The sequence below is a fragment of the Cnuibacter physcomitrellae genome (genome assembly GCF_014640535.1).
Classification (GTDB): domain Bacteria; phylum Actinomycetota; class Actinomycetes; order Actinomycetales; family Microbacteriaceae; genus Cnuibacter; species Cnuibacter physcomitrellae.
The window spans coordinates 1,540,125-1,597,795 of the sequence record NZ_BMHD01000001.1 but is presented as its reverse complement, the minus strand read 5'-3'; the positions used below and the strand labels follow the sequence as shown (position 1 = coordinate 1,597,795).

Sequence of the window (57,671 nt, the reverse complement as noted above, 5' to 3'; positions counted from 1 at the left end):
GTAGCGGTAGAAGCGCTCGATGTCGTTGCCCTTGTAGGTGGAGCCGTCGCCCCAGATCTCGACGCCGTCCTCCTTCATGGCGCGCACGAGGAGCGTGCCCGTGGCGACGCGGCCGAGCGGGGTGGTGTTGAAGTACGTCTTGCCACCCGAGCGGATGTGGAACGCGCCGCACGCCAGCGCGACCAGCCCCTCCTCCACGAGCGCGGTCTTGGCATCGACGAGCCGCGCGAGCTCGGCGCCGTACTGGCCGGCGCGGCCGGGGACCGCGGCGATGTCGGGCTCGTCGTACTGGCCGATGTCGGCGGTGTAGGTGCAGGGGATCGCGCCCTTCTCGCGCATCCACGCGACCGCGCACGAGGTGTCGAGGCCGCCGGAGAAGGCGATTCCGACACGTTCACCGACAGGGAGGCTGCTCAGGACTTTCGACACGCCCTCAATGCTACTGGCCGCGGCGGTGCGGGATCCGCGTGCGCATCCGGCCGAGAGGGGATGCGGGGCGGCGGCTCGGGTCCTCGCCGCCCCGCGCCTCAATCATACGAACACATGGTGTTTACGGTCCAGGGTCGGTGCCCGCTCGGGAGCTGCCGGTCAGCCGCCCGGAGGGGCGCCGGGCTCGCGGGCCGCGGATCCCTGGCCCGAGAACCAGCGCAGCCACCGCGTCCCGGGGTCGCCGTCGAGCACCAGCGCCCGCACCAGGAGGGTGAGCGGGATCGAGAGGATCGCGCCGAGCGGGCCGATGATGAACGTCCAGAAGATCACCGAGAAGAAGCTCAGCGTGAGGCTGAGATCGACCGCGTCGCTGACGAACTTCGGCTGCACGAGCACCTGCAGCACCACGTTCGCCACGCAGTAGACCGCGATCACGGCGAGCATCAGCGGCCAGCCGCCGACGACGAGCGCCAGCACCGCTGGTGGGATGAGACCCAGGACGAACCCGATGTTCGGCACGAAGTTCGTGACGAACGACAGGATCGCCCAGACCACCGGGATGGGCACGCCGAGCGCCCAGAGGGCGAGGCCGTCGACGATCGCCACCACCGCGCCGAAGACGGCGTTCACCACGAAGTACCGGCGCACGCTCCGGTTGTACGAGCGGACCCGCGCCATCAGCGGACGCGACGCGTCGGCGCCGAACTCGCGCTCGACGTGCGCGTATCGCGCCCCGTCGGCGGCCATGAAGATGACGTAGGCGAGCACGAAGAACATCGCCGTGAGCACGCTCACGACCGTGCCGCCGAGCGAGGTCACGTACCCGACCACGTTCGAGGACGACACGGCGTTCCGCAGCGCGTCGCCCGCATCCTGGTCGAGGCCGAACTGCTGCAGCCACACCGCCACCGAGTGCGCGGTCGACTCGAGCTGATCCGCGAAGTCGCCCACCAGCCGCACGAACTGCGTGCCCGCGAAGTACAGCAGCGCGCCGAGGGCCGCGAGGACCACGTAGGCGACGCCGATGACCGCGGTGGTCGCCGCCCAGCTCGGCCATCCGGCGCGCTCCAGGGGGTGCCTCACGGGGTGGCAGATGATCACGATCACGGCGGCGAGGAGCAGCGGCCCGGCCAGCTCCCGGGCGAAGTACAGTCCGGCGAGCACCACGGTCGCCGCCGCGAGGCCGAGCAGGATGCGGAGGGTCGGCGAGAGCAGCGGCTCGCGCGGGGTGGGGGTGTCGGCACGTCGCACGCTGCCCACGCTAGCCCGGGTTCGAGCGGACGCATCGCCGCGGCTGGCGCCTCGGGGTTCGGATGCGCTATGGTGGAGGGTCGGCTTTTGGACACCGCGGATCACCGCGGCTGCACCATGTCAGTCCAGAGGGCCGGTCTCCCAGTCAGTGCGCAGAAGCGCTGGTCACTGGTGAGCGTCGCGTACGACACGGCCCCGGATAGCGATAGCCGGGTTTCGCACGAGCATCCGAAGCGGATGCGCAACGCATCTCAATACAGGAAACCCGGATATCACCATGCCCAAGACCAACAAGACGGGCGGCTTCAAGGCCCCCAAGAACTACGAGCCGAACCGCGGCGCCCGCGGCACCAAGCCCGGCAGCCGCAGTGCGGGTCACCGCGGCTACCGTCCCGCCGAGGAGGGCGAGGCCCCGCGCAAGCAGCGCTGGACCACGTCCGACCGCGAGGCGCGCGCCGACCGCGACGCCCGCACGGGCCGCGCCCCCCGCGACGACAGCTTCGGCCGCGACCGTTCCGAGCGCTTCGAGCGCTCGGGCCGTGACGCCGGAGCCCGCGGCGGTCGCGACGACCGCGCCGGCTACGGCCGCGGCGCGCGCTTCGGCCGGGACGGCGGTGCCGGCACGGGTCGCGACGACCGCGGCGCCCGCGGCGGCTTCAGCCGCGACGGGGGAGCGGATGCGCGTGGCGCGCGCCGCTTCGACCGCGATGACCGCTTCGCCGATCGCGACGACCGCGGTGCCCGCGGTGGCGCCCCTCGTGACGGCGAGCGCGGCGCGCGCTTCGGCCGCGACGACCGCTTCGCCGGTCGCGACGACCGCGGCGGACGCGGCGGCTACACCCGCGACGAGCGTCCCGCGCGCGGCGACCGCTTCGAGCGCGACGGTGGCGCCGAGCGTCCGGCCCGTTCGTTCGACCGCAGCGACCGCCCGGCTCGGTCGTTCGACCGCTCCGAGCGTCCGACCCGCTCGTTCGACCGTGCGGACCGTCCCGAGCGCTCCGAGCGTCCGGCCCGTTCGTACGACCGCGCCGACCGTCCGGCTCGCTCGTTCGACCGCGACGACCGCGGACCGCGCCGCTACGAGCGCACCGACCGCCCCGAGCGTTCGTTCGACCGCGGAGACCGCGGCGACCGTCCCCGCCGCGACCGCGACGACCGCGCTCCTCGCCAGTACGGCGAGCGCTCCGACCGCCGCGGCAGCGACCTCTACCCCAGCCGCGACGACCGCCCCGCGTTCACCCCGCAGGACGACGTCGTGCTCGAGCGCCTCGAGGCCCAGGCCACCGAGGCGAAGGATGTCGAGGGTGTGACGTTCGGCGACCTCGGTCTCGGCAACAACATCGTGCGCGCGCTCGCAGAGCTCGGCGCTGAGAGCCCGTTCCCCATCCAGGCCGCCACGATCCCCGAGGTCCTCGCGGGTCGCGACGTGCTCGGCCGCGGCCGCACCGGATCCGGGAAGACCATCGCGTTCGGCGCCCCGCTCGTCGAGAAGCTCATGGAGAACAACGGCGGGCAGAAGCGCCAGATGGGCCGGAAGCCGCGCGCCCTCATCCTGGCCCCCACCCGCGAGCTCGCGCTGCAGATCGACCGCACCGTGCAGCCGATCGCCCGCAGCGTGGGCCTGTTCACCACGCAGATCTACGGCGGCGTCCCCCAGGGTCGTCAGGTCGGTGCGCTCCAGCGCGGCGTCGACATCGTGATCGGCACGCCGGGTCGCATCGAGGACCTCATCAACCAGGGCCGCCTCGACCTCTCCGAGGTCGCCATCACGGTGCTCGACGAGGCCGACCACATGTGCGACCTGGGCTTCCTCGAGCCGGTGCAGCGCATCCTGCGCGAGACGAAGGAGGGCGGCCAGAAGCTGCTCTTCTCCGCCACGCTCGACCGCGGTGTCGCGGCCCTAGTCGAGGAGTTCCTCGTCGAGCCCGCCGTGCACGAGGTCGCGGGCGAGGACCAGGCGTCCTCGACCATCGAGCACCGCGTGCTCGTGGTGGAGCACCGCGACAAGGATGCGATCATCGAGCGCCTGGCCGACCGCGAGGGCAAGACGCTGATCTTCGCCCGCACCCGCGCCTACGCCGAGCGTCTCGCCGACCAGCTGGAGGATGCGGGCATCTTCGCCACCAGCCTCCACGGCGACCTCAACCAGTCGCGTCGCACGCGCAACCTCGAGCGCCTCACCAGCGGCCGTGTCAGCGTGCTGGTGGCGACCGACGTGGCCGCCCGCGGCATCCACGTCGACGACATCGACCTGGTCATCCAGGCGGATGCGCCCGACGAGTACAAGACGTACCTCCACCGCGCCGGCCGCACCGGCCGTGCGGGCAAGCGCGGCACCGTCGTGACGCTCATCCCGCGCACCCGTCGTCGCCGCATGGACGACCTCCTCGGGCGCGCCGAGATCGAGGCCGACACCACGTTCGCCGCCCCCGGCGACCAGGTGCTCGAGGACCTGGCGGCCCCGCAGGCATGACCCTCCCTCCGTTCCGCCACCCTGCTGCCCCTTCGCCACGCGCATGAGCGTGGCGGAACGCCAGCAGGGTGGCGGAACGGATGCGGCGGGCGCGGTGCGCCCGCTCATGCCGCTGTGGCTCGCGGTCGTGATCGCGTTCGTCTGCGGCGCGCTCATGGCCACGCAGTCGCGCGTGAACGGCGAGCTCGGCACCCGGCTCGGCGACGGGTTCTCGGCCAGCGTCCTGAGCTTCGGCTCGGGGCTCGTGATCGTCACGGTGATCCTCCTGCTCATGCCGTCGGGGCGGCGGGGGCTCCGCCGCATCGCCCCCGCGGTGCGCGAGGGACGGCTGCCCGTGTGGCCGCTGTTCGGCGGTCTCTCGGGGGCGTTCTTCGTCCTCACGCAGAGCATCGCGTCGGTGGCGGTCGGCATCTCGGTGTTCACGATCGCCTTCGTGGGCGGGCTCACCGCCAGCGGACTCCTCGTCGACCGCCTCGGGCTCGGTCCCGGCGGTCGGCGCCCCATCACCACGCGCCGCGCGCTCGGCGCCGCTCTCGCGGTGGCGGCGGTCGTCTGGTCGGTGTCGGCGCACATCCGCGTCGACATCCCCGTGTGGCTGCTCCTGCTGCCGCTGATCGCGGGCTTCGTGAACGCGATCCAGCAGGGTGGCAACGGACGCCTCGGCGCCGCTGTCGGCTCGGGCGTCACGAGCACGTTCGTCAACTTCGTGATGGGGACGGCGGGGCTCGTCATCGCGCTCGTCATCCACGCGGCCGTCGCCGGCACGGGTCTGCCGACGGCGTATCCCGGCGACTGGTGGCTCTACACCGGCGGCGTGCTCGGCGTCGCGTTCATCTTCGGGCTGGCGACGGCCGTCCGCGTGACGGGGGTCCTCATCCTCGGCCTCTGCACGGTCGCCGGTCAGCTCACCGGCGCCCTCGTGCTCGACCTCGCGCTCCCCGGCGTCGCGCCCCTCGACTGGACCACCCCCGCCGCGATCCTCGTCGTCGTGCTCGGCGTCGCCATCGCCACGATCCCCGCCCGCCGCCGCACCCCGCGCTGACGCTCCCGTCGAAGCGCGCTTCGCGCTCCGCATCCGCGCTCATGTAGCCGGGCTTTGTCCAGGTTTCCGTCGCGAATCGGTGAAAAGGCGACGGAAACCTGGACAAACCCCGGGCACGCGAGCCGAGCGGACGGGATCAGACGAAGTCGTCGGGGTGGTAGCCGACGCGCTCGCCGGTCTCCAGCTGGGCGATGCGCTCGATGTCCGCGCCCGTGAGCTCGAAGTCGAGCACGTCGATGTTCTGACGGATGCGCTCCTCGTGCGTCGACTTCGGGATCACGACGAGCCCGTTCTGCAGGTGCCAGCGGATCATCACCTGCGCCGGCGTCTTGCCGTACTGCTCGCCGATCGACACGAGCGTCTCGTCGGTCAGCAGGGTGTTGGGCTTGGAGTCGCCGCCCCACCCGGAGTTGCTGGTGCCGCCGAGCGGGCTCCACGACTCGGTCACGATCCCGTGCGAGTCGTCGAACGCGCGCGATACCCACTGCGGCAGGCGCGGGTGCAGCTCGATCTGGTTCACCGCGGGCACGACCGATCCGCCCTCGAGGATCCAGTCGAGGTGGTGCGGCTCGTGGTTGCACACGCCGATGGCCTGGGCCTTGCCCGACTCCAGGATCTCCTCCATCGCCAGCCACGTCTCCACCAGCCGGTCGCGGTCGCCGAGGGGCCAGTGGATGAGGAACAGGTCGAGGTAGTCGAGCCCCAGTCGCGACAGCGACGCATCCACCGCCGTCAGCGTGCGCGAGCGCCCGTGGTCGCTGTTCCAGAGCTTCGTGGTGACGAAGAGGTCCTCGCGGGGCACCGACGCCGACGCGATCGCCCGCCCGACGCCCTCCTCGTTGCCGTACGCGCGGGCGGTGTCGATGTGGCGGTAGCCGGCCTCGTCGATCGCGAAGCGCACGACGCGCTCCGTCTCCTCGTCGGAGGCCTGCCACACCCCCAGTCCCAGCTGCGGCATGAGGGTTCCGGTGTCGAGCTCGAAGACAGGCACGGTGTTCGTCACGTCCTCACCCTAATCACGTTCGCCACACCCTTGGCCTTTCGCCACATGCATGCGCAGGGCGAAAGGCCAAGGGTGTGGCGACACGGGCTCACGCGCCGCGGCGGCGGCCGTAGAGGGAGATGACCACGAGGATGATCACGCCGTAGATGAGCTGCTGGATGTTCGCCCCGAGGTTCAGCACCGTCACGAGGGTGCTCACCTGCGCCAGCACGAGGGCGCCGCCCACGGTGCCGACGACGGAGCCGCGTCCGCCGAAGATCGACGCGCCGCCGACGACGACCGCGGCGACCGACGAGAGCAGGTAGCTCGCGCCCATCGTCGCGGACGCCTGCTGGTAGTACCCCACGATCACGATGCCGGCGAAGGCGGCGAGAAGGCCCGACACCACGTATCCCGAGATGCGGATGCGGTCCACCGAGAGCCCGGCGAGCCGCGACACCTCGGCCGCGGAGCCGGTGACGAAGAGCGAGCGCCCCCATCCGGTGAACGACAGGATGAGCTGCAGCACGACCATCAGACCGAGACCGAGCGGCAAGACCGCCGCCATGGTGATCCCGAACACCTCGATCTTCGCCGACGTGATCGCGACGACGAAGTCCGGCACGACGGTGAGCTCCGAGAAGTTGAACGCGAGCAGGATCACCCCGAACAGCAGCCCGTTCATCGCGATCGTGGTCACGATCGGCGTCAGCTGCAGCTTCGAGATCACGAGCCCGTTCAGCGCCCCGATCACCGCGCCCGACAGGAGCGCGGCGACGAACGCGCCGACCGGCCCGAGCGGCCCCACCCACGCCAGGAACGACAGGGCCGCGAACCCGATGGTGTTCGGCACCGAGAGGTCGATGCCCGCCTGGATCACCGCGACCGTCTGCCCGAACGACGCGATCGCGAGGATGATCGCGAACGTCGCCGTGCCGATGAGCGAGTCGACCGTGATGAGGTTGGGGCGGATGAGGCCGCCGATGCCGAACAGCACGAGGAAGGCCAGCAGCGGCCACACCGCGCGCGGCACACGCCCGAGCCACGACAGCCCCGAGGAGGAGCGGGCGGGCCCCGCGCCGGGGGAGGAGGACCCCGTGGGCCCGACCGGCTCCGCCGTCGTGCCGAGGGCGCCGGATGCGCTGGTCACCTCATCCGGATTCGATCCGGCGGAGTGCCCGGTCGCTGCGGTCGTGCTCATGATCGGGCTCCCTTCACGGCGAACGCCACCCGGCGCCAGACGACGGGGATCCCGACGACCGCGACGATGATGAGCGCCGAGATGACGTACTGCCAGTACGAGTTGATGCCGGCGAAGAACAGCAGGTTGCCGATGAGGCCGAGCGTGCAGGCGGCGAGGATGGTGCCGATGATCGACCCGCGCCCGCCGGTGAAGGCCGCACCGGAGAGAGCGACGGCGGCGATCGACGACAGCAGGTACGGATCGCCGGAGCGCGGGTCGCCGGTGACGGTCGACCCGGCGAGGAGGATCGCGCCGATCGACACGAGCACGCCCGAGAGCCCGAACGCGATGAGCTTCGTCAGCCGCGCGTTCAGGCCGGCGGCGCGGACGCTCTCCATGTTCGACCCGACGCCGTAGATGTGGCGGCCGAGCGCCGTGCGCTGCAGCAGCAGCCAGAGCAGCACGGCCACGACGGCGAGCCAGACCAGGGAGATCGGCAGGAACGGCAGCAGCTCGCCCGAGGTGGCGAGGTAGAACTCCTTGGTGATGCCGCCGCCGGGGGCGTCGAGCACCTCGCGCGAGAGAGAGCCGAAGATGAACGCCGAGGCCAGCGTCACCGCGATGGCGGGGAACCCGCCGTACGCCACGAGCAGCCCGTTGAAGAGTCCGCACGCGAGGCCCGTGGCGAGTCCGATGAGGATCGCGACCGGCACGGGCATGGTCTCCATCTGCACGGCGAACACGACGTTCGACAGGCTCATGATCGCGCCGATGGAGATGTCGATGCCGCCGACGAGCACGATGATGAGCTGCCCGAGGGCGACGAGCGCGAGCGGCACGACGAGGTTCGCCGCGGTCTGCAGCTGGAACCGGGTGAGCAGCGACGGGTTGATCGCCACATAGACCACGAAGAAGATCACGAACGCGCCGATCGGGGCGATCGCGCCTTCGCGGCGGAGCCGGGTGATGCCGGTGCCGTTCAGGAACCCGAACCGCGAGACCGGGGGAGTGACGGCGCTCATGCGACGGCTCCGCCCCTGATCGCCGCGCTCGATCCGGTGACGGCGGCGCCGACCACCGCATCCGGGGTCAGCCGGTCGCCGGTCAGCTCGTCGGCGACGCGGCCCTGGTACAGCACGACGACTCGATGGCACACGTGCACGAGCTCCTCCACCTCGGTCGAGAACCAGAGGATGCCGACGCCCTGCTCCGCGAGGTCGACGATCGCTCCATAGAGCTCCTGCTTGGCCCGCACGTCGATGCCTCGCGTGGGGTCGTGCAGGAGGATGACGGTGCGGTCGCGGTTCATCCAGCGACCGAACACGAGCTTCTGCTGGTTGCCGCCGGACAGCGAGCCCGCCAGCTCGAGCGGTCCGCGGGTGCGGACCGACAGGACGGAGAGGATGCCGGAGATCCAGCCCCTCTCCTTCGACAGACGGGGCCGACCGCCGAGCTGCCACCACCGGAACCACGGCGCCAGGAGGTTCTCGCCGACGCTCATCTCGAGCGCCAGGCCCTCCTTCTTGCGGTCCTCGGGCACGTATCCGAGTCCGCGGGCGACCGAGCGCACCGGGGTGGTGCGGCGGATGCGCCGGCCGCCCACGGTCCACGAGTCGGCCTGAGCGGGGCTCGCCCCGAACAGCGCGCGCAGGAGCTCGGCCTGACCGTGGCCCTGCAGCCCGCCGACGCCGAGGATCTCGCCCGCGCCCACCTCGAGCGAGACGCTGCGGAGGCCCTCGGCCCGGAGGTTCTCGACCGACAGGGCCACTGCATCCGAGGTGCGAGGCGGCGGTGCGGGGAAGAAGCGTTCGGCCTCGCGGCCGGCCATCATCGAGATGAGCTGGTCGTCGGTCCATCCGCCGCGGACGAACTCTCCCGCGACCCGCCCGTCGCGGAGGACGGTGCCGCGGTCGGCGATCTCGGCGATCTCGCCGAGCCGGTGCGACACGTAGATGACACTCCCGCCCTGCGCGGTGAGCTCGCGGATGCGCTCGAACAGCCAGGCCACACCCGGCGGGGTGAGCGCCGACGACGCCTCGTCGAGGATGAGCAGCGTCGGTGCGCCGGCGAGCGCCCGGGCGATCTCGACGAGCTGCCGGTCGGCCAGCGAGAGCGAGCCGACCGCGGCCCGCGGGTCGATCTGCGGGAGGTGCAGGGCGTCGAGCAGCTCGCGCGCCGCCCGCACCGCCTTCTTCTGCGAGAAGCCGCGGAGCGGAGCGCCGTCGGGGAGGCTGAGGTTCTCCGCGACGGTCCAGTCGGGCACGAGGGCCAGCTCCTGGAACGCGCATCGGACGCCGGACTGCCGCGACTGACGCACGCTGCCCGAGGCGAGAGGGGCCCCGGAGACGGTGATGGCACCCGAGGTGGGCGTCACCGCGCCCGCGAGCATCTTCGCCACCGTGCTCTTGCCGGCGCCGTTCTCTCCGACGAGGGCGAGCACTTCGCCGGGCATGCAGTGGAAGGTGACCCCCTGCACCGCCTTGACGGGTCCGTAGCTCTTGACCAGGTCGGTCGCGACGAGCAGGGCGTCGGTGGGGACGGTGTCGGAGGGCGAGGTCCCGGCGCGCGCCGCGTCGGCGGGGGTGCCGGAGGGAGGGGAGGCGACGGGCGCCGCGACCGAGGTGGTCGCCGCGCCCGTCTGTGCGTCTGTCACGTCAGTGATCTCCTTGGAAGAGGGACGTCCGCGGCTCAGGAGCCCGAGTAGTACTTCAGGACGTCGTCGAGCTTCAGGTCGAGACCGGGGAAGTCGTAGCCGAGCTGGAAGTTGGCCGGCTTGTCGGTGAGGCAGTAGTCGGCGGCGTTCTCGTTCGTGATCTCCAGCGGCGGGAAGTACTGCTCCCTCTCGATCTCCTGACCCTCGAGGAGCGCGACGGCCTGCTCCAGGCCCTTCGCGTAGATCGCGGGCTGGCCGAAGACCATGTCGCCCTTCAGCCCCTCGGACCCGTACTCGACGAGCTCGCACGCCTCGCCGTTGTAGCCGGAGCCGCCCACGACGGGGACGAACGGGATGCCCGCCGCCTTGAACGCCTCGGGGACGCCCTGCCCGCCCGTGAGGAAGGAGTAGACGCCGCCGATGTCCGGGTTGGAGCGGAGGATGGTGGACATCGCCTCCTGCGCGGTCGCCTCGTTCCAGCCGTTCGTGTCCTGCGCGACCACCGTCGCGCCGCCCTTCTCGAGGGTGTCGATCACGCCGGGCATCGAGCCCTCGTTGAGCGGCACGCCCGCGAGGCCCTCCAGGACGGCGATGTTCTTGTTCGAGCCGAGGTTGTCGAGCAGCCAGTTCGCACCGATGGTGCCGGCGTTGGCCCAATCGGTCGAGACGACGTAGACGTCCTCACTGTCGTACGGCCCGCCGTTGGCGATGACCGGGATGCCCTGGGCCGTGGCCTGCGTGATGGCCGCATCCGCACCGCTGGAGGAGGCGGGGTCGAAGAGGATGAGGTCGACGCCGTCGGCGATGAGGTTCTGCATCGCCGCGTTCTGCTGTGCCGCGTCGTTGTCGTTGGTACGGACGATCTTGAGCTCGACCTTGTCCTTGTACTCCGGGCTGTTCGCGAGCGCCTGGAGGGACGCCAGTCCCATCTCGCGCCAGGCCTGACCGCCGAGGGGCTGCTCGAACCCGATGACGAACTTGCCGTCGGATCCGGGGGTGGAGCCGCCGCCCTCGGCCGGGGCCGAGGTGCAGCCCGCGAGGACCGTGATCGCCATGACCGCGGAGAGGACGCCGGCTGCCTGGACGAGCCGCTTGGTGTGCCGTGATGATGCCACGATTTCTCCCTTGAAATGCGTTGTGCAGAAGGTCAACCGGGCACGGTTCCCGCTCGATTCGCCGGTGAATCGCTGTGGTTGACGGATGGTGTGGCCCGACACTAACGTAATTTTGGCAGCGCTGCCAGTAGCGCTATCAACGATTTCCGGTACTGTGATCGAACGCAGTTCGCAACGAAGCGAGAGGAACCCCCGATGGTCACGACGACCCCGTCCGAGTTCGCCCCGGACGTCGAGATCCGGAGCCGCGCCCACGCCATCGGCTGCATCGGCGCGGGCATGATCATGGCCGACAACCACCTCGCCGCCTACGCCGAGGCGGGCTTCCCCGTCGTCGCGATCGCCTCCCGGACCCCCGCCACGGCGCAGCAGGTCGCCGACCGCTGGGGCATCGGCACCGTCCACTCCACGCCCAGCGAGCTGCTCGACGACGAGCGGGTCGAGATCGTCGACATCGCGTTCCCGCCCGACCAGCAGCCCGCGATCATCCGCGAGGCGCTGACGAAGCCGCACATCCGCGCGATCCTCGCTCAGAAGCCCCTCGCGCTCGACCTCGACGAGGCCGTCGCCCTCCGCGACGAGGCGGCCGCGGCCGGGAAGATCCTCTCTGTCAACCAGAACATGCGCTACGACCAGTCGATCCGCGTGCTCAAGCAGATCCTCGACCGGGGCGAGCTCGGCGACGTCGTCTTCGCCTCGATCGACATGCGGGCCATCCCGCACTGGCAGACGTTCCTCGAGGGCTACGACCGGCTCACGCTGGCGAACATGAGCGTCCACCATCTGGATGCGCTCCGCTACCTCTTCGGCGACCCCACCGAGATCTCCACGGTCGTCCGCGAGGATCCGCGCACCGCGTTCGAGCACGAGGACGGCATCGTCGTCTCGACGCTCCGCTTCCCGGGCAACGTGCTCGCCCTGTCGCTCGAGGACGTCTGGAGCGGCCCGCGCGAGGAGGGCTTCGACTCCGACCTCTCCATCACCTGGCGTGTGGAGGGCACGCGGGGAGTCGCGAAGGGCACGATCGGGTGGCCCACCGGGCAGCCCTCCACCCTCACCTACGCCTCGGCGATCACCACCGACGGCCGATGGGTGACGCCGACCTGGGACACGCACTGGTTCCCGCATGCCTTCATCGGCGTCATGGAGCAGGTGCAGAACGCGGTCGAGACGGACACCGAGCCCGAGCTCTCGGTCGCCGACAACGTCAAGACCATGGCGCTCATCGAGGCGGGATACCGCTCGATCGCGGAGAAGCGCCCTGTCCAGCTGTTGGAGTTCACGCTCTGATCGCCGCTCGCCCGACCCGCCGCATCCGACCCCTCACCACCGAACACTCGCCACATCAAGGAGCAACGACGCCATGATCCAGCTGGGCATCTTCACCGCCTACTACCCGTACGACCTCGAGACCACCGCGCAGAGGATCCGCGCGCACGGCTTCAACACCGTGCAGCTCGACCTTCACTTCAAGGACATGGACCTCTCGGCCGGCCAGATCACGAAGGAGAAGGCCAAGAAGGTCTCCGACACCTTTCGCGACCACGACCTGCCGATCAGCGCCATCTCCGGGTACACGAACATCGTCCACCCCGACGCCGAGCACCGTCGCCAGAACGTCGAGTACCTGAAGGAGATCATCCGCAACGCCCGCAACTTCGGATCGAAGTACGTCATCTCCGAGTCGGGCACGTTCAACCCCGAGAGCGAGTGGGACCACGACCCCCACAACCGCACCGAGGACGCCTACGAGCAGGTCCGCGACGTGCTCGCCGAGCTGGCGCAGGAGGCCTACGACCACGGCGCCACGTTCCTCCTCGAGACGTACGTGAACAACGTGATCGGGTCGGTGCGCGAGACCGTGCGCGTCTTCAACGACATCCGCACCCCCGGTCTCGAGCTGCTCATGGACCCGACGAACTACTTCGACCAGGACAACATCGACGACCAGGCGGGCGTCCTCAACGAGGTGTTCGACACCCTCGGCGATCGCGTCCGCGTCGCCCACGCCAAGGACGTCAAGCGCGCCGGCTCGGACAAGAGCGAGAAGCACGCGGACATCGGCGACGACGACGCGCTCGCCTCGCACACCTTCCGCGGCGTCGGAGAGATCGAGCTGCCGGCCGCCGGCCTCGGCTCGCTCGACTACGACCTCTACCTCCAGCGCCTGTCGGAGCAGAACCCGAACGCGCCGCTCATCATCGAGCACCTCGACGAGGCCGACATCCCGCGCGCGAAGGCGTTCGTGACCGAGGTGCTCAAGCGCTACACGATCTGACGCGGAGGGGTGGGGGCTCCGCCCCCTCGCCCCCCGCCCCGGCTTTGTCCAGGTTTCCGTCGCCAATCCGCCGGATGGCGACGGAAACCTGGACAAAGCCCGACACGATGGACCACAGAAGAGGAACGGGACACAGGATGAACGATCGCGTGGCGATCATCACGGGAGCAGGCGGCGCCCTCGGGCGCGCCACCGCGCTGCGGCTCGGGCAGGACGGCTTCGCCGTCGCCGTGCTCGGCCGTGCGAGCGAGGAGCTCGACGAGTCGGCGCGACTGCTGGACGAGGCGGGGGTGCCGGTGCGCACCCTCGAGGTCGACCTGCGTGACGCCGAGGCGATCGAGGCGGCGATCACCACGACCGATCGGGACTTCGGGCCGGTCGAGGCGCTTGTGAACAACGCGGCGATCTACCCGTCCACCCCGTTCCTGGACATCCCGCTCGCGGAGTACGAGGACGTCGTCACCGTCAACCAGCGGGCGTACTTCTACGCCGCCCAGGTCGCCGCCCGGCCCATGGTCGAACGGCGGAGCGGGGCGATCGTGAACGTGGGGTCGATCACGTTCCACGGCGGATGGTCGAACCTCGCCAGCTACGTGTCGACCAAGGGCGCCGCGGTCGGCCTGACCCGGGCGCTCGCCCGGGAGCTCGGCGAGTACGGCGTCCGGGTCAACGCGGTCTCGCCGGGAGCCTTCCCGACGAAGGCCGAGGAGATCCAGGGCGACAGCGCCGAGTACACCGAGTTCGTGCTCACCCGTCAGTCGCTGAAGCGCCGCGGCACCAACGCCGAGCTGGCGGCGGTCGTCTCGTTCCTCGTCGGGCCGGACTCGGCCTTCGTGACGGGGCAGACGATCAACGTCGACGGCGGCTGGATCATGGAGTAGGGGGATCATCATGGACGTCTTCGGACACGACCTCACGCGCCGGCAGCTCGCCGAGCGCACCGGCGACCTCTCGGCCGTGGCGGGCATCCGTCACGTGGTGCTCGACGACGGGGTGGAGCGGGGCGTGCGCGCCATCGACCTCCGCACCTCGGCGGGCCTCGAGCTCGAGGTGCTCGTCGACCGCGCGTTCGACCTCGGCTCCGCCCGCATCACCGGCATCCCGGTGGGCTGGCGCTCCGGCAACGGGTTCCGTCATCCGGGGCTCCACGAGCACACGGATGAGGGCGGGCTCTCCTGGTTGCGGGCCCTCGACGGCCTGCTCGTCTCGGGCGGACTCGACCACACGCTCTTCGGCGGCGAGGTCGACGCGACCCGGTACGCGTATCCGCCGAAGCAGACCGTGTCGCACGGGCTCCACGGTCGGCTCACCGCCATCCCCGCGCGACTGCTCGAGGCCCGAGAGGTCGTCGATCCCGAGAGCGGGCCGAGCGTGCTCCGCCTGGTGGGCGAGGTGATCCAGGCGACCTCGTTCGGCGAGCACCTGAGGCTCACGCGCACGATCGAGGTGGATGTGGACGGCCGCGAGATCCGTCTGCACGACGTGGTCGACAACCTCGGCTTCGAGCCCACGCCTCACATGTTCCTGTACCACATCAACGTCGGCTGGCCGATCGTCGACGAGGGCACGGAGTTCGTCGCCGCGATCTCCCGGCATCTCTGGCAGTCGGACTCGGTCGCCGAGCAGGGCATCTCGTACCGGACGCTGCCCGCACCCGTGCTGAACATGGTCGAGCAGGTGACCGAGCACGAGCTCGTCGTCGGGCCCGACGGACTGCACCGTGTCGCGCTGCTGCGCGCCGACGGCGCCCTCGGCGTCGAGGTCTCGTGGGACCCGGCCGGCATGCCGAGCTTCTTCGAGTGGCAGAACCTGCGGAGCGGCCAGTATGCGGTCGGCCTCGAACCCTCCACCCACCACGTCGGCGGCGACGGGGCTGCGCGCGAGGACGGGTCGATGATCTGGCTCGAGCACGGACAGTCGCGGGAGTACCGGACCACGATCCGCGTCCTCGTCGGCCAGGCCGAGACGGACGGCGCGCGGGAGCGCATCCGCGCCCTCGGCGGACAGCCCGACTGACCGAAGCCGAGCGGTGTCCGGAGGCATCGCTCGGCTTTCAAAGGTATGATGTTGTTAGCGCTGCCATAGACGTCAGTGCTCGAGCAGGAAGAGGATGGACATGACCGACGGACAAGTCGCAGGACCCCCCGAGGTGCTCTCCGGCGTGCGTGTGCTTGACTGCTCGATCGCCATGGCGGGGCCGTTCGCGGCGCAGCGCCTGGGCGACCTCGGAGCCGACGTCATCAAGGTCGAGCCGCCCACGGGGGAGTGGCAGCGGCACGCCGCGGCGGGCGGGGCGAGCGGCAACCGGATCAACGTCTCGTTCCTCTCGCTCAACCGCAACAAGCGCTCGATCGCGGTCGACCTCAAGTCCGACGAGGGCAGGGGCATCCTCTACGACCTGGTCGCGACGGCCGACGTCTTCCTCCAGAACTACCGGCCGGGCGTCGCGGCCCGGCTCGGCGTCGACTACGACACGCTCCGCGCGATCAACCCGAGCCTGGTCTACGTCTCCATCTCCGGCTACGGCGAGGACGGGCCCTACCGCAACCGTCCGGGGCAGGATCTCCTCCTCCAGGCGATGAGCGGCGCCATGCTCTCCGCGGGCTCGCACGGCGCACCGCCGCAGCCGGCCGGGCAGTACCTCGTCGACGCGGTGACCGCCTCCACGGCGTTCGAGGGCGTGCTCGCCGCGCTCTTCCACCGTGAGCGGACGGGGCAGGGCCAGCTGGTCACGGTCAACATGCTGGATGCCATCACCACCCTGCAGATGCAGGAGCTGTCGGTCTACACCGTCGGCGGTGTCGAGCAGCGTCGTGGCGCTCAGCCGCACGCCCACGTCTACATCCGCGCCCCCTACGGGGCCTTCGCCACGACCGACGGGTTCGTCGCGCTGGCGATGCCCGAGCTCTCCACGCTCGGTCGCGTGATCGGGGAGGACACCTTCCTCGACATGGACACGGAGACCGACAGCTGGCGGTACCGCGACGAGATCTACGAGCGCACCGCCGCCCGGCTGGCCACGGAGTCGACGGCGCACTGGCTGGAGGCGCTCGCCGAGGCCGGCATCTGGGCCGGGCCGGTCTACGACTACGAGGCGCTCGTCAACGATCCGCAGATCGAGCACAACGGCACCTTCATCGAGTACGACCACCCGACCGAGGGCCGCATCAAGACCCCGGGCTTCCCCTACCGCCTCTCGGAGACCCCGGCGCGCATCGACCGCGGCGCCCCCGTGACGGGCGAGCACACCCGGGAGATCCTCGCCGAGCTGGGCGTGGACCCGCGGACGGTCGACGCCCTCGTGGAGTCCGGCGTCGTCGTGGCCGAGCCCGGGCCCGGCTCGGCGGCCGCACCGGCCCCCGAGGTGCCCGTCGCGGAGTCGGCATGACGTCCTATCGCGGCATCACCTGGGACCACCCTCGCGGGAGGGATGCGCTGCGAGCCGCCGCCGCGCGCGAGCGCTCGGCGGGTTCGGGCCTCGACATCGTGTGGGACGCCCACTCCCTCGAGCACTTCGAGTCGCATCCGATCGACGACCTCGCGGAGCGCTACGACCTGATCGTCCTCGACCATCCGCATCTCGGCGAGGCGCTCGAGCTCGGGTCCCTCCGTCCGATCGACGACGTCGTGTCCGCGGCGCAGCTCGAGCGCTGGGCCGGGGAGGCGGTCGGGCCGTCCTTCGCCTCGTACGAGGTGGCGGGGCGTCAGTGGGCGCTGCCGCTGGACGCCGCCACGCAGGTGTCGGTCCGCCGCGCGGACCTGTGCCCCGCCGAGCCCGGCACGTGGGACGAGGTGGAGGCGCTGTCCCGCTCCGTCCCGGTCGTCCTCTCGCTCGCCGGCCCGCACGCCTTCCTCACCTTCGCGTCGATGTGCGTCGCCTTCGGATCCGCCTTCGACGACGACGTGGTGGGCACCGAGGTGCTCGATCGGATGCGGTCGATCGCCGCCCGCGCTCCGCGCGACGCCGAGACGCAGAACCCGATCGCGCTGCTCGAGCGGATGACCGACACCGCCGACATCGCCTACGTGCCCCTGGTCTACGGGTACGTGAACTACTCGTCGCCGACCGTGCGCTTCGCGGACGCCCCGGCCGCCGTCGCCGGCGGTCGCCTGGGCTCGACGATCGGCGGCACCGGGCTCGCGCTGAGTCGGCGGTGCGAGGTCACCCCCGAGCTCGTGCACCACATCGAGTGGCTGATGTCGTCCGAGGCGCAGGTCGGGTTCATCCCCGCGCACGCCGGCCAGCCCAGCACCCGGACCGCCTGGCTCGACGACGCCGTGAACGGCGCCGCGCACGGCTTCTACCGCTCGACGCTCGCCACCATCGAGGACTCCTGGGTGCGCCCCCGCTACTCCGGATACATCCGGTTCCAGGCCGACGCGTCCGCGATCATCCGCGACGCCCTGTCCGGCGAGCTCACGATCCCCTCCGCGCTCGCGGCGCTCCGCGCCGCATCCCCTGATCCGTCACTTCCGGTGGGTGTGGCGGCCCAACACCCGCAGAAAGTGACGGAACAGTGGTGAGCACACCCGACCTGGGCACCGACGAGATCCTGCTGGAGCTCGACGGACATGTCGCGACGATCACGATCAACCGGCCCGCGAAGCTGAACTCGGTCACCCAGGAGATGTCGGATGCGCTCGTCGTCGCCGCGACCTGGGCGAACGACGAGGACGAGGTCCGGGCGGTCGTGCTGACCGGAGCGGGGGAGCGCGCCTTCTGCGCGGGCAGCGACATCCGCTCGCTCGACAAGTACCGCACGCCCTGGGAGTTCCGGAACCGCGAGGACTACTGCGACGCCTTGCGGCTCCTGCGGAAGCCGCTGATCGCCGCGGTGAACGGCTACGCGTTCGGCGGCGGACTCGAGACGGCGATGACCTGCGACATCCGCCTCGCGTCGTCGACGGCCTCGTTCGCGGCACCCGAGATCAAGCTCGGCTGGATCGGCGGCGGTGGCATGAGCACGTTCCTGGCCCACTCGATCGGCCCGTCGAACGCCGCCGTGATGATCATGACCGGCGATCCGATCACCGCGCAGCAGGCGCTGGCCTGGAACCTCGTCTCCGAGGTCGTCGAGCCGGATGCGCTGCTGCCGCGGGCACGCGAGCTCGCGGCCACGATCGCGACCCGGCCGCCGATCGCCGCCGAGACCGCGAAGGCCAACCTCCGCGCCGCCTTCACGATGACGCAGGACGAGGCCATCCGCTACGAGCGCGACCTCCAGACCATCACGTTCGCCACGGAGGACGCCGCCGAGGGGCGGCGCGCCTTCGCCGAGAAGCGAGACGCCGTCTTCAGGCGCCGCTGACCCGCGACCCACCCCGCACCGCTGACCCGCGCGCACCCCTACCCACGCCCGCCCGACCGCATCCGCCCCGACAGGAGCCCTCCGCATGACCACGACGATCACCGCCGACGTCGCGACCACCCTCCCCGCCGACCGCTACGCGGGCACCCTCGTCGGACGGGTCTGGGACCCGGCGGTCGAGGGCCCCTCCCCCGTGCTGGTGCGGGAGGACGGCCTGTACGACCTGTCCGGCTCCTTCGCGACCGTGAGCGACCTGTTGGAGAGCGACGACCCGGTCGCCGCCGCGCGCGCCGCCCTGGGGGAGGGGGCGCCGAACCTCGGCACGCTCGAGGACGCGCTCGCCGCGACCGTCGCCGGCGACGTGACCCGGGTACGGCTCCTGTCGCCCCTGGACCTGCAGACCGTCAAGGCGGCGGGAGTCACCTTCGCCGTCTCGATGATCGAGCGCGTGATCGAGGAGCGGGTGAAGGGCGACCCGGATGCGGCGGCTGCGATGCGAGAGGAGATCCTCGCGGAGATCGGCGCCGACCTGAGCGCGATCGTGCCCGGGTCGGACGAGGCGACCGCGCTCAAGGCGTTCCTCGTCGAGAAGGGGATCTGGAGCCAGTACCTCGAGGTCGGGATCGGGCCGGACGCCGAGATCTTCACCAAGGGCCCGACGCTGTCGACGATGGGCACCGGCGTCGCGGTCGGGGTCTGGTCGAAGTCGCAGTGGAACAACCCCGAGCCCGAGGTGGTGCTGGCGCTGACGTCGACCGGCCGGATCGTGGGGGCCACGCTCGGCAACGACGTGAACCTCCGCGACGTGGAGGGACGATCCGCCCTCCTCCTGCCCAAGGCCAAGGACAACAACGCCTCCTGCTCGATCGGCCCGTTCATCCGGCTCTTCGACGAGACCTTCGACCTCGACACCGTCCGCGGTCTCACGGTGTCGCTCGACCTCGTCGGCGAGGACGGCTTCGAGCTGCACGGCACCAGCGAGATGCGGCAGATCAGCCGCGATCCCGAGGACCTCGCCGCCCAGCTCGTGGGCCCGTCGCATCAGTACCCGGATGGTGCCGCGCTGATGCTCGGCACCATGTTCGCGCCCATCGTCGACCGCGACGAGCCCGACCGCGGCTTCACCCACAAGCGCGGCGACGTGGTCGCGATCTCGGCACCCGAACTGGGTAGTCTGGTCAACCACGTGGAGCAGAGCGAGAGGTGCGAACCATGGGTGTTCGGGATCGGCTCGCTGATGCGCAACCTGGCGGGCCGGAACCTGCTGTGACCCCGGGGCTCGAGGTCGTCGCCGACCTCGACCCCGCCGCCGACCTCGAGGCCGCCGCGGCAGGGCCGAGGCTCACCCGGCGGTCGACGCAGACGGTGACGCTCAACGACGTCGCCGTGCACGCCGGGGTCTCGCCGCAGACCGTGTCCCGCTCCATCCGAGCGCCCGAGCTGGTGTCCGAGTTCACCCTGGAGCGGGTGCGCTCCTCGATCGCGGCCACCGGCTACGTGCCGAACCTCGCCGCCTCGAACCTCGCCTCCAACCGGAGCATGACCGTCGCCGTGCTCGTGCCCGACGTCAGTGCCTCGGTGTTCGCGGATGCTCTGCACGGGCTGGAGGAGGTGCTCGGCCCGGCCGGGTACCAGCTCTTCCTCGGATCGACCGGCTACCGGCCCTCGCACGAGGAGGACCTCGTCCGTTCGTTCCTCGGCCGCCGTCCCGACGGCTTCTTCATCGTGGGCACCACCCACACGGAGCGGACCACGCACCTCCTCCGCGAGTCGAAGGTGCCGGTCGTCGAGACCTGGGAGATGACGGACGCCCCGATCGACTCCCTCGTCGGCTTCTCCAACCACGACGCCATCCGCGCCATCGTCGAGTACGCGCACGGCCGCGGGTACCGGCACCCCACCTTCGCCGGGTCGCTGCAGACCGGCGACTTCCGCGCGGCCAAGCGCCGCGCGGCGTTCGAGGAGACGGTCGCCGAGCTGTTCCCCGGCGAGGCCATCCGCGTCGTCGACTCCGGCACCGCCCGGGTCGACCTGGAGACGGGCAAGGCGCTGCTGCACCAGGCGCGATCCCTGCATCCCGAGACCGACGTCCTCATGTTCGCCAGCGACGTCTTCGCCGCCGGCGCCATCCTCGAGGCGGGCAGGCAGGGCATCTCGGTGCCCGGCGACCTCGCCATCACCGGGTTCGGCGACTTCGAGCTCGCCCGCTACCTCGCGCCCACGCTGACCACCGTCTCGGCGCCCAACCGCGAGATCGGCACGGTGGCCGGCGAGCTGCTGCTGCAGCGCATGACCCATCGCTCCGACGACGTCCGCCGCGTCGACCTCGGCTTCGCCGTCGTCGCCCGCGAGAGCGCCTGACTCCCCTCCTCGGTCTCCCGAAAGGACACACGATGATCACCACGACAGACCCCCGCACCGGTGTCAGCGCTGCCACCGATCTCGAGAAGACCTCCCCGGAGGAGGTCGCCGCGATCGCCGCGCTGGCCGCCTCGGCGGCCCGCGACCTCGCCTCGCTCGGGCGCGAGTTCCGCGCCGAGATGCTCGACGCGATGGCCGTCGCCCTCGAGGGCAGCCGCGAGCAGCTCGTCTCCACGGCGGAGTCCGAGACCGGGCTGACCGCCGCGCGCCTGAACGGGGAGCTCAGTCGCAGTGCGTTCCAGCTCTCGCTGTTCGCGTCCGCCATCCGGGAGGGGTCGTACCTCGAGGCCGCCATCGACCACGCCGGGGAGACGCCTCTCGGGCCGCAGCCCGACGTGCGCCGCATGCTCGTGCCGACCGGCCCCGTCGCGGTCTTCGGGTCGAGCAACTTCCCCTTCGCCTTCTCCGTCCTCGGCGGCGACGTCGCCTCGGCGCTGGCCGCCGGATGCCCCGTGGTCGCCAAGGCGCACGGCTCGCATCCGCTCACCTCGGCCCTGTCGTACGAGACCCTCCTCGCGGCCGCTCGCTCGGTCGGTGCGCCCGAGGGGACGATCGGCATCGTGTACGGGCAGGAGGCCGGGACCCGGCTCGTGACGGACCCGAACATCACGGCGGTGGGCTTCACCGGGTCCCTCGGCGCGGCCGAGGCCCTCCAGGCCGCGATCGCCACCCGGCCCGAGCCGATCCCGTTCTTCGGGGAGCTGTCGAGCATCAACCCGCTCGTCGTCACCGCCGGCGCGGCCGCGGCGCGCTCGGCCGCCATCGCCGAGGGGCTGTTCGCCTCGTACACCGGATCGGCGGGGCAGCTGTGCACCAAGCCCGGGCTGGCCTTCGTGCCGACGGGGGCAGCGGGCGACGGGCTCGTCTCCGCGCTCGCGTCCCTCACCGACGACGCCGGGGCCGGGGTCCTCCTCAACTCGCGCATCCGCGGGTCGTTCGACGCGATCGAGGGCCGTCTCGTCGAGGCGGGGGCGCGAGCGCTCGCCCGCGGGCGGGAGGCCGAGGGGGAGGGGTACACCGTGCCGCCGACCATGCTCGAGACCACGGCGACCGAGCTCTCGGCGGAGCTCGCCGAGGAGTGCTTCGGGCCGATGATCGTCGCCGTGAGGTACGACTCGATCGACCAGGTCGTCGAGGCGATCGGACGCGTACCGCGCTCGCTGACCGCGACGGTGCACTCCGAGCCCGACGAGGAGGAGCTGGTGGCCGACCTCGCGGCCTCGCTCCAGCCGTTCGCGGGTCGGCTCGTCTTCAACGGGTACCCGACCGGGGTCCGCGTGTCGTGGGCGCAGCACCACGGAGGTCCGTGGCCGGCCACGAACACCCAGCACACGTCCGTGGGCGTGACGGCGATCCGCCGGTGGCTGCGCCCCGTCGCCTGGCAGAACGCGCCCGCCGCGGTGCTGCCGGCGGAGCTGCGCGACGACGACCTGTCGATCCCGCGCCGCGTCGACGGAGTGCTCGTGCTCCCCACCCGCTAGGCGGACGGCGTCGAGTCCACAAAGATACTATGTATGATGTCTGGCGCATCCAGACACTCGACGAGGAGGCGTGACGATGCAGACACGACGGACCGCGGCCGGGGTGGAGCTGACCGAGATCGGATTCGGAGCCGCTCAGCTGGGAAGCCTCTATCGGGAGACCACCGACGAGGAGGCCCGAGCCGCCGTCGACGCGGCGTGGGATGCGGGGATCCGGTACTTCGACACCGCGCCCCACTACGGCATCGGGCTCTCCGAGCGCCGGCTCGGTGAGGCGCTCGCCGGCCGGGACCGCGACACCTACGTGCTGTCGACGAAGGTGGGGCGTCTGCTCGTGCCGACCCCGGAGCTCGCGGCCGCGGGGGAGCGGGACGACGACGGCTTCGCCGTCCCGGCCACGCATCGGCGCCGGTGGGACTTCAGCCGTGACGGCGTCCTGCGGTCCGTCGAGGAGAGTCTCGAGCGCCTCGGGCTCGATCGCATCGACATCGCCTACCTCCACGACCCGGATCAGCACTGGGAGGCCGCGTCGACCACGGGCATCGCGGCGCTCCGGGAGCTCAGGGACCAGGGTGTCGTGCGGGCGATCGGCGCCGGGATGAACCAGTCGGCCATGCTCGCGCGCTTCGTGCGCGAGTGCGACGTCGACGTCGTGATGGTGGCGGGGCGGCTCACGCTCCTCGACCGGACCGCGGAGGAGGACCTCCTGCCCGCGGCGGAGGAGCACGGCGTCTCGATCGTCGCCGCGGCGGTCTACAACTCGGGCCTGCTGTCGCGCCCGGAGGTGCCGGACGACGCGAGGTTCGACTACGATCAGGCGCCGCCCGAGCTCCTGCGGCGTGCGCGCCGCATGGCCGAGCTGTGCCGCGAGGCGGGTGTCACGCTGCCGGACGCCGCGGTCCAGTTCCCGCTCCGCCATCCGGTCGTCGCCTCGGTCGTCGTCGGCGTCCGGACCGCCGAGCAGGTCAGGAGCACCGTCGAGCGATACCGTGCCGTCATCCCCCCTGAGCTCTGGACCGAACTGGAGGAGATCGCATGATCATCGACGCCCATCTGCACGTCTGGGACCTCGGACGCGCCCGGTACCCCTGGCTGACCGAGGATGCGGGGATCCTCCATCGCGATCACGCCATCGAGGAGATCCTGCCCACCCTCTCCGCCGTGGGCGTCGGCGGGGCCGTGCTCGTCCAGGCGTCGGACGAGGCCGCGGACACCGAGCTGATGATCGACGTGGCCCGACGGCATCCCGAGGTGGTCGGCATCGTCGGCTGGGTGCCGCTGGATCGGCCCGACCTCGTCCCGGCCGCCCTCGACCGGCTGGCCGAGGAGCCGCTCGTCGTGGGCATCCGCTCGCTCGTGCACGAGCTGCCGCCGGGATGGCTGGCCGGCATGGCCCAGGACGAGTCGCTCTCGATGCTCGCGGCCGCCGGGCTGACGCTCGACTTCCCCACGAAGGATCCTGCCGCGCTCGCCGAGCTCGTCGCGATCGGCGAGCGGCATCCGGATCTGGGCCTCGTCGTCGACCACCTCGGCAAGCCGCCGATCGGTCACGGGGAGGCGGAGCGGGCGCAGTGGCGCGAGCTGCTCGCCGCCGTGGCGGAGAACCCCCGGGCGTCGGCGAAGGTCTCGGGCCTCTACTCGGCCGTCGGCGACCCCGCGGCGTGGACGGTGGACTCGCTCCGCCCGTTCGTCGACGATGCCCTCGAGCTCTTCGGCCCCGGCCGCCTCATGTACGGCGGCGACTGGCCGGTGGCTCGGATCGCGGGTGGCTACGAGCGGATGTGGGACGCGCTCGGCACGATCCTCGAGCCGCTCGATCCCGCCGACCGCGATCTCGTGCTCGGGGGTACGGCGGAGAGGGTCTATCGGCTCGCGGAGGTCTAGAGTTCCGCAAAGATCACATGTATGATCTACTACTACCTAGCCGCCAGAGCCGGCGGCAGTCGTCAACGACGTCGACCCTCAAAGGACGTGACATGGCAACACAGCGCCGCAGTCGTCGCTTCACGAAGACCCTCGCCATCACAGCCGGGCTCGCTGCCCTCGGCCTCCTCTCCGCCTGTTCGGGTGGCAGCACGGGCACCGACAGCGGCTTCGGCTTCCCCTCCGCCGAACAGGAGGACGGCAGCACCATCACGGTGTGGGTCGACGCCTCCCGCGAGCCGATCGCCAAGGCGTTCCAGGAGGAGAACCCCGACGTCCCGATCAGCATCGAGACCTACGACGGCAACTCCGGCGGCTCCGACACGTTCAAGACCAAGATGGCGCTGTTCGACCAGTCCGGTGAGGGCTGGCCCGACGTCGTCTTCTCGACGCAGACGAACGACGCCTCCTGGGCGGCCAAGGAGACGAACGGCAACCAGGCCTTCGCCGCGGCCCTGAACAAGGGGTACCTGGACCAGAGCTTCCTCGACGGGTTCACCGACGGGGCCCTCGACCCGATGACCGTGGACGGCACCGTGTACGGTCTCCGCAACGACCTCGCCCCGGTCGTGCTCTGGTACAACAAGCCACTCCTGGACCAGTTCGGCTACGACATCCCGAAGACCTGGGAGGACTACGAGGCCCTGAGCACGAAGCTCGCCGCCGAGCACCCCGGCTACATCCTCGGCACCGTGGGCGACTCGTTCGTCGGTCCCTATGTGTACTACTGGGGCGCGCAGGCCCCGATCTTCCAGCTCGACGGGAACACGTTCTCCTCGAACTTCGACGACGAGCACTCGAAGAAGATGACCGACCTGCTCGACACCATGGTCGCCAACGGCACCCTCGTGCAGGACAGCGTCTTCGGCTCGGACTTCGTGACGAAGTACTCCGACAAGATCGTCGCGATGCCCGGCCCGGCGTGGTACTCCGGAGCCCTGTTCCAGAACCCCGACAGCGTCAACGCCCCCGCCGGGACGATCGGCGCCGCGGACCCGCTGTACTGGAGCGGAGAGGACGAGGTCACCGGCAACGTCGGCGGCGGGGTCTGGTACGCCTCGAGCCACTCCAAGAACCTCGCCGCGGTGAAGACCTTCCTCGAGTTCGTCACCTCCTCCGACACCGCCGCCAAGCTGAACGCAGGACTTCCGGCCTACGACTCCGCAGCCTCCACCTGGCTCGACACCCAGGCCGCCAGCGGGTTCTTCGCCGGCGACTTCAAGGGCTCGGTGCAGACGGCCGCGAGCAGCGTGTGGGGCGGCTGGGGCTTCCCGAGCTTCAGCCCGGAGACCGCGTACGCCTCGGTCGTCATCCCCGCCCTCGCCAGCGGCAAGACGATCGCGGACGTGGTGCCGGCCTGGCAGGAGGAGATCCTCAACGAGGCCCAGGTCCAGGGCTACGACACCAAGTAACCCCTGACGACAGGATCGATCATCACTACCACCGCTCAGGAGACGGCCCCCGCCGTCGGCCCTCTCGAGACCGAGGGCCGACGGCGGGGCGCCCGCCGTCGCAAGCGTCCCGACCGCAGCCAGACCCGTATCGGCTACGCCTTCTCGGCGGGCTACACGATCCTGCTCCTCGCCTTCGGGGTCTTCCCCGCCCTCTACGCCGTGTACCTCGCCTTCACGAAGAACGGCGCCTTCGTCGGCGCCGACAACTTCGCGAAGGTGTTCGACGACTACCGGTTCTGGCCGGCCGTCCAGCACGTGGCCGTCTTCGTCCTCATCTGGCTGATCTCGCTCACCGTGCTGGTCGTGCTGATGGCCCTCATCGTCCACGCCATCCGGGTCCGATGGGCCTCCTCCGCCGTCCGGTTCCTCTACTACATCCCGGGCGCGCTCGCCGGGGCGTCGAGCGTGATGCTGTGGCTGTTCCTCCTCGACCCGACCGTGAGCCCCGTCGCGTGGGTCCTCCAGCTGTTCGGGATGGAGACCTTCGTCCAGACGGTGGCCCTCGACAACCTGCCGGTGATCTTCACGCTGATCGCGTTCTGGACCGGCGCCGGCGGCTGGATCATCATCATGTACGGCGCCCTCAACAACATCCCCGTCGAGGTGATGGAGGCGGCGCGCATCGACGGGGCGGGCACCATCAAGACCGCCTGGCACATCCAGATCCCCCTGATGCGGAAGTGGATCTCGTACATGGCGGTCATGGCGCTGGCCGCAGGCACCCAGCTCTTCGTCGAGCCCCGCGTGCTCTCGCAGGCCTCGAAGGGGGTCGTGCCGCCGGACTACTCGCTCAACCAGCTCGCCTACCTGTTCGCGTTCAAGCAGAACGACTTCAACGGGTCCGCGGCCATCTCGCTGCTGCTGCTCGTCGTCGCCGCCGGGCTCTCCGCCCTGTTCGTCTTCCGAGGGGGACTCTTTGAGCGCGACTGATCTGGCCACCCGCCCCGAGCGGACCACCCCCGCTCCGCGCACCGTGGAGCAGCCGAGCCCGGCGCGATGGCTCGGACGCGTCGTCGCCTGGGTCGTCATCGCCTTCTTCGTGGTGTTCTTCGTGCTGCCGATGGTCTGGCTGCTCCTGGCCCCCACCAAGGACGGACGCCAGCTGCTGCTCGACAACCCGTTCAGCTTCGGCGGGTTCGAACAGCTGGCGAGCAACTGGGATCAGCTCATGGCGTTCCAGAACGGCATCGTGTGGACCTGGCTCGGCAACGCGACCCTCTACTCGGGGGTGGCGCTGATCCTCACGCTCCTGGTCAGCATCCCGGCCGGGTACGCCCTGGCGATGGTGGACTTCCGCTTCCGCAGGACGCTGCTCATGGTCACGCTCATCGTGATGCTCATCCCGAACACGGCGCTCGTGCTGCCGACCTTCCTCGAGCTGAGCGCGGTGAAGCTGGTGGGGACGCCGCTGTCGGTGATCCTGCCGTTCTCCTTCTACCCGTTCGGCGTGTACCTCACCTACATCTACTTCTCGACGGCGGTGTCGCGCGACCTCCTCAACGCCGCGCGCATCGACGGGGCGAGCGAGTTCCGCGTGTTCGCCCAGGTGGCGATGCCCCTGGCCACGCCCGTGATCGCGCTCGTCGGCTTCTTCAGCCTGGTGGGCAACTGGAACAACTACTTCCTGCCGTTCGTGATGGTGCCGGGCAAGAAGTCGCCGATCCAGGTCGGGCTCGCGGAGCTGCTGTCGAACGTCCCGCTGTTCAACCCGACCTCGGCGGCCTCGGTGACGATCGACCTGCCGGTCCTGGCCCTCGCGACCATCCTCTCGGTGGCGCCCGTGCTCATCATCTTCCTGTTCTCGCAGCGGTTCCTGGTCAGCGGCCTCACCGCGGGCGGGACGAAGGAGTGACGACGGGGCCGGTCAGGGTGGGCATGATCGCGAGGCTCCGCCCGGAGAAGCGGGCGGAGTACCTCGAGCTGCACGCGGCGGTGTGGCCCCACGTGGAGGCCGTGACGTCCGCAGCCGGCATCCGCGACTTCACCATCTCCATCCTGGGCGACGTCATCGTCGGCACCTACGACTACGTGGGCGACGACCTCGACGCGGCGCAGGCACGGATGGAGGCGGACCCGGTCATGCAGGACTGGTGGCGTCTGACGAGCGCGTGCCAGATCCCGTTCCGTGAGGGCTCGGGCCTGCCGAACTGGGAGCGGATGACCGAGGTCTGGCACCTCGACTGAGCGCGCTCAGTCCTTCGCGGTCGGCTGACGTCGACGGTTCCAGGCGTCGGTGATGTGCACGCGCATGGCCTCCTCCGCCGCGGCGGCGTCGCCGGCCTCGATCGCCTCGAGCACCCTGCGGTGCTCCTCGAGGGTGAGGTGGAACGCCTCGCGACTCGGGCGGCCGATGAAGCGCGAGCTCTGACGGGCGCGCTCGAACAGCACGCGGGTGATGTTCTCGGTGAGCCGGTTGCCCGAGAGGGCCATCACGAGGAAGTGGAAGTCGGCATCCGCCTGCGCGTAGTCGTCCTCGTCCTCGATCGTGTCGTGCATGTGGGCGAACGCCGCCTGCAGCCGTGCGAGGTCGTCCTCCGAGCGGTGGGCGGCGGTCTCGGCCGACATCGTGCCCTCGAGCGCGGCGCGCACGACCGCGATCTCGTCGAGGACGCCGAGCTCGCGGTCGTTCTCGACCAGCACCGACAGGACCACAGGGTCGAGCAGGTTCCAGGAGGTCGCGGGCCTGACCTGCGTCCCGCGTCCCTGCGCCACGCTCACGAGCCCCTTCTCCTCGACGCGCTTGACCGACTCGCGGATGACCGTCCGGCTGACGCCGAAGTGCTGGCTGAGCACGCCCTCCGGGGGCAGCGACTCGCCCGGTGCCACCTCGCCGGTGACGATGACCGTGACGAGGTCGTGCACGACCGCGACGCCGAGCCTGGCGGCGGGCGTCTTCGAGGAGTCGGTGGCGAAGACCGACCGGCCCGCGGAGGCGGTCTCGGCTGCCTCGCCGGCGGGAGCATCGGTCATGCCGTCAGTGTACCGAGGGGGTCGGGCACGCGAGGGAGGCGGAGCTCGGACGCATCAGCCCGCGGCTCCGCGGTCGTCGGCGACGAGCCGCAGCCCCGCCCTGCTCGACCGGACGTGAGGGCCCTCGGCGACGAGCCATCCTCCGTCGCTGGTGTCGTCGGGAGCGGCGCTGATGGCCGCCTCGTCGACCGTGACCCCGGAGCCCGGCTCGTCGCCGAGGACGATCCCGCCGTCGGCGTAGTGCTCGTCGACGGTGATCCCGAACGGGGTGCCGAAGTCCTGGACCTCGGCGGAGAGGTGGTTGGGCACCGCGGTCGCCGCGTGGGCGATCCCCGGGTTGGCGGTGAGTCCGACCGGACTGATCGGCAGGTCGCGGGAGTGGGCGGCGAGGGCGAGCCTCAGGAAGTGCGTGACGCCCCAGATCGCGCCGGCCTGCACGACGTCGACGGCGCCCGCCTCGAAGAACGGGGTGTACTGCTCGAGCCCCGAGAGGTTCTCGCCCGTCGCCACGCCGGCGCGCACCGACCGGGTGAGCCTGGCGTGGCCGGCGGCATCCCAGCGGCGCAGGGGCTCCTCGATCCAGGTGAGGTCGACGCGCTCCTCGACCAGGGAGATGTAGCGCACCGCCTGCTTGAGGTTCCAGGACTCGTTGGCGTCGAGCATGAGCGCCGGTCGGCTGGAGGCGGCACTCAGCGCGTCGCGCACGATCCCGAGCCGGCGGACGTCGGCCTCCCAGTCGCGGCCGCCCTTGAGCTTCCCGCTCGAGAAGCCCCGCTCGGCCATCGAGGCGTAGAAGGCCGCGAGCTGCTCGTCGTCGAGCGCGATGTCGAGCCCCGAGGCGTAACCGGGGACGAAGCGGTCCCGTCCGCCGAGCAGGCGCCAGAGCGGCTCGCCGGCGATCTTGGCCTTGAGGTCCCAGAGCGCGGAGTCGATCGTGCCGATGCCGCCGTAGGTGGCGCCCGCGTGACCGCTCTTGAAGACCTGGGCCAGCATGCGGTCGTACAGGGAGGAGACGGCTCGCGGGTCCTCGCCCTCGATCGCGGGGAAGAGGGCGTCGACGGACTGGTCGGATCCGAGCCCGACGCCGGTCAGTCCCTCGTCGGTGTCGATGAGGACGACGGGCACCTCGGTGATGCCCGAGCTGATGAAGCCGTTGACGTCTCCCACGGGGCGACCCCAGTCGCGGTGGGTCCGCAGGGTGCGGAGGCCGGTGATCTTCATGTCGCCCTCGATCTCGCAGTCGGCACCCGCCATCGAGGTGCGCATTCAGCATACATCATATGTTCGCTCGGATGCGGAGGGAGACGCCGCGGAGGCGGGGGCGCGACACGCGAGGGCGGCTACGCGGGCGGCCCGCCGTTCCGGGCCTCGCGGGCCACGGAGAGACTTTTCAGGGACGACCCGGTATCGTTACTCTGCCGTTACCTAGCCGTGAGACCCGAATCCCACGGCGTGATCGATTCGCTTACCCCGAGAGATACGACGCTTGAGCCCCACCGACCCTACGCGCGACGAGCCCCTTCGACGCCCGCGCATCCGGTCGACCGAGGCACCCTCCCAGCCCCTCTCCCGCCGCGCCCAGCGCGAGCTCGAGCTCCGCGAGTCCCAGCGCCGCGCCCTCACCCCCACCGCCTCCTCCGCCCCCTCCGGAACCAGTGCCCCCTCCGCTCCCTCCGGGACCGGTGCCCCCTCCGCTCCGGCCGCAGGCCCGGCTCCGGCCCCGGCGAGTGCCTCCTCCGCTCCGGCCGCAGGCCCGGCTCCTGCCCCCGCTCCCGCCCCGGCGAGTGCCTCTTCCGCCCCGGCCGAAGGCCCGGCCCGAGCCGAGGCGGTGATCTCCCGCCGCTCCCGCCGCCGCGACGAGCAGGCCGAGGCCGCCCGCTCGACCCCGGGCCGCCGCAGCCTCCGCATGGCCCTCATCCCGGCCGACTACGACACCCCCGCCATCCCGGCACCCACCATCGACGTCGTCTCCTCCAAGACCGCCCCCATCCCGGTCGACGAGATCCTCGCCGAGATCGCCGAACCCCCGGCCCGACGCCAGCGCGGCCGTCGCGCGAAGCCGTCCGAGGACACTCCTTCCTCCCTCCCCGCCGACGACGGAGCCCCCACCCCCGCCCGCACGGCGGAGGCGGTGGAGGTCTCGATGTCCTCCCCACGAGTATCGGGTAGGGCCCCGTCGACTCGAGGGGAGGACATCGAGACCTCCACCGACGCTTCCCCGAGCAACACGGCAGAAGCCCCCGACACCGCGGCCCCCGTCACCGAAGACGCCGCCGCCCCCGTCACCGAAGACACCCCCGACGACGCCGCCGCCCTCGTCCCCTCCCCGCTCCCCGCGCACATCCCCGCCGACGCCGCCGAGACCCCTCTCGACGAGACCGACCCCGCGGCCGACCAGCCCACCGAGGTCCTCCTCCGCGAGATCGAGCTGCAGACCCTCACGATCGAGCCCGTCGACGAGGCTCTCGATCCGCTGACCCTCGAGGTGGAGCCGACCGATCCGGTCACGCCCGATGCCCTCCGCCTCCCGGCGCCGTCTCGCCCCCGCCGCGCGGAGAAGCGGGTGCGTCGTGTCCGCACCGCCTGGCGCCCCGCGTCCCGCGCCGACCGCAGCAAGGGCGCGCCCACGCCGTCTGCCCCGCGTCCGTCGTCGAGCGCGGTCCGGCGTCCGGCCTGGTTAAAGGGCCTCTTCTCCGGTGTCGCGATGCTCTTCGTGCTCGGCATGACGGCCGTGATGGCGATCCCCACGACGGTGTCGGCGAGCCCGATCGACGCGGGCATCGTCCAGTCGGCGCTCACGGTGAACACCCCCGGTCAGGAGCTCGTCACGGCGAACACCGCCAGTACGGGCACCGTCGACCGCGACGGCTACGCGGTGTCGGATGCGGGCGAGCTGCAGGCGGCCGGCTACTCGAGCGCCCAGATGCTCGTGGGTCGTCAGCTCGCTCAGGAGATCATGGCGGCGTACGCCTCCGGCAAGCTCGTCGGGTCGGTGCCCGATCACATCAAGGAGATCCAGTACATCGCGGACGGCGTCACGGTGCCCGACTGCGGCGTCGACTACCGCATCCTCGAGATCATCGTGATCGCGCTGCACAACTTCGATCAGGTGGGCGTCAGCGACATCAACCGCAAGTGCACGGGCCAGATCGAGGGCGCGGGCACCGCGTCGTCGCACTACATCGACGGCGGCGGCCACGCGGTCGACTTCTACCTGCTCAACAACGCGAGCCTCAACGGGGCGGATGCGAACACCCTCAAGATGATCAGCATCCTCGACCCGATCATGCCGAAGGGCGCGCACGTGGGTCAGGCCGAGTGCCGCGCCTCGGCGGGCATCAAGCTCTCGTTCACGAACTGGACCGAGTTCGACGACTCCTGCACCCACATGCACATCGACGTGCCGGTGACGGATGCGCCGCTCCTGCTGACCGACTCGAGCATCCTGCCCCGGTGATCCGCATCCGATGAGCGACGCGCGTGGCCTGGAGCTGCAGCTGCGCCGCCGTGCGGTGGTGCGATTCATCGTCGCCGCTCTCGTGGGCGCCGCTTCTGGCTTGGTGATCGCGAGCCTGGGCTTCGTCCGGGTGGCCGCCGTCGGCGGATGGGCGGCGGCGTGCTGCGTGTACGTGGCCTGGGTGTGGCTGGTGGTCGGCAGGATGGACGCCGCGCAGACCCGCAGGCATGCCCGCCGGGAGGATCCGACCCGGCCGGCGACCGACGTGCTGCTCCTCGCGGCGAGCGTGGTGAGCCTCGTGGTGACGATCCTCGTGCTGACCCTGGACGGCGACGCCGGGAACACGGAGCGCGACGTGGTCGCGGTCGTGGCCGTGGTGAGCGTGGCCCTCTCCTGGGCCCTCGTGCACACCCTCTACACGCTGCGGTACGCGGCCCTGTACTACTCCGGGGAGGAGGGCGGCGTCGGGTTCAACCAGGACGATCCGCCGACGTACCAGGACTTCGCGTATCTGTCGTTCACGCTGGGGATGACCTACCAGGTGTCCGACACGGCCATCTCCGCGTCGCCGATCCGCCACACCGTGCTCCGCCACGCCCTGCTGTCGTACCTGTTCGGGGCGGTGATCCTCGGTGCGATGGTGAACCTCATCGCCGGATTCGCCTCCTGATCACCCGTCTCCGCACCCGCAGTCCCCGTCGGCCGCCTCGCGTGTCCGTCTCCGTCCCGCCCCGCTTCCCTCCGAGAGGATGACCATGTCCGCCTTGTTCTCCCCCTTCACGCTCCGTGACGTGACCTTCCCGAACCGGCTCTGGGTCGGGCCGATGTGCCAGTACTCCGTCGAGGCGGAGGACGGCGTGCCCACGGATTGGCATCTGGCGCACCTCGGGGCGTTCGCGACCGGGGGAGCGGGGCTCATCGTGGTCGAGGCCACCGGGGTCGTGCCCGAGGGACGGATCTCCCCGCAGGACCTGGGCCTGTGGAACGACGAGCAGCAGGCCGCGTTCGCGCGCATCGTCGGCTTCCTGCACGCGCAGGGGGCGGTGGCGGGGATCCAGCTCGCCCACGCAGGACGTAAGGCGTCGACGTACCGCCCCTGGGCGGCCGAGCGCGGCACAGTGCCCGAGGGCTCGGGCGGGTGGCCGACGGTGGCGCCGTCGGCGATCGCGTTCGGGCGCTACGCCCAGCCCCGCGAGCTCACCGGCGACGAGGTGCGCGGTCTCGTCGAGGCGTTCGCCGCCTCCGCCCGCCGTGCCGTCGCGGCCGGGTTCGACGTCATCGAGCTGCACGCTGCGCACGGGTACCTCCTCCACGAGTTCCTCTCGCCGCTGTCGAACGAGCGCACCGACGAGTGGGGTGGATCGCTGGAGGGGCGCGCCCGGTTCCTGCTCGAGGTGGTGCGCGCGGTGCGCGCCGAGGTGGGGGAGTCGGTGCCCGTGATCGTGCGCCTGTCGGCGAGTGACTGGGCGCCAGGAGGGTTCGAGCGCGAGGACGCCGCCCGCGTCGCGCGCTGGGCTCAGGATGCCGGCGCCGACCTGTTCGACGTGTCCACGGGAGGTCTGGTGGCCCATCAGGAGATCGACGTGCATCCGCTCTACCAGGTGCCGCACGCCCGGTACATCCGCGAGACCGCGGGCGTGCCGGTGAGCGCGGTGGGCCTGATCACGGAGGCGGGGCAGGCGGAGGAGCTCGTCGCCTCGGGCGAGGTCGACGCGGTCACGATGGCGCGCCAGTTCCTCCGCGACCCCCGCTTCCCCCTCCGCGCCGCGCACGAGCTCGGCGCCGAGGTCGCCTGGCCCCTCCAGTACGACCGCGCCCGCTGGTCCTGACCCGCGCCGCCCGGCGCGGACTCCACTTCGCCATCTCCAGGTGGTTCCGCCATGCCGATCGGGATGGCGGAACCACCTGGGTGTGGCGGACGGGAGGGGTTAAGGTGGGGGCAGCGGCGTGGCCGGCGCCGCACGACCGCGAGGAGCACCACCGTGACCACGACCGCCCTGCTCGGCAGCGCATCCGAACTCGCCTCCGGCGAGCTCGCCCAGACCGGAGCGAACGGGCAGGTCGCCCTCCTGATCGCGGGGATCGCCGTCGCCGTGCTCGTCGTCGGCGGCATCGTGCTCCTCGTCCTGCGCCGCCGCAACCGCGCTCGCTGACCCGCTGCGACCGCTGACGCGCGTCCGCTGTGCCGCGCGCGGCTCCCGCTGCTGACAGGATGGGGGGATCGCGCGGAGCGGGACGGAAGGGCGGACGCATGGACCGGATCGACGTGGTGGAGCTCGGCATCGCCGACATGCTCGAGGCCCTCGACAGCGGAGCGGTGACGAGCGTCGAGCTGGTCACCGCCTACCTCAACCGGATCGCCTACTACGACCGCACCGGGCTGTGCCTCCACGCCATCGCCGTGCTCGACCCCACCTGCCTGGAGCAGGCCGCCGCGTCGGATGCCCGCCGCCGCGCGGGCCAGGCCGGTCCGCTCGAGGGTGTGCCCTTCACGGTCAAGGACAGCTACAAGGTCAAGGGCCTCACGGTCGCGTCGGGCAGCCCGGCTCTCGCCGACCTCGTCGCCACCGACGACGCCGCCACCGTCGCCCAGCTCCGCGCCGCGGGCGCGGTGCTCCTCGGCAAGACCAACATGCCGCCCATGGCGGCGGGTGGGATGCAGCCCGGCGTCTACGACTACGCCCGCAGCCCGTACCATCCGCAGTTCCTCACCGCCGCCTACGGATCGGGGTCGTCGAACGGCTCCGGGACCGCCACCGCGGCGAGCATGTGCGCCTTCGGGATGGCGGAGGAGACCGTGTCCTCCGGTCGCGCTCCCGCCTCGAACAACAGCCTCGTCGCCTACACGCCTTCGCGGGGTGTGCTCTCGATCCGCGGCAACTGGCCGCTGCGCCCCACGTGCGACGTCGTCGTGCCCCACACGCGCTCGGTGGACGACCTCCTGCTCCTCCTCGACGTGCTGGCGGTCGAGGATCCCGACCGCTCGGGCGACTTCTGGCGGCAGCAGTCCGCGGTCGAGCTCCCGCGCCCCGAGGACGTCCTCCCGCATCCGATCCGGCGTCCCCGGCCCGATCGCCTCGACGGTCTGCGGATCGGCGTTCCCCGCCTCTACATCGGCGAGGACGACGTGCCCCTCGATCCGCCCGCCCTCCGTCCGTCGGTGCGCGCGCTCTGGGATCGCGCCGCCGACGACCTGCGGGCGCTCGGAGCGGAGGTCGTGGAGGTCGACCTCCCCGTCGTGTCGAACTACGAGGAGGACCGCCCGGGCGCCAGAGGGCTGGCCGAGCGCGGCCTGGTCCCGGCGAACTGGCGCGCCCTCGAGGGCGGCCCGATCACCGCGATGGCGCTGGATGCGTTCCTGCGCGACAACGCGGATCCCCACCTCGACACGTGGGCCGACGTCGACGGCGACACCGTGTTCCCCGTCGCCGACGCGCCGGTCCCGGTGTGGATCACCCGAGCCCGCGGCGGCTTCGACTGGCAGCGTCTCGCCGAGCTCGTGAAGCAGGGGCTGCCCGCCCGCTTCGACGACGTCCCGGGGCTGGCTCAGCTGCTGCAGGGGCTCGAGCAGGCTCGCAGGGAGGACTTCGAGGAGTGGATGGCGGCGGAGGGCCTCGACCTCGTCGTCTTCCCGGCCGCCGGCGACGTGGGCCGGGTCGACCTGTTCGAGAGGCCCGAGAGCCTCGAGGCCGCGTCGCGCAATGGTGTCGTCTACTCCAACGGCAATCGCGTCATCCGTCACCTGGGCATCCCCACGGTCACCGTGCCGATGGGGTTCATGGGCGACATCCAGATGCCGGTCGGTCTGACCTTCGCCGGCCCTGCCTACAGCGACGACGCGCTCCTCGACCGCGCCGGCGCGTACGAGCGGGCCACACGTCGCCGCCAGCCCGCGTTCCTCACCCCGACCCTGCCCTCGAACCAGATCGACCCCGTCCCCGCGACCGAGGCGGACGGATCCGGTGCGGCGGAGGCGGCGGACGCGACCCCGGAGTCGATCGCGATCGAGGCTCGAGGCCGCTCCTGGGAGGTCGAGGTACGCCTGTCAGCATCCGCCCCGGCCGACGCCCGCGTGTGGGCCGACGGCCACATTCTTCGCCCCGCCCCCGCCGAGCCGGGCGTCTTCCGCGGTCGCGTCTCTCTCTCCCGAGCCCGCCTCTCCGACGAGATGATGATCGTCTCCGCCGTCGGGCGCGGGGCCGCCGCGATGACGATCGAGCCGCTTCCGATCGGGGTCGGGTAGCGGCCTGTCCCATGCCGTCGGCGGCATGGACCGCCGCCGCTCGACTTGGCGACGGCTGAGAAGCAGGGCAGGATCGAGGGGAGAAGCAAGCAACGAGGCCTTTCGGGGGAAGGGGAGGATCGGTCGTGTCGGGTACTACGGGGGGAACTCCCGCAGGGTGGTATCAGGATCCGTGGGACGCACGGGGACAGCGGTACTGGGACGGGTCGCAGTGGACGTCGCACGTCCACTCCGCCGACGCCGCGACGGCCGTCCCGGCGGCAGCCCCCGCGGTGAGCGCGTCCCCAGCGAGCGCACCCTCGGGGCCGGGCGCTCCGACGCCTCCGCGACGCAAGCGCCGCGGCCTGATGATCGGACTGGTCTCCGGCGGCGTCGCGATGGCGGCCGTCATCGCCCTCGTGGTCGGCTTCGTCGTGGTCCCCGCCTTCACGGGTGAGCAGCAGACGATCTACAGCGACAAGTCCGCGCTCTACGACTACACCGACCCGATGCTCGCCCTCGAGCGGAACCACCAGTTCGAGATCGACGTCGACTACGACCTCGACGCGATCGATGCCGCGCACGCGCCGGACCCCGACTCGTCCAGGGGTGCGAACGACTGGGCGTTCGAGGTGTACTACGACCCCGCGCTGACCAAGAAGGCCGAGTTCTCCGTCTTCCAGCTCGACCCGGGCGACGAGGTGACGATCTCGGGTGACGAGATGGGGGAGGCGTTCGGCGAGAACCCGGGCCCCATCGCCGAAGAGGGCGACCCCCTGAGCAGCTGGGGCATGCACGACAAGTACTACCTGGTGAGCCGCGCCGAGAAGGACGGCACCGAACGGGCGAAGCCGCTCGTCACGGAGTTCACGGTCCAGCCCTCGCTCGAGTCGCCCGACGTCACGTTCGGGAAGGCGGCGGAGGACGGCACCATCAGCCTCACCTGGGCGCCGGTGGACGGGGCGGAGCGGTATCTCGTCGTCACGCACGAGGTGACGGACGACGGCAACGGGTCGTGGGAGATCCTCGACAGGGTCGAGGGCACCGAATGGTCGTCGGCCGGCGCCATCGAGGACTACGAGGTGAAGGAAGCGCCCTTCGTCTCCGCGCAGAACGTCGGTCTCGACTCCTACAGCTACCGCGGCATCACCGAGGACGAGATCACCGGCGGCTACGAGCAGCCCGAGTCGGAGGAGGAGATCGCGGCGTCGACCCTGGGCTACGACATCGGCGTCATCGCGACCGACGGCCAGCGGTACTCGTCCTTCCCCGCCTACGACATGGAGGAGGTGGCGGGCTGGTTGCCTCGAGAGGTGGCGTTCCACACCGCCACCGCGCTGAAGAACTGGGGCGCCAGCGGCTACATCGAGGGCATCGAGAACGTGCAGAAGGTCCTCCCGTTCACCTCCGTCGACGGGCGGACCCGATCCACCGTCGCCTACATCGACGAGTCGGTCATCCTCGACTACGGTGACCGCTGGATCGTGCCGCTCCGTGGGCGCAACACGCAACTCGGCGAGTGGATCCCGATCACCAAGCGATCCATGCCGGATCCCGCCGCCGCCATCGCCCAGTTCAACGCGGCCGCCCTGGCCGCCGCTCCTCCGACGGGCATGCCGCGATTCGACGAGTTCGTCGCTCCGGAGGTGCCCGATGAGGAGCCTGTCTCGGAGACCCCGCAGGTCGCCTATCCGGTCTTCGGCAGCTCGGACTTCGTCCGCTTCCTCGCCGCGCACCTGATCGCGCAGACCGCGCTGATCGACATCTCGGCCTACGTCGACGCTCCCGGGGCCCCGGATCCGTACGACGCGCTCGAGGAGGCGCGCGAGCAGAACCCGTACGCCTTCAACATCAGCAACTACAGCCTCCGGGACGGCGGCGACACGATGCTCGTCACCTACGCCCTCCCCACGGAGGAGGTCCAGACGATGCAGGCGAACCTCAAGCAGAGGGTCGACGAGGTGGTCGGGAGCGTCGTCTCGGACGGCATGAGCGATCGCGAGAAGGTCACCGCGCTCAACGGCTGGCTGGTCGACAACGCTGAGTACGACTACGCGGCGTTCGACTCGCTCCTCGACGTGTCCTACAGCGGCATCCCGGCCGGACACGAGAACGCCTGGAACGCCACCGGCACCATGCTGCAGGGGATCGGGGTGTGTGCGAGCTACGCCTACGCGTTCAACGCGCTGGCCAACGCCGCGGGCGTCCAGACCATCGTGGTCAGCGGCGACGTCTTCTCCGGCGGGCCCCACGCGTGGAACAAGGTGTTCGTCGACGGCCAGTGGCTCGCGGTCGACCCCACCTGGAACGACGGCGGCGACCCGACCCAGTACCTGATGATCCCCGACTCGGGCTTCACCGACAGCGCCGCCCGCGCCGAGGACTCGAGCTGGATGGTCGACTCCCTCATCCCGACCTACGCCACCCCGTAGGCGCGCTCCGGATCCGGTTTCGCTGCCTCTTTGACCTTGCGCGGGCCCACTGGCCCAGCGAAAGGTCACAGAGGCAGCGAAACCCGAGGGAGAACGCCTACGCGAAGGCCTCGACGATGGGGCGGAACTTCATCTTCGTCTCGAGGTACTCGCGCTCGGGCACCGACTCGGCCACGATGCCGCAGCCGGCGTACGCGGTGATGTCGCCCGCCGCATCCACCTGGGCGCTGCGCAGCGCGACGGCCCATTCGCCGTCGCCGTCGGCGCCGACCCAGCCCACCGGCCCGGCGTAGCGGCCGCGGTCGAAGGGCTCCAGCTCGCGGATGAGGGCGAGCGCGTCGGCGGTCGGGGTGCCGGCCACGGCGGCCGTCGGGTGCAGGGCCGCGATGAGGTCGAGCGAGGTGGACCCGTCGCTCAGGGTGCCGATCACGTCGCTCGCGAGGTGCCACAGGTTCGGCAGCTTGAGGGTGAAGGGGACCTCGCTGGTGGCCAGGCCGCGACTGTGCGGCTCGAGGGCGGTGAGGACGCTGCGCACCGCGAAGCCGTGCTCGTCGAGATCCTTGGCGCTGGTCGCCAGGGCGACCGCGCGCTCCTGATCGCTCACCGCATCCGCACCCCGGGCCGTGGTGCCCGCGAGCACGCGCGCGCTCACCGTGCCGTGGTCGACCCGGACGAGCGTCTCGGGGCTCGAGCCGAGGAACCCGTCGATGGCGTACGTCCAGCAGTCGGGGTAGCCGAGGGCGAGGTCGTACAGCACGCGCCGCAGGTCCGACCCGGCGGGCAGGTGCCCGCGGAGGTCGCGCGCCAGCACGACCTTGCTGAGCTCGCCGGCGGCGATGCGGCCGACGGCGGCCTCGACCATCGCACGGTAGTCGTCGGGCGAGACCTCGCCGGGGAGCAGGGTCAGGCGGTACTCCTCGCCGAGGCGCCGCAGCTCGGGCTCCGGTGCGGGCGTCGCGTCGCCCTCGACCCGGATGCGCGTCACCCAGGACACGTCGCCGCGGCGTCCGACGATGGTGCGGGGCACGATGAGCACGCTCTCGGCGGTCGACGAGTCGTCGAAGGCGAACGTGCCGAACGCGATCAGTCCCGAGCCCGGCGCCTGGACGGGGTCGGAGACGGTCGCCGCGGACACGATCGCCCGCCAGGCCTCGCAGGCCTCGGACATCCGATCGGGCCCGGAGAAGGTCAACCGCACGGCCTCGCCGATGCCCGCCATCCCGTGGGCCTTGCGCACCCAGATCAACGGCGAGGACTCGTCGGTGAACTTGAGGAGGTACTTCGGGTCGTCGACCCGGGTGGTCTCGACGCGCAGCTGCGTCACGGGAGAGGGCGTTGCAGGCACCGGCACAGCCTACGCCTTCCCCGCAGGGGCCCGGCTCCCAGGCGGATCCTCCTAGACTGGAGGTGTGACGAAGGCAGACCTCACCAAGCGCCCCGAGCAGGTGTCTGCCATGTTCGACAAGGTCGCTGCCAAGTACGACCGCACCAACACCGTCCTCTCGGTGGGCAACGCGACGCTGTGGCGGATCGCCACCACGCGAGCCATCGCACCGAGGCCCGGGGAGCGCATCCTCGACATCGCCGCCGGAACGGGCACCTCGAGCGCGTCGATCGCGGCGAGCGGCGCCCATGTCGTGGCGGCCGACTTCTCGCCGGGCATGATCGAGGTGGGCCGCAGCCGTCAGGCCGACAACCCGGGGATCGAGTTCGTGGTCGCCGACGCCATGGCGCTGCCGTTCGGCGACGACGAGTTCGACGCCGTCACCATCTCGTTCGGGCTCCGCAACGTCTCCGACCCTCGGGTCGCGCTCGGCGAGTTCTTCCGTGTCACCAAGCCCGGCGGTCGACTCGTGATCTGCGAGTTCAGCACCCCGCCGCTCGGTCTGGTGCGCGGCGGCTACTCCTTCTATCTCAAGCGCGTGATGCCGGCGCTGGCGAAGCTCGCCTCGTCGAACGACGCGGCGTACGACTACCTCGGCGACTCGATCGAGGCCTGGCCCGACCAGCCCACCCTCGCGTCGTGGATGCGGTCGGCCGGCTACACAGACGTCGCGTACCGCAACCTCACGGCCGGCATCGTGGCCCTGCACCGTGGCGTCAAGCCCCTGGTGCCGGCCTCGACGCCGCTCTCCGCGACGACGAAGTAGGCTCGACACCGTGACTTCCAGCCTCAAGAGGGCGGTCGGCCGCCGCTCTGCGTCGCTGTCGCTGGCCGATCGCCTCTTCTCCACCGGTGAGGACCGCCGTACCGCAGCCCTCATCGAGGACGCGATCGACGCGCTGGAAGAGCGCCTCTCCGTCGAGTCCCGCTTCGCCGCGGGCCTGGTCGACGTGGTGGCCCGCTACCTGCTCGAGGCGGGCGGCAAGCGCGTCCGCCCGGTGCTGGCGTTCCTCGTCGCCCAGCTGGGCGACGGGATCACCCCCGACGTGCAGACCGCGGCGGCGTCCATCGAGCTCACCCACCTCGCCTCGCTGTACCACGACGACGTCATGGACGACGCCGACCAGCGCCGAGGTGTGCCGTCGGCGCAGAACGTCTGGGGCAACTCCGTCGCGATCCTCACCGGCGACCTCCTCTTCGCCCGCGCCTCGCAGCTGCTCGCGCAGCTCGGCGAGCGCGCCATCCGGCTGCAGGCCGACACGTTCGAACGGCTCTGCCTCGGTCAGCTCAACGAGACCATCGGTCCCGGTCCCGACATCGATCCGATCGAGCACTACATCCAGGTGCTCTCCGACAAGACGGGCTCGCTCATCGCCGCGGCCGGTCAGCTCGGCCTCATCTTCTCCAACGCGCCCTCGGCGTACGAGGAGCCGGTGCGCGTGTTCGGCGAGAAGGTCGGCGTCGCCTTCCAGCTCGTCGATGACGTGCTCGACCTCTCGCCCCACTCCGAGGAGACGGGCAAGCTCGCCGGGACCGACATCCGTGCCGGTGTCGCGACCCTTCCCGTGCTCTACCTGCGCGAGGCCGCGGTCACCGACGCCGAGGCGGCCGCCCTCCTCGAGAGGCTGACGCCGGAGGCCCTCGAGTCCGCCGACGCCGCGACCGCGGATGCGGCGATCACCGCGCTGCGTGAGCACGAGGTCACGCAGCGCACCGTGGCCGAGGCGCGCCGGTGGGCCGCCGAGGCGACCGCCGCTCTCGCGCCGCTGCCTGACGGCACGGTGAAGAAGACCCTCATCCGCTTCGCCGACACCGTGGTGGAGCGCACCTCCTGAATCCCGGATGTCCGCATGCCGGCCCAGGCCAGGCGAGCGGACATCCTCTCCGACCGACCCGACCGAACAAGGAACAGCCATGACCAAGCTCCGTCTGGCCATCGTGGGCGCCGGCCCCGCGGGCATCTACGCCGCCGACCTGCTCCAGAAGGCCGAGCGCCACTTCGACATCTCGATCGACCTGTTCGAGCAGCTCCCCGCGCCGTACGGCCTCGTGCGATACGGCGTCGCGCCCGACCACCCGCGCATCAAGGGCATCATCACCGCCCTCCGCGAGGTGCTCGACTCCGGCGTCATCCGCTTCTTCGGCAACGTGCGCTACGGCGTCGACATCACGCTCGACGACCTCAAGAAGCACTACAACGCCGTCATCTTCGCCACCGGCGCCATCCGCGACGCCGACCTCGAGATCCCCGGCATCGACCTCGCCGGCTCCTACGGCGCCGCCGACTTCGTGAGCTGGTTCGACGGTCATCCTGATGTGCCGCGCACCTGGCCGCTCGAGGCCGAGTCCGTCGCGGTGATCGGCAACGGCAACGTCGCGCTCGACGTCTCCCGCATCCTGGCCAAGCACGCCGACGACCTGCTGCCCACCGAGATCCCGGCGAACGTCTACGAGATCCTGAAGGCCTCGCCGGTCACCGACGTGCACGTGTTCGGTCGCCGGGGTCCCGCGCAGGTGAAGTTCACCCCGCTCGAACTGCGCGAGCTCGGCGAGGTGCCCGACGTCGATATGGTCGTCTACGACGAGGACTTCGACCTCGACGAGGCGTCGAAGGCCGCGATCGAGACGAACAAGCAGGTGTTCGTCATCAACAAGGTGCTGAACCAGTGGCGGGAGCGCGAGGTCGGGTCGGCGTCCCGCCGCCTGCACCTGCACTTCTACGCCAAGCCGCTCGAGGTCGTGGACGACGGCACCGGGCGGGTCGGCGCGATCCGCTACGAGCGCACCGAGCCCGACGGCGCGGGCGGCGTCCGCGGCACGGGCGAGATCCGGGAGATCCCGATCCAGGCCATCTACCGGGCGGTCGGCTACTTCGGGTCGCCGCTGGACGGCATCCCGTTCGACGACCGGCACGGCGTCATCCCGAACCACGAGGGTCAGGTGCTCGACGAGCACAACGAGATCATCCCCGGGGTCTATGCCACCGGCTGGATCAAGCGCGGCCCCGTCGGCCTCATCGGCCACACCAAGTCGGATGCGATGGAGACCCTCGAGCACCTCAAGCGCGACCAGGCCAACTGGTGGACCCCGGCCTCCCCGGAGGAGGAGTCGATCGAGGAGCTGCTGCGCTCGCGCGGAGTGGTCTGGACCGACATCGAGGGATGGCACCGCCTCGACCAGCACGAGCTCGCGCTCGGCGAGGCCGAGGGGCGCACGCGCATCAAGGTCGTCCCGCGCGACGAGATGGTGGAGATCTCCAAGGCCTGATCCCAGCGTCGGTCGCGCCCTCGCGGTGGGGGCGCGTTCGGGTGTGCGTGGCTGTCCCTGGGTTCGGGCCGTGCTGTCGCGGTGGGGTGCGTTCGGGGGCTGTCGCCGCGTCGGCCGCGTTCGCTACCGTTCGTGCATGGCACTCGCTCCTGCCGCCGTCGAGGCGCTCACCGCTGCCGTCACCGGGCCGGTCCTGTTCCAGGGCGACCCCGGCATCCCCGCCGAGATCGGGGCCTTCAACACCTTCCCCGCTCATAATCCCGAGGTGCTGGTCGCGGCCGAGTCGGAGGGCGACGTCGTCGCCGCGGTCAGGTTCGCGCTCGAGAACGACCTCGCCGTGCGCACGGTGTCCACCGGGCACGGGTCGCCGACGCCGATCGTCGACGGCGTGCTCGTCTCCCTGCGTCGCTTCCACGGCGTCTCGATCGACCCGGATGCGCGGATCGCCGTCCTCCGCGGCGGCACCCGGTGGGGCGAGGTGATCGAGGCCGCGGCACTGCACGGGCTCGCGCCCATCACCGGATCGTCCGCGACCGTCGGCGCGATCGGCTACACGCTGGGCGGCGGCCTCGGGCCCCTCGCCCGGACGTTCGGGTTCTCCTCCGACTGGGCCAGGGGCTTCCGCGTGGTGTCCGGCGAGGGCCAGGTCGTCGTCGCGAACGAGTTCGAGAACGCCGACCTGTTCTGGGCGCTCCGCGGCGGCAAGGGCGGCTTCGGCGTGGTGACCGAGATGACGGTCGAACTCGTGCCGCTCACGACGCTCTACGCGGGTTCGGTCCTGTTCGACGCCCCGCACATCGAGGCCGTGTACAAGCGCTGGGCCGACTGGAGCAGCGACCTGCCCGAGACGGTCACCACGGCGGTGGCGCTCGCGAGCTTCCCGCCGATCGAGGCCGTCCCCGAGCCGATGCGCGGCAAGACGCTGCTCGCCGTGCGGTACGCGTTCATCGGAGATGCCGCCGAGGGCGAGCGGCTGTTCGAGCCCATCAGGTCGGCCGCTCCTGTGTATCTCGACGGAGTGCGGGTCATGAGCCCCGCCGACGTCGCCGAGATCCACAGCGATCCCGCCGATCCCGGCCCCTCGTGGGACAGGGGCATGATGCTCGACCGCGTCGACGGCGCCTTCGTCGACACGCTGCTCGGAGCCATCGGGCCTGGGACGCACACGCCCATCATGGCGTGCGAGGTGCGGCGCGTCGGGGGTGCGACCGAGCGCGACGTCCCGGGCGGAAGCGCCGTGGGCGGCCGCGGTGCCGGGTACGCCCTGGTGCTCATCGGGGCGCCGGATCCCGCACTCTTCGACGCCGTGCTGCCGTCCGTGGCCGACGGCCTCACCGCCGCGCTCGCGCCGTGGGTCTCGGCGGTCACCACGCCGAACTGGGCCGGCGGCTTCGGCGTGCCGGGCACGTTCGAGGCGTCGTGGCCGGCGGACACCCGCGAGCGGCTCGCCGCCATCCGCGCCGACTACGACCCCGCGGGCCTCTTCCCCTTCGCCCCCTCCCCGTGACCGCCCCGCCCTGCGCCCTGCGCTCTGCGCCCTGCGCTCGGGTGCTCACCTCCCGAGCCTTCGCGCGAGAAACGCGGCGCGCCAGCTGACCGCGCGATTCCTCGAGTGCTCACTTTCCACGCCTTCGCGGGGGAGGTGGCGCCATTACTGAGCGTTCGATGCCCCCGCGGCGTACGCGCGGCGCTCAAATGCCCCGGAGATTTCTTGAGCGCTCACTTTCTGCACCTTCCCGGGGAGCTGGTGCTTTTACTGAGCACTCGCTGCCCGATGGGGTGCGTGCGGTGCGCGGGGTAACCCGGCCATTTCTCGAGTGCTCAGTTCCTGCACCTTTGTGGGGGAGTTGGTGCCGTTATTGAGCACTCGACACCCCCATGGCGTGCGTGCCGTGCCCGGGCTAATCCCGCGCGATTGCTCGAGTGCTCACTTCCCGCGCCTCCGCGCGAGAGGTGGCGCCAATACTGAGCGCTCGATGGACCCGTGAGGTGCGTGCGGCCCTCGAGGGAACCCCCCCCCAACTCCTCGAGTGCTCACTTTCCGCGCCATCGCGCGAGACGTGGCGCCGGAAGTGAGCTCTCGCGGCCCGGGACGGGCGGGCGGGCGGGGTCAGCGGGCGGGGGCGAAGGGGCCCGAGAGCACGGACCACTGCAGGAGCATGATGGTCTTCGCGTCGATCACGTCGACGCCGATGCGCCGGATCGCGTCGTCGACGTCGACCTCGACGACCTCGGTGTCCTCGCCCTCGTCGGCCAGGCCCGCGCTGGCGGAGACCGCCGAGTCGGACGCGTAGGGCGCCGCGTAGAAGAACAGCTTCTCCGTCACCGAGCCCGGGCTCATGTAGGCGGTGAACAGGAACTCCGGCTGCCCGATCTCGTAGCCCGTCTCCTCCTGCGCTTCGCGCCGGATCGCGGTCTCGGGATCGTCGTCGTCGAGCAGCCCGCCGGGCACCTCGAGCAGCATGCCGTCGGGATGCTCGTTCACGTAGGCCGGGTACCGGAACTGACGGATGAGCAGCACCGTGCGCCGCTCGGCGTCGTACAGCAGCACGGTGGCCCCGTCGCCGCGGTCGTGGGTCTCGCGCTCCTCGGTGCTCCAGTGCCCGTCGCTGTGCTGGAAGTCGAAGACGGCGCGCCGCTCGACGTACCAGTTGGCGCTGAGCAGCGTGACCTCGCGCATCCGCACCCGCGGGTTGCCCTCGAGGTCGAGGCCCGTGCGGTCGAGCCCGGTGCGCCCGCGTCTGTCGGGCACGTCCGCACCCGGCGTACCCGGCGCGGTGCTGCCGGCGCCCGCGCGTGCGGCGCCGTCCGCCTCCGTCACCGGAAGTTGAGGAACTGCAGGTCGACCTCGAGGTCGGCGCCCTTGAGCAGCGCGATGGTGGCCTGCAGGTCGTCGCGGCTCTTCGACGACACGCGCACCTCGTCGCCCTGGATCTGCGCCTTGACGCTCTTCGGCGCCTCGTCGCGGATGAGCTTGGTCACCTTCTTCGCGTTCTCCTGGTCGATGCCCTCCTTGAGCTTCGCCTCGATGCGGTACTCCTTGCCGCTCGCGAACGGCTCGCCCGCATCCAGGCTCTTCAGCGAGATGCCGCGCTTGATGAGCTTCGACTCGAACACGTCGAGGATGGCCTTGACCCGCTCCTCGCTGTTCGCCTTCATCAGCACCGTGTCGCCGGACCAGCCGATCGAGGCGCCGACGTTCTTGAAGTCGTAGCGCTGCTCGACCTCCTTGTGGGCCTGATTGAGGGCGTTGTCGGCCTCCATCTTGTCCACCTTGCTGACCACGTCGAACGATGAATCTGCCATGCCCTCGATCCTACCCGTCGAGTGATGCTCATCCTGGCGTTATCATCTAGCCAGGTAGGCGGGAGGATGCGAGATGGAGATGAATGTCCAGCAGGCGCGCGACAACCTGTCGCGGCTCATTGCCGCTGCCGAGGCGGGGGAGGACGTGACGATCACACGCCGCGGCAGGCCCGCCGTGAGGCTGGTCCCCGTGAGGGAGGAGTCCCCTCGGCGATGGAACGGCAAGGACCTGGCCGCCTACCTCGAGGAGGGCGGGAGGTTCCGCGGCACGATGACGGCGGACGAGATCCGCGACTACATCCACGGAGAGCGGGAAGCGTGGGACTGATCTACCTCGACAGCAGCATCGTGATCAGCGCCCTGCAGGACGCCGGAAGCCTCGGGAGGACGGTGCGCGAGGCGCTGGCGGCCACAGCGGAGATCCCCGCGACGAGCGACCTGGTCAGGCTGGAGTGCCGGGTGAGGCCGATCCGCGAGGGTGACTTCGCTCTGGCGACCGAGTTCGACAGGATCCTCGACGAGTTCGAGCAGCTGACGCTGGATTCCGACGTCTACAGGGTCGCTGCCGACATCCGTGCCCGCTTCGGTCTGAAGACCCCCGATGCCCTTCACGTGGCCGCGGCGCAGGTGCATCGCTGCGTCGCGTTCTGGACATCCGATCGGCAGCTCAACTCCGTGGTGGGAGCCATGAGGTTCCAGATGTTCGACGGCTGAGTCGGGGGACTGTCAGGGGCGCCTGATGGGATGGACGGGTGCAGCGGAGTCGTCGGGTCGTGGTGGTCGTGGGCGCGCTCATCGGGGCGGCCCTGGGCCTCGCCGGATGCGCCGGCTCGGATGGGGGCGGCTCGAGCGACGCGACGACGGGGGAGACGCATCCGCCCGTCGCGGAGGCGACCCGCACCGATGTCGCCGCCTTCGACCCCGACACCGTCTCCGACGGCGGTCCGCTCACGACCGACCTCGTCGACCCCGCCTGGCTCGACGCGACAGCCACCGCGACGGGCATCCCGCGTCGTGCCCTGGAGGGGTACGCCGGCGCCGCGCTCGCGGTGGCCGACACGGATGCCGGGTGCCACCTGGGGTGGAACACCCTGGCGGCCATCGGCTGGGTCGAGTCGCACCACGGCACCATCTTCGACGGCGAGATCGGGCCCGACGGCCGGACCACGGCGCCCATCTTCGGCGTGCAGCTGAACGGCGGCGGCTTCCAGGAGATCCCCGACACCGACGGCGGCGCGGTCGACGGCGACACCGAGTGGGACCGCGCTGTCGGACCGATGCAGATCGTGCCCGCCACGTGGGCCGCCTGGGCCGCCGAGGCGAACGGGGACGGCGTGCCCGACATCCACAGCATCGACGATGCATCCCTCACCGCCGCCGACTACCTCTGCTACACCGGCGGCGACCTCTCGACCGAGGCCGGATGGCGCGACGCGATCGCGGGCTACAACGAGTCGCCGGCCTACCTCGACGAGGTGCTCGACTACGCCATCCGCTACGCGCAGGCGGCAGACCAGGGCTGATTTCGCACATCCGCATCGTCCGGGTATCCTTGACCAGCGCAATCGCTCCGGGTCCTGATCCGGGGAGCGCATTGGCGAGTTACCCAAGCGGCCAAAGGGATCTGACTGTAAATCAGCCGGCGTAGCCTTCGGGGGTTCGAATCCCTCACTCGCCACGCGTCGAGTTCGACCGCGAACGGCCCCCAGCCATGGAGCACCATGGCGGGGGCCGTTTCTCGTCTCGCGGCGGTTCCGCGACGCCCCGCTATACGCTCGAAGGACTCGAGTCACCCGCTGAGCCGTCAGGAGCACGTCATGACCGACGCCCCCACCCCGTCCCCCGAAGAGCTGCTCGACCTCGCGCGGACCATCGCGCTCGACGCCGCAGAGCTGGTCGCCCGGCGACGCGCGGAGGGCGTCTCGATCGCCGCGAGCAAGTCCTCGCAGGAGGACGTCGTGACGTTCGCCGACCGCGAGTCGGAGACCCTCATCCGCACCGCGCTGGCCGAGGCGCGTCCCGACGACGCGTTCTTCGGCGAGGAGTCCGGGGGAGCGGAGGGGAGCTCCGGCATCACCTGGGTCGTCGACCCGATCGACGGCACGGTGAACTACCTCTACGGGATCCCCGCCTACGCCGTGAGCATCGCCGCCGTCGAGGGCGGGATCGATGCCGACTCCTGGCGCGTGCTCGCCGGAGTGGTGGTCAACCCCGCGCTCGGTGAGGTGTTCAGCGCCTCGCTCGGCGGTGGGGCGTACCTGGGCGACCGGCGTCTGCACTGCAACACCTCCGTGGAGCCCTCGCAGGCCCTCCTCGGCACGGGGTTCTCGTACACCGCCGAGGTGCGCGCGCGGCAGGGCCAGTTCGTCGCGGGGATGCTGCCGATCGTCCGCGACATCCGGCGGGCGGGCGCCGCGGCCCTCGACCTGTGCTCCGTGGCCGCGGGTCGTCTCGACGCCTACGCCGAGCGCGGGCTCAACCCGTGGGACTACGCGGCGGGGTCGCTGATCGCCCGCGAGGCCGGGGCCTGGGTCGGCGGGTTCGACGGCGCGCCGGAGAGCGGGACCTGGATCATGGCCGCCGATCCCGAGCTGCTCGGCCAGCTCGAGCCGACCATCCGCGAGCACTACGACCGGGCCGGGCTCGGCAGCATCTGAGGCCGCCCGCGAGGGCGTGGGAGCGTTTCCATGAAAACGCAGGGAGCCTTCGCCTCGCCTCGCATTCTCGACAGGGCCTATGTAGCCTTGTGTAATCCCTCCGGCGGCATCCCCGAAGCGCGCTGCGCTGCCGTCCGGAATGACGAGAACCGGAAGCTACTCCAACAGTGCCGCACAAGACTCCACGCCCGGGCGAGTCGTCGCCCGACCCCGAGTCGACCGCCCGTACCCACCCCTTCCCGTCCCGCCGTTCCCTCCGTGCGCTCGCCCGAGACGCTGACACCGACCTCGCGCCCAGCGAGGTGACGCTGCGCCGCGCCGGTCGGCGTGTGCGCACCGTCGACACCGTCCTCGGTGAGGTCCCGGATGCGGGCCAGCAGGCGCCGGCGAGCGCCGAGGTGCCCGTGTCCGATCCCGCGGGTGCGTCTGCGGGGGCCGGTGCTTCGGCGGCCGCGGGCGCTCGTGCTGGTGGGGCCGCTTCGACGTCGGCGGGTGCTTCCGCTCCGGCGGGGAGCGCGTCGTCGGAGGGTGTTTCTGCGGGGGCTCCTTCGTCGTCGGCGGGTCCTTCCGTGTCCGGCGCCGCTCCCGCGTCCGCAGGCGGGTCCCCGGCCTCGCGTCGGTCGCGTCGCGAGGCGCGGCAGACGGCTCGTCAGCCGGAGCGCGACGAGGTCGCGGCGTCCCTGATCGCGGCGACCCGCCCGCACACGCAGCCCAGCTCGGAGCGCGGCGCATCCGTCGCCGCCCAGAAGGACGACGCCTCCACGGCCACGTCGCCGAGGGCCGCCGGCCCGCGGACGGCCGCACAGACCCCGACGGCCGAGCCCTCGACGCCGCGGCGGTCCGGCGGCCGACGCGCATCCGGCTCGTCGACCGACGACATCGAGCGTCCCGCGGGCGGCCGCCGCGCCGTCGTGTCGACGCCGACGACCGCGATCCCGATCATCACCCCCGAGCAGGCCGCCGCGGCGAAGACCCCGGCTCGGATCACCATCACCCCGCTCGACGACGTCGAGGTCGTCCGCGTTCCCGACGTGGCTGCGCCCGCGGCGCCGCAGACGCCCCTCGTGCCCGACCTTCCGTCCGGTGCGGATGCGGGCGGCACGGCCCCCGCCCTGCCCGCGACCACGCCGGTGCGCCGCGCCCGCCGTGCCCGGACGGACGCCGAGGGCAACGTCATCGTCGACCCGCCGATCCCTGCCGAGCCCGACCCGGTCGTCCAGGCGAAGCGCTCGAAGTCCGGTCGTCGACGTGCCTCCGCCCCCGCCGGGCCGCCCCCGGGAGCCGACCAGAACCCCGCCGACCAGCCGCCGCTGAGCCGCCGTGCGCGCCGCTCCACGATCGTCCGCGTGGGCGTCTCGACGCTCGGCATGCTGTTCGCCGCCGGGCTCGCCGTCGGCACGTCGCTCCCCGCCTCCGTGTTCAGCGCGTCGGCGCTCGACTCGGGCATGACGATCGCCGACGTGGCGCCCGGACTCGAGGGGCAGGCGTTGACGACCGCCGCCGACGCCGGCGCGGCCTCCGTCGCCCGAGACGGCTACAGCGTCACCGACCTCAAGCAGGTGGCCGCGGCGTCCGGCATCCGGATGGCGAACACCTTCGTCAACGACCCCACGAGCGCCGTGCAGTGGCCGTTCCCCGTCGGCGTGCCGATCAGCGACGGCTTCGGGCCCCGCGAGTCGCCGGGCGGCATCGGCAGCACCGACCACAAGGGGGTCGACTTCACCCCGGGCCAGGGCACCGCGATCGGCTCCATCGCCGACGGCGTCGTCTCGACGGTCGTGCCCTACGACGGCGGCGGGCTGGGTGTCTACGTGATGATCGACCACGTGATCGACGGCCAGAAGGTCACGAGCGTCTACGGCCACATGCTCACCGGCTCCATCGAGGTCGAGGTGGGCCAGGCCGTGAAGGTCGGCCAGCAGATCGGCCGCGTGGGCAACACGGGCACCTCGACGGGCGCGCACCTGCACCTCGAGATCCGCCTCAACGGCACCACCCCCGTCGACCCGTACGCCTTCCTCGAAGCCCACGTCGGCGCCTGACCCCGCCCCCGCGTACAGCGCAGGTGCGTGCGCGTGCGGCTCTTCGGGTGCGAGTGCACCCGGAAAGCGCGGCTGAGCGTCCCCGCGTCCCGCGGCTTCTGGGTGTGCTCGGCCGCATCCGCCGGGCTGACGCACGCCGGCGGCCATGCGGCACGGCGCGGCCGGATCGAGCACACCCAGGAACCGCGGCACGGGAGCCTTGGAAGCCGTGGCTTCTGGGTGTGCTCGGGCGGGTCCGCCGGGCTGAAGTACCCGGGCGGCCGTGCGGCGTGGCGCGGTCCGTCGGAGCGGGGCGGGATCGAGCACACCCGGGATGCGTGGCCGGGCGGCCTAGGAAGCCGCGGCTTCCGGGTGCGCTCAGATTCGTCCGACGGGCTGACGCACCCGGCCGGCCGCGCGGCGCGGTGCGGCGCGTTCCACTGGAACGGATCGGGATCGAGCACACCCAGGAAGCGCGGCCGGGCGGCCTCGGAAGCCGCGGGTTCTGGGTGTGCTCGGGCGGGTCCGCCGGCTGACGCGCCCGGGCGGCCGTGCGGCGCGATCTGCCGGAGCGAATCAGGATCGAGCACACCCGGGAAGCGCGGCCGGGCAGCTCCGGAAGCCGCCGGTTCTCGGTGCGCTCAGGCTCGTCCGACGGGCTGACGCACCCGGACGGCCGTGCGGTACGGCGCGTCGCGGTCTACCGGAGCGGATCGGGATCGAGCACACCCGGGAAGCGCGGCCCGGCGGCCTCGGGAGCCGCGGCTTGTGGGTGTGCCCGGGCTCCTCCGCCGGGCTGACGCACCCGGCGGCCGTGCGGCGCGGTTCACCGGAGCGGTGCGGGAGTGAGCACACCCAGGAAGCGCGGCCGGGCCGCGTCGGACGCCGCGGGTTCCGGGTGTGCTCGGGCTCGCCCGACGGGCGGGTGCGCCCCACCCGCGCACGACGCACCGCCCTCACGTGAACAGCCGCGCTCCCCCGCACGCACACGCACACGCACGCGCGGGGGAGCGCGACGCGCGCGCTACGCGGCCGTGCGGATCCAGACCGTGGTGTCGGCGGGGAGAGCCGCCTCGGAGAGCGGCTCGCTCGCGAGGAGGAGGTCGCCCACGGGCAGCTCGACGGGAGTGCCGCCGAGGTTCGCGATCACCGTCACACCGCCGTTCGTGAACGCCAGCACGTCGTCGCCGTAGCCGGGCAGCCAGGCGAGCTCGCCCGTGCCGAGCGCTTGCGACGACCGCAGGGCGAGGGCGAGCTTGTACAGCGACAGCGTCGACTCGGGGTCGTCCTCCTGGGATGCGCGGGCGTAGCCATCCCAGTCCCGCGGCTGCGGGAGCCAGCTCGCGGCGGAGCCCGCCGGCCCGAAGCCGTAGGTCGCCTCGCCCGGCTCCCACGGGATCGGCACGCGGCATCCGTCGCGCCCGTAGCGCTCGTGGTTCGTGCGGAACCAGGTGGGGTCCTGCCGGGCCTCGTCGGGCAGGTCGATGACCTCCGGAAGGCCCAGCTCCTCGCCCTGGTAGACGTAGGCGCTGCCCGGCAGGGCGAGCATCAGGGCGGATGCGGCCCGCGCGCGGCGCAGACCGACGACCGGATCCGGCAGGCCGGGGGAGTCGGGGCCGATGCCGTGCCCCTGCGGGTTCTCGGCGGTGAGCGCGAGGCGCGAGGCGTGCCGCACGACGTCGTGGTTCGAGAGCACCCAGGTCGACGGCGCGCCGACCGTGGCGAACGCCGCGATCGACCGGTCGATGACCAGGCGCAGCTCGGCCGCATCCCACCCGGCGCTCAGGTACGTGAAGTTGAAGGCCTGCTGCATCTCGTCGGGCCGCACCCAGAGGGCGAGCTTCGTCAGCGGCTCGACCCAGGCCTCGGCGCAGAGCACGCGGTCGCCCTCGTACTCCGACAGCACCGAGTGCCAGGCGCGGAAGATCTCGTGCACACCCTCCTGCGCCCAGTACGGCGGGGTCGGCGGATCGAGCGCGGCGTTCGCGTCGATCTCGGGCTCGAGCCCGACCACGCCGCCGCCCATGCTGCCGGCGTCGGCGGGTGGGGTGTAGTCGGGAAGGCCGTGCGCCTTCACCATGCCGTGTGCCACGTCGACGCGGAACCCGTCGACACCGCGGTCGAGCCAGAAGCGCAGGATGTCCTCGAACTGGGCTCGCACCCACGGGTTCTCCCAGTCGAGGTCGGGCTGGCTGCGGTCGAACAGGTGCAGGTACCACTGGCCGGGGGTCCCGTCGGGGTTCGTCGTGCGCTCCCAGGCCGGCCCGCCGAACACCGACTGCCAGTTGTTGGGCGGGAGGTCGCCGTTCGGACCCTTGCCGTCGCGGAACAGGTACCGCGCCCGCTCGGCGCTGCCGGGCGCCGCGGCGAGTGCCTCGCGGAACCACGCGTGGTCCCACGACGTGTGGTTCGGGACGAGGTCGACGATCACCCTGATGCCGAGGCCGTGCGCCGTGGCGAGCAGTGCGTCGAAGTCGGCGAGCGTGCCGAACAGCGGATCGACGTCGCAGTAGTCGGCGACGTCGTATCCGGCGTCGTGCTGGGGCGAGGTCATGAAGGGCGACAGCCAGATCGCGTCGATCCCCAGCTCGCCGAGGGCGGGCAGCCGGCGCGTGATCCCGGGCAGGTCGCCGATCCCGTCGCCGTCGCTGTCGCTGAACGAGCGCGGGTAGATCTGGTAGATCACCGCGGACCGCCACCACTCGCCGCCCGTGCCGACGAGCGTGGCGGCGGGCTCGGCCGAGACGGCGGGGTCGCCCGTCGTCACCTCGACGATGTCGTCGGATGCGGGCGCTCCGGATTCCGGGGTGTTCGCGATGGTCATGCAGAAGACCCTACTGGCTGGGCGTGTGCGAGCCCTCCGCGCACGGCTCCCTGTGGACAGGGATCGCGGCGGCATCGGTGAGTCGGATGCCCCCAGGAGAGCGGTGAGGCGAGCGCAGGTCGAGGTCGTCGAGACGGGCCCGCGGGAGGTGCTATCCTCTACTGGTGCCTGCGGGCGGGTCGGTCGATCCGGCGCGTGCAGTGCGCCCCCTTAGCTCATTGGTAGAGCACTTCCTTGGTAAGGAAGAGGTAGTGGGTCCGATTCCCACAGGGGGCTCCGGTCTCCGGTTCGCCGAAGACGACCGTGGCGGGATAGCTCAGTTGGTTAGAGCACACGGCTCATAATCGTGGGGTCGCGGGTTCAAGTCCCGCTCCCGCTACAAAACCCCCGAGATCTCGCCATCTCGGGGGTTTTTTCCTTGCCCCTGCGGCCCCCGCCACGCCCACCGCGCCATATCGAGCGCTCATTCCTGGCGGCATCCGCGCCAGGATCACGCGGGACGTGAGCACTCGACGCCGCACTGCGACGCCGGGGCCCGAGGCTGCGTACGATGAGCGGGTGCCCGTCGTCCCCGTCACCTCGCTGGACGACCCGCGGCTCGCCGACTACGCCCACGCGACCGACGTCGCGCTGAAGAAGGCGCGGGGCACCGAGCACGGGCTGTACCTCGCGGAGTCGCTGCTCGTCATGCAGCGCGCCCTCGCGGCGGGCCACGTCCCGCGCAGCGTGCTCGCGCTCGGCACCAGCGGGACCGAGGCGCTCGAGGCGCTCCGCGCATCCGGACACCCCGACGTGCCCGTCTTCGTCGGACCCGGCGAGCTTCTCGCCGAGCTGACCGGGTACCTCCTCCACCGCGGCCTCATCGCGTCGATGAACCGCCCCGCGCTGCCCACCGCCGACGAGCTCCTCGACCGCACGGAGGCGCAGCGGATCGTCGTGGTCGAGAACGTCGTCGACCCCACGAACGTCGGCGCGATCTTCCGCTCCGCCGGGTCGATCGGGGCGGATGCGGTGCTGGTCACGCCACGGTGCAGCGACCCGTTCTACCGCCGCGCCATCCGGGTGAGCATGGGCACCGTGCTGCAGGTGCCGTGGACCCGCACGGACGACTGGCCGCAGCTCGAGCACACCCTGCACGCGCGCGGCTTCGAGGTGGCGGCGCTCGCCCTCACCCCGGATGCGGTGAGCCTGCGCGAGTACAGCCCACCCGCCCGGGTGGCGCTGGTGCTCGGCACCGAGGGCGAGGGGCTGACGCCCGAGGCGCTCGCCGCATCGGATGTGCGGGTGCAGATCCCGATGCTGCACGGCATCGACTCCCTCAACGTCGCCGCCGCCTCCGCCGTCGCGATGTGGGCGGTCAGCGGCTGACGCGCATCCGCCGACCCGCCCCGACCACGCGACGCGACGCCCTCGCCCCCGAGGGCGAGTCGGACTACGGTGACGGCATGCCCTCCACGACGCCGGCCGAGATCCTCGAGGTCGAGGGGCGCGAGGTGCGGATCTCGAGCCCGACGAAGGTGGTCTTCCCCGACGCGGGCCTGACGAAGCTCGACCTCGTCCGCTACTACCTCGCCGTGTCCGACGGCGCCCTCCGCGGGGCGGGCGGGCGTCCGATGGTGCTGAAGCGCTACCCGAAGGGCATCGACGTCGAGCCGTTCTTCCAGAAGCGGGTGCCCGAGAACCACCCCGACTACGTCGGGACCGCGACCCTCCACTACGCCCGCGGAACCTCGGCGGAGGAGGCCGTCATCCGCGACGCCGCCGGGCTCGCCTGGGTCGTGAACCTCGGCTGCCTCGACCTCAACCCGCATCCGGTGCGCGCCGAGGACCTCGACCATCCCGACGAGCTCCGGGTCGACCTCGACCCCATGCCGGGTGTCGAGTGGTCGCAGATCGTCGACGTCGCCCTGATCGCGCGTGACGTGCTCGACGACGTCGGGCTCGTCGGCTGGCCGAAGACGAGCGGATCGCGCGGACTCCACGTCCTCGTCAGGATCGCCCCCGACTGCGACTTCGCGGCGGTGCGCCTGGCGGCCGAGACCCTGGCTCGCGAGGTCGAGAACCGTGCACCGGGGCTCGCCACCGCCCGGTGGTGGAAGGAGGAGCGCGGTGAGAGCGTCTTCGTCGACTTCAACCAGAACGCCAAGGATCGTACGGTGGCGTCGGCGTACTCGATCCGTGCCCTGCCCGATGCCCGCGTCTCCACGCCGCTGACGTGGGACGAGGTCCGGGTGAGCCGCCCCGAGCTCTTCACCGTCCGCACGGTCGCCGAGCGCTACGCCGACATCGGCGACCCGCACGCGGGCATCGACGGCGCCGTCGGGTCGTTGGATGCGCTGCTCGCGCTCGCGGAGGAGCTCGGCCCCGCCGAGAAGCCACCGCGCGGCACCTCGCGCGACGGGCGACGCACCTCGACGATGCCTCTCATCGAGGTGGCGCGCACGAAGACCAAGCCCGAGGCCCTCGCCGCGCTCGACGAGTGGCGCTCGCGCCATCCGGACGCCGACGCGGCCCTGCACCCCGCCGACGTGCTGGTGGACGGGATGCGCGGCTCGTCCTCGCTCTGGTACCGCGTGCGCGTGAACCTGCAGCACGTCCCCGAGGAGCTTCGCCCCTCGCAGGAGCCCCTGCTCGCGGACTACGACCCCTGGGCCGGCCGCACCCCCTCCTGACCCGCCCCCGCCACCCCTTCCCTCCCTTTCGCCATGCTCGTGACCTTTCGCCACGTGCATGCGGGTGGCGAAAGGCCAACAGCATGGCGGAACGCAGGGCGCGCGAGGCGGCGCGGGCGGGGTGCGGGGGCCGCGAGCCGCGTGCCGCGAGCCGCTACAGCGAGTCGAGGTAGCGGAGGAGGATGCCCTCGCGGAGGGCCCAGGGGCTGACCTCGAGCTCCTCGACGTCGTACAGCTTCATCACGGAGTGCAGCACGATCGCGCCGCCCACGATCTGGAACGTGCGGTCAGGCGTGATGCCCGGCAGCAGCTGACGGGCGGAGGCGTCGAGCTGCCCGAGCCGCGGGATCCAGTCCTTCAGCTCGGCGCGCTTCAGCGTCATCCGCTCCTCGCCGGCCGCCCCGACGGACGTCGACCCGGCGAGGCGAGCCAGCGAGCGGATGGTCTTCGACGACCCGACGACGT

The 57,671-nt window shown here is 71.4% G+C and carries 49 protein-coding genes and 3 tRNA genes (2 of these 52 cut by a window edge); 38 read left to right on the top strand and 14 right to left on the bottom strand.

The features are described from left to right. Positions 1-429, bottom strand: the 5' portion of a protein-coding gene (gene argG, locus IEX69_RS07445) for an argininosuccinate synthase (RefSeq protein WP_085020404.1). Its footprint begins 1,014 nt before the window's first position; 429 of the gene's 1,443 nt are visible here — the first part of the coding sequence; its start codon is at positions 427-429; its stop codon lies beyond the left edge, outside the window. 159 nt (positions 430-588) lie between these two features. Further along, the gene (locus tag IEX69_RS07440) at positions 589-1,680 is read right to left on the bottom strand and encodes an AI-2E family transporter (RefSeq protein WP_229756274.1); all 1,092 of its coding nucleotides are present in this window, start codon (positions 1,678-1,680) and stop codon (positions 589-591) included. Positions 1,681-1,957: 277 nt separating this feature from the next. Here IEX69_RS07440 and IEX69_RS07435 point away from each other — a divergent pair, with 277 nt between their 5' ends. Next, on the top strand, positions 1,958-4,153 hold the full coding sequence (locus IEX69_RS07435; protein WP_085020403.1) for a DEAD/DEAH box helicase: 2,196 nt from the start codon (positions 1,958-1,960) through the stop codon (positions 4,151-4,153). Between the two features lie 43 nt (positions 4,154-4,196). After that, positions 4,197-5,195 carry a DMT family transporter gene (locus IEX69_RS07430; protein ID WP_229756273.1) on the top strand — a complete coding sequence of 333 codons (999 nt, stop codon included), beginning with the start codon at positions 4,197-4,199 and terminating at the stop codon, positions 5,193-5,195. Between the two features lie 136 nt (positions 5,196-5,331). On the opposite strand, the gene IEX69_RS07425 is transcribed toward IEX69_RS07430, so the two are convergent. From IEX69_RS07425 to IEX69_RS07405, 5 genes are all read right to left on the bottom strand, one after another. Further along, entirely contained in the window at positions 5,332-6,198 is an 867-nt protein-coding gene (locus IEX69_RS07425) for an aldo/keto reductase (RefSeq protein WP_308420484.1), read from the bottom strand. 88 nt (positions 6,199-6,286) lie between these two features. Further along, positions 6,287-7,378: an ABC transporter permease gene (locus tag IEX69_RS07420; RefSeq protein WP_085020402.1), complete on the bottom strand. Its 1,092-nt coding sequence runs from the start codon at positions 7,376-7,378 to the stop codon at positions 6,287-6,289. After that, the gene (locus IEX69_RS07415) at positions 7,375-8,382 is read right to left on the bottom strand and encodes an ABC transporter permease (RefSeq protein WP_085020401.1); all 1,008 of its coding nucleotides are present in this window, start codon (positions 8,380-8,382) and stop codon (positions 7,375-7,377) included. The genes IEX69_RS07420 and IEX69_RS07415 overlap by 4 nt, the downstream gene beginning before the upstream one ends. Beyond that, positions 8,379-10,013 carry a sugar ABC transporter ATP-binding protein gene (locus IEX69_RS07410; protein ID WP_085020400.1) on the bottom strand — a complete coding sequence of 545 codons (1,635 nt, stop codon included), beginning with the start codon at positions 10,011-10,013 and terminating at the stop codon, positions 8,379-8,381. The genes IEX69_RS07415 and IEX69_RS07410 overlap by 4 nt, the downstream gene beginning before the upstream one ends. 35 nt (positions 10,014-10,048) lie before the next feature. After that, entirely contained in the window at positions 10,049-11,128 is a 1,080-nt protein-coding gene (locus IEX69_RS07405; RefSeq protein ID WP_085020399.1) for an ABC transporter substrate-binding protein, read from the bottom strand. A 195-nt stretch (positions 11,129-11,323) separates the two neighbouring features. On the opposite strand from IEX69_RS07405, the gene IEX69_RS07400 reads away from it, so the two are divergent. The 16 genes from IEX69_RS07400 to IEX69_RS07325 all read left to right on the top strand — a co-directional run bounded on the left by IEX69_RS07400 (position 11,324) and on the right by IEX69_RS07325 (position 28,178). Further along, complete coding sequence (locus IEX69_RS07400; protein WP_085020398.1) at positions 11,324-12,418, top strand: Gfo/Idh/MocA family protein; 1,095 nt, start codon at positions 11,324-11,326, stop codon at positions 12,416-12,418. Between the two features lie 73 nt (positions 12,419-12,491). Continuing rightward, the gene (locus tag IEX69_RS07395) at positions 12,492-13,406 is read left to right on the top strand and encodes a sugar phosphate isomerase/epimerase family protein (RefSeq protein WP_085020397.1); all 915 of its coding nucleotides are present in this window, start codon (positions 12,492-12,494) and stop codon (positions 13,404-13,406) included. 137 nt (positions 13,407-13,543) lie between these two features. Then, positions 13,544-14,287 carry an SDR family NAD(P)-dependent oxidoreductase gene (locus IEX69_RS07390; RefSeq protein WP_085020396.1) on the top strand — a complete coding sequence of 248 codons (744 nt, stop codon included), beginning with the start codon at positions 13,544-13,546 and terminating at the stop codon, positions 14,285-14,287. A 10-nt stretch (positions 14,288-14,297) separates the two neighbouring features. Beyond that, entirely contained in the window at positions 14,298-15,422 is a 1,125-nt protein-coding gene (locus tag IEX69_RS07385) for an aldose 1-epimerase family protein (protein WP_085020395.1), read from the top strand. Positions 15,423-15,522: 100 nt separating this feature from the next. Beyond that, positions 15,523-16,794 (top strand): CaiB/BaiF CoA transferase family protein, encoded by a 1,272-nt coding sequence (locus IEX69_RS07380; protein WP_085021547.1) that lies wholly within the window; start codon positions 15,523-15,525, stop codon positions 16,792-16,794. Next, entirely contained in the window at positions 16,791-17,930 is a 1,140-nt protein-coding gene (locus tag IEX69_RS07375; protein WP_157127247.1) for a type 2 periplasmic-binding domain-containing protein, read from the top strand. The genes IEX69_RS07380 and IEX69_RS07375 overlap by 4 nt, the downstream gene beginning before the upstream one ends. Beyond that, on the top strand, positions 17,927-18,715 hold the full coding sequence (locus IEX69_RS07370; RefSeq protein ID WP_085021546.1) for an enoyl-CoA hydratase/isomerase family protein: 789 nt from the start codon (positions 17,927-17,929) through the stop codon (positions 18,713-18,715). The genes IEX69_RS07375 and IEX69_RS07370 overlap by 4 nt, the downstream gene beginning before the upstream one ends. An 85-nt stretch (positions 18,716-18,800) precedes the next feature. Then, positions 18,801-19,985: a fumarylacetoacetate hydrolase family protein gene (locus IEX69_RS07365; RefSeq protein ID WP_085020394.1), complete on the top strand. Its 1,185-nt coding sequence runs from the start codon at positions 18,801-18,803 to the stop codon at positions 19,983-19,985. Beyond that, a complete protein-coding gene (locus IEX69_RS07360) occupies positions 19,982-21,076 on the top strand; it encodes a LacI family DNA-binding transcriptional regulator (protein WP_217348615.1) in 1,095 nt (364 codons plus the stop codon). The genes IEX69_RS07365 and IEX69_RS07360 overlap by 4 nt, the downstream gene beginning before the upstream one ends. 32 nt (positions 21,077-21,108) lie before the next feature. Further along, positions 21,109-22,617: an aldehyde dehydrogenase family protein gene (locus tag IEX69_RS07355; protein ID WP_085020392.1), complete on the top strand. Its 1,509-nt coding sequence runs from the start codon at positions 21,109-21,111 to the stop codon at positions 22,615-22,617. A gap of 76 nt (positions 22,618-22,693) precedes the next feature. Further along, the gene (locus IEX69_RS07350; protein ID WP_085021545.1) at positions 22,694-23,656 is read left to right on the top strand and encodes an aldo/keto reductase; all 963 of its coding nucleotides are present in this window, start codon (positions 22,694-22,696) and stop codon (positions 23,654-23,656) included. Further along, on the top strand, positions 23,653-24,501 hold the full coding sequence (locus tag IEX69_RS07345; protein ID WP_085020391.1) for an amidohydrolase family protein: 849 nt from the start codon (positions 23,653-23,655) through the stop codon (positions 24,499-24,501). The genes IEX69_RS07350 and IEX69_RS07345 overlap by 4 nt, the downstream gene beginning before the upstream one ends. Before the next feature lie 92 nt (positions 24,502-24,593). Next, positions 24,594-25,952: an ABC transporter substrate-binding protein gene (locus IEX69_RS07340; protein ID WP_085020390.1), complete on the top strand. Its 1,359-nt coding sequence runs from the start codon at positions 24,594-24,596 to the stop codon at positions 25,950-25,952. 201 nt (positions 25,953-26,153) lie between these two features. Next, positions 26,154-26,924, top strand: coding sequence for a carbohydrate ABC transporter permease (locus tag IEX69_RS07335; RefSeq protein WP_229756272.1), 771 nt, complete (start codon positions 26,154-26,156; stop codon positions 26,922-26,924). Then, positions 26,911-27,846 (top strand): carbohydrate ABC transporter permease, encoded by a 936-nt coding sequence (locus tag IEX69_RS07330; protein ID WP_229756271.1) that lies wholly within the window; start codon positions 26,911-26,913, stop codon positions 27,844-27,846. Before IEX69_RS07335 ends, IEX69_RS07330 begins: the two co-directional genes overlap by 14 nt. Before the next feature lie 23 nt (positions 27,847-27,869). Further along, positions 27,870-28,178 (top strand): L-rhamnose mutarotase, encoded by a 309-nt coding sequence (locus tag IEX69_RS07325; RefSeq protein ID WP_085021543.1) that lies wholly within the window; start codon positions 27,870-27,872, stop codon positions 28,176-28,178. Positions 28,179-28,184: 6 nt separating this feature from the next. Here the strand turns inward: IEX69_RS07325 and IEX69_RS07320 are convergent, their stop codons facing one another. Together IEX69_RS07320 and IEX69_RS07315 are read right to left on the bottom strand one after the other, a co-directional pair. Next, a complete protein-coding gene (locus IEX69_RS07320; protein WP_085020388.1) occupies positions 28,185-28,964 on the bottom strand; it encodes a FadR/GntR family transcriptional regulator in 780 nt (259 codons plus the stop codon). Between the two features lie 54 nt (positions 28,965-29,018). Next, complete coding sequence (locus tag IEX69_RS07315; RefSeq protein WP_229756270.1) at positions 29,019-30,230, bottom strand: mandelate racemase/muconate lactonizing enzyme family protein; 1,212 nt, start codon at positions 30,228-30,230, stop codon at positions 29,019-29,021. 562 nt (positions 30,231-30,792) lie between these two features. Between IEX69_RS07315 and IEX69_RS21075 the strand changes: the two genes are divergently transcribed. The 6 genes from IEX69_RS21075 (at position 30,793) to IEX69_RS07285 (ending at position 39,075) form a co-directional block, all read left to right on the top strand. Next, positions 30,793-32,421 carry a hypothetical protein gene (locus tag IEX69_RS21075; RefSeq protein WP_085020387.1) on the top strand — a complete coding sequence of 543 codons (1,629 nt, stop codon included), beginning with the start codon at positions 30,793-30,795 and terminating at the stop codon, positions 32,419-32,421. A gap of 10 nt (positions 32,422-32,431) precedes the next feature. After that, on the top strand, positions 32,432-33,091 hold the full coding sequence (locus IEX69_RS07305; RefSeq protein WP_085020386.1) for a DUF1345 domain-containing protein: 660 nt from the start codon (positions 32,432-32,434) through the stop codon (positions 33,089-33,091). 85 nt (positions 33,092-33,176) lie between these two features. After that, complete coding sequence (locus tag IEX69_RS07300) at positions 33,177-34,250, top strand: NADH:flavin oxidoreductase/NADH oxidase (protein WP_174604482.1); 1,074 nt, start codon at positions 33,177-33,179, stop codon at positions 34,248-34,250. A gap of 153 nt (positions 34,251-34,403) precedes the next feature. After that, complete coding sequence (locus IEX69_RS07295) at positions 34,404-34,574, top strand: LPXTG cell wall anchor domain-containing protein (RefSeq protein ID WP_162818487.1); 171 nt, start codon at positions 34,404-34,406, stop codon at positions 34,572-34,574. A 98-nt stretch (positions 34,575-34,672) separates the two neighbouring features. Next, positions 34,673-36,664, top strand: a complete 1,992-nt coding sequence (locus IEX69_RS07290; protein ID WP_085020383.1) for an amidase — start codon at positions 34,673-34,675, stop codon at positions 36,662-36,664. Positions 36,665-36,789: 125 nt separating this feature from the next. Then, positions 36,790-39,075: a transglutaminase domain-containing protein gene (locus tag IEX69_RS07285; protein ID WP_085020382.1), complete on the top strand. Its 2,286-nt coding sequence runs from the start codon at positions 36,790-36,792 to the stop codon at positions 39,073-39,075. 97 nt (positions 39,076-39,172) lie between these two features. Here IEX69_RS07285 and IEX69_RS07280 read toward each other — a convergent pair whose 3' ends face one another. Beyond that, positions 39,173-40,420, bottom strand: coding sequence for an isochorismate synthase (locus IEX69_RS07280; protein WP_229756269.1), 1,248 nt, complete (start codon positions 40,418-40,420; stop codon positions 39,173-39,175). A 64-nt stretch (positions 40,421-40,484) separates the two neighbouring features. Here IEX69_RS07280 and IEX69_RS07275 point away from each other — a divergent pair, with 64 nt between their 5' ends. The 4 genes from IEX69_RS07275 (at position 40,485) to IEX69_RS07260 (ending at position 45,233) form a co-directional block, all read left to right on the top strand. Next, positions 40,485-41,225: a class I SAM-dependent methyltransferase gene (locus IEX69_RS07275; RefSeq protein WP_229756268.1), complete on the top strand. Its 741-nt coding sequence runs from the start codon at positions 40,485-40,487 to the stop codon at positions 41,223-41,225. Positions 41,226-41,235: 10 nt separating this feature from the next. Continuing rightward, positions 41,236-42,294 carry a polyprenyl synthetase family protein gene (locus IEX69_RS07270; protein ID WP_085020380.1) on the top strand — a complete coding sequence of 353 codons (1,059 nt, stop codon included), beginning with the start codon at positions 41,236-41,238 and terminating at the stop codon, positions 42,292-42,294. A 79-nt stretch (positions 42,295-42,373) separates the two neighbouring features. Continuing rightward, positions 42,374-43,726: an FAD-dependent oxidoreductase gene (locus IEX69_RS07265; RefSeq protein ID WP_085020379.1), complete on the top strand. Its 1,353-nt coding sequence runs from the start codon at positions 42,374-42,376 to the stop codon at positions 43,724-43,726. A gap of 136 nt (positions 43,727-43,862) precedes the next feature. Next, positions 43,863-45,233, top strand: coding sequence for an FAD-binding oxidoreductase (locus tag IEX69_RS07260; protein ID WP_085020378.1), 1,371 nt, complete (start codon positions 43,863-43,865; stop codon positions 45,231-45,233). Positions 45,234-45,836: 603 nt separating this feature from the next. Here IEX69_RS07260 and IEX69_RS07255 read toward each other — a convergent pair. Beyond that, positions 45,837-46,478: an NUDIX domain-containing protein gene (locus IEX69_RS07255; RefSeq protein ID WP_229756267.1), complete on the bottom strand. Its 642-nt coding sequence runs from the start codon at positions 46,476-46,478 to the stop codon at positions 45,837-45,839. Between the two features lie 65 nt (positions 46,479-46,543). Next, the gene (locus IEX69_RS07250) at positions 46,544-47,032 is read right to left on the bottom strand and encodes a YajQ family cyclic di-GMP-binding protein (protein ID WP_085020377.1); all 489 of its coding nucleotides are present in this window, start codon (positions 47,030-47,032) and stop codon (positions 46,544-46,546) included. Between the two features lie 73 nt (positions 47,033-47,105). Here IEX69_RS07250 and IEX69_RS07245 point away from each other — a divergent pair, with 73 nt between their 5' ends. From IEX69_RS07245 to IEX69_RS07220, 6 genes are all read left to right on the top strand, one after another. Next, positions 47,106-47,360 carry a type II toxin-antitoxin system Phd/YefM family antitoxin gene (locus tag IEX69_RS07245; protein ID WP_085020376.1) on the top strand — a complete coding sequence of 85 codons (255 nt, stop codon included), beginning with the start codon at positions 47,106-47,108 and terminating at the stop codon, positions 47,358-47,360. Continuing rightward, positions 47,351-47,746: a type II toxin-antitoxin system VapC family toxin gene (locus tag IEX69_RS07240; protein WP_174604481.1), complete on the top strand. Its 396-nt coding sequence runs from the start codon at positions 47,351-47,353 to the stop codon at positions 47,744-47,746. The genes IEX69_RS07245 and IEX69_RS07240 overlap by 10 nt, the downstream gene beginning before the upstream one ends. A 38-nt stretch (positions 47,747-47,784) precedes the next feature. Next, positions 47,785-48,555, top strand: a complete 771-nt coding sequence (locus tag IEX69_RS07235) for a lysozyme family protein (RefSeq protein ID WP_157127246.1) — start codon at positions 47,785-47,787, stop codon at positions 48,553-48,555. A 73-nt stretch (positions 48,556-48,628) separates the two neighbouring features. Then, positions 48,629-48,710: transfer RNA gene (locus tag IEX69_RS07230), tRNA-Tyr, on the top strand. 139 nt (positions 48,711-48,849) lie between these two features. Beyond that, on the top strand, positions 48,850-49,689 hold the full coding sequence (locus IEX69_RS07225) for an inositol monophosphatase family protein (protein WP_085020374.1): 840 nt from the start codon (positions 48,850-48,852) through the stop codon (positions 49,687-49,689). Positions 49,690-49,856: 167 nt separating this feature from the next. Continuing rightward, positions 49,857-51,731: a M23 family metallopeptidase gene (locus IEX69_RS07220; protein WP_188760942.1), complete on the top strand. Its 1,875-nt coding sequence runs from the start codon at positions 49,857-49,859 to the stop codon at positions 51,729-51,731. 1,003 nt (positions 51,732-52,734) lie between these two features. Here IEX69_RS07220 and IEX69_RS07215 read toward each other — a convergent pair. Then, positions 52,735-54,534 carry a glycoside hydrolase family 13 protein gene (locus tag IEX69_RS07215; protein ID WP_085020371.1) on the bottom strand — a complete coding sequence of 600 codons (1,800 nt, stop codon included), beginning with the start codon at positions 54,532-54,534 and terminating at the stop codon, positions 52,735-52,737. Between the two features lie 204 nt (positions 54,535-54,738). On the opposite strand from IEX69_RS07215, the gene IEX69_RS07210 reads away from it, so the two are divergent. The 4 genes from IEX69_RS07210 to ligD all read left to right on the top strand — a co-directional run bounded on the left by IEX69_RS07210 (position 54,739) and on the right by ligD (position 57,206). Then, a tRNA-Thr gene (locus tag IEX69_RS07210) sits at positions 54,739-54,810 on the top strand. 29 nt (positions 54,811-54,839) lie between these two features. Further along, positions 54,840-54,913, top strand: a tRNA-Met gene (locus IEX69_RS07205). A 179-nt stretch (positions 54,914-55,092) separates the two neighbouring features. Further along, complete coding sequence (locus tag IEX69_RS07200; RefSeq protein ID WP_085020370.1) at positions 55,093-55,902, top strand: TrmH family RNA methyltransferase; 810 nt, start codon at positions 55,093-55,095, stop codon at positions 55,900-55,902. 77 nt (positions 55,903-55,979) lie between these two features. Further along, complete coding sequence (gene ligD / locus IEX69_RS07195; RefSeq protein ID WP_085021538.1) at positions 55,980-57,206, top strand: non-homologous end-joining DNA ligase; 1,227 nt, start codon at positions 55,980-55,982, stop codon at positions 57,204-57,206. Between the two features lie 154 nt (positions 57,207-57,360). Here ligD and IEX69_RS07190 read toward each other — a convergent pair whose 3' ends face one another. After that, a protein-coding gene (locus IEX69_RS07190; RefSeq protein WP_085020369.1) for a Ppx/GppA family phosphatase crosses the window boundary here: on the bottom strand, positions 57,361-57,671 show its 3' end. Its footprint extends 616 nt past the window's final position; only the last 311 of its 927 coding nucleotides appear in the window; its start codon lies off the right edge, out of view; it ends in the stop codon at positions 57,361-57,363.

Bases quoted from the DNA above. Each gene is read 5' to 3' on its own strand.
- IEX69_RS07265 (WP_085020379.1), top strand. From the start codon at position 42,374: ATGACCAAGCTCCGTCTGGCCATCGTGGGCGCCGGCCCCGCGGGCATC.
- IEX69_RS07315 (WP_229756270.1), bottom strand. From the start codon at position 30,230: ATGCGCACCTCGATGGCGGGTGCCGACTGCGAGATCGAGGGCGACATG.
- IEX69_RS07225 (WP_085020374.1), top strand. From the start codon at position 48,850: ATGACCGACGCCCCCACCCCGTCCCCCGAAGAGCTGCTCGACCTCGCG.
- IEX69_RS07420 (WP_085020402.1), bottom strand. From the start codon at position 7,378: ATGAGCACGACCGCAGCGACCGGGCACTCCGCCGGATCGAATCCGGAT.
- IEX69_RS07215 (WP_085020371.1), bottom strand. From the start codon at position 54,534: ATGACCATCGCGAACACCCCGGAATCCGGAGCGCCCGCATCCGACGAC.
- IEX69_RS07390 (WP_085020396.1), top strand. From the start codon at position 13,544: ATGAACGATCGCGTGGCGATCATCACGGGAGCAGGCGGCGCCCTCGGG.
- IEX69_RS07385 (WP_085020395.1), top strand. From the start codon at position 14,298: ATGGACGTCTTCGGACACGACCTCACGCGCCGGCAGCTCGCCGAGCGC.
- IEX69_RS07345 (WP_085020391.1), top strand. From the start codon at position 23,653: ATGATCATCGACGCCCATCTGCACGTCTGGGACCTCGGACGCGCCCGG.
- IEX69_RS07380 (WP_085021547.1), top strand. From the start codon at position 15,523: ATGACCGACGGACAAGTCGCAGGACCCCCCGAGGTGCTCTCCGGCGTG.
- IEX69_RS07320 (WP_085020388.1), bottom strand. From the start codon at position 28,964: ATGACCGATGCTCCCGCCGGCGAGGCAGCCGAGACCGCCTCCGCGGGC.
- IEX69_RS07325 (WP_085021543.1), top strand. From the start codon at position 27,870: ATGATCGCGAGGCTCCGCCCGGAGAAGCGGGCGGAGTACCTCGAGCTG.
- IEX69_RS07250 (WP_085020377.1), bottom strand. From the start codon at position 47,032: ATGGCAGATTCATCGTTCGACGTGGTCAGCAAGGTGGACAAGATGGAG.
- IEX69_RS07350 (WP_085021545.1), top strand. From the start codon at position 22,694: ATGCAGACACGACGGACCGCGGCCGGGGTGGAGCTGACCGAGATCGGA.
- IEX69_RS07300 (WP_174604482.1), top strand. From the start codon at position 33,177: ATGTCCGCCTTGTTCTCCCCCTTCACGCTCCGTGACGTGACCTTCCCG.
- IEX69_RS07365 (WP_085020394.1), top strand. From the start codon at position 18,801: ATGACCACGACGATCACCGCCGACGTCGCGACCACCCTCCCCGCCGAC.
- ligD (WP_085021538.1), top strand. From the start codon at position 55,980: ATGCCCTCCACGACGCCGGCCGAGATCCTCGAGGTCGAGGGGCGCGAG.
- IEX69_RS07355 (WP_085020392.1), top strand. From the start codon at position 21,109: ATGATCACCACGACAGACCCCCGCACCGGTGTCAGCGCTGCCACCGAT.
- IEX69_RS07430 (WP_229756273.1), top strand. From the start codon at position 4,197: ATGAGCGTGGCGGAACGCCAGCAGGGTGGCGGAACGGATGCGGCGGGC.
- IEX69_RS07435 (WP_085020403.1), top strand. From the start codon at position 1,958: ATGCCCAAGACCAACAAGACGGGCGGCTTCAAGGCCCCCAAGAACTAC.
- IEX69_RS07415 (WP_085020401.1), bottom strand. From the start codon at position 8,382: ATGAGCGCCGTCACTCCCCCGGTCTCGCGGTTCGGGTTCCTGAACGGC.
- IEX69_RS07260 (WP_085020378.1), top strand. From the start codon at position 43,863: ATGGCACTCGCTCCTGCCGCCGTCGAGGCGCTCACCGCTGCCGTCACC.
- IEX69_RS07375 (WP_157127247.1), top strand. From the start codon at position 16,791: ATGACGTCCTATCGCGGCATCACCTGGGACCACCCTCGCGGGAGGGAT.
- IEX69_RS07395 (WP_085020397.1), top strand. From the start codon at position 12,492: ATGATCCAGCTGGGCATCTTCACCGCCTACTACCCGTACGACCTCGAG.
- IEX69_RS07290 (WP_085020383.1), top strand. From the start codon at position 34,673: ATGGACCGGATCGACGTGGTGGAGCTCGGCATCGCCGACATGCTCGAG.
- IEX69_RS07400 (WP_085020398.1), top strand. From the start codon at position 11,324: ATGGTCACGACGACCCCGTCCGAGTTCGCCCCGGACGTCGAGATCCGG.
- IEX69_RS07305 (WP_085020386.1), top strand. From the start codon at position 32,432: ATGAGCGACGCGCGTGGCCTGGAGCTGCAGCTGCGCCGCCGTGCGGTG.
- IEX69_RS07245 (WP_085020376.1), top strand. From the start codon at position 47,106: ATGGAGATGAATGTCCAGCAGGCGCGCGACAACCTGTCGCGGCTCATT.
- IEX69_RS07340 (WP_085020390.1), top strand. From the start codon at position 24,594: ATGGCAACACAGCGCCGCAGTCGTCGCTTCACGAAGACCCTCGCCATC.